A 56,243-nucleotide genomic window follows, 5' to 3' on the forward strand; every position below is an offset into this window, starting at 1 on the left:
AGCGCTAAGATGGCTTCAAAGGCCGGCGGCCTGGGGCGCCTTGAGGACGACGGCCTTGGCCCAGGCGAGGATCTGGGTCTCGTTCGGCGGCAGGTCGACGCCGAGGCCGCCGTGGAAGGTTGCCCAGGCGGGGGCGTATTCGAAACGGACGGCGGTGAGCAGCGGCGTGCCGGCCAGCATCGCCCGGCCGAACAGCGAGCGGAAGCCGCCGCCTTCAACCTCCCGGATGCCGAAGCGGCTGAGGATGACGAGGTCGAGGCCGGCGTCGATCTGGCGTTCGAGATCGCCGGCGATCTCGGCCATGGCCGAGGTGTCGAGCTTGCAGGAGGTGGAGAGCGGCCCGAGGTTCTGCGAGATCGGACGGATGGCGCCGCTGCCGAGGTCGGTCAGCGCCAGACCCTTGCCGTCGGCGCCCCGCCCCTGAACCACACCGCCGACGCGGCCGCCGGCCTCGGCGACCTTGCGTGCGATCTCGACGAGCAGGCCGTCGATCTCCGTTCCCTGCGGGTAGAGGATGGCGGCGAGAATGGCCATGTCGGTGTCCTTCTTGGTGCGGGGCGGATCCTTGGCGCAAGCCTAAGCCGTCCTCTTCGCCCCTGTCAAAAGTGCCGGACCGATAGGTGCTTCCGTTGGACCTATCCCAAAAGTTTACCTTTTGGAGGCGCTGAATTCATGGATTGTAAACTGCTCGCATAAATAGTGTTCGAAGTTAGAGATTCTTGGGTGAATCCGTTTCTGTCCTTCGGAGGGCGGCATGGCGGCTTGGGACGATTTTAGCGGGCATACGAAGGCCTATGGCATCGACGCGGCGGCCAGCGAGGACATTCGCGCCGCCTGGCTGATCCTCGATCCGCACATGGAAACGATCTTCGCCGGCTTCTACAGCCGATGGGGGCAGGAGCCGAGGCTGGCCGCCATGGTGCGGGGGCATATCGACCACCTCAAGAAGGCGCAATACGACCACTGGAAGCGGCTGTTCTCGGCGCGTTTCGACAAGGACTACTTCGAAAGCGTGCGCCGCGTCGGCCTTGCCCACGTGCGCATCGGCCTGGAACCGCACTGGTACATCGCCGGCTACAACAACGTGTTGCAGCAGGCGGCGACGATCATGGGGCGGCAGGCGCGCTTTTCGGGCGCCAGATCGGCGCGGATGATCGCCGCCGTGACCAAGGCGGCGATGCTCGACATGGACATCGCCGTGTCCGTCTACGGCGAGACGCTGATCCAGCAGATCACCGACCGGGAGGAGCGGGTTCACGCGGCGATCGGCGAGTTCGACGCATCGATCGGCTGCATGCTGGGCAAGTTCGCCAAGATGACCTCCGACCTTGGGGCCAGTTCCGGCGAGCTGGAGGCGCAGGCATCGTCGGTGACCGCCCGTTGCGACCGCATTCGCGGCTCCCAGGAAAAGGCCGGCGCGGGGGTGGCCACCACCGCCGCCGCCACCGAGGAACTGCACGCCTCGATCGGCGAGATCGGCCGGCAGGCCGAGGCATCGCTCACCGTTTCGTCCAAGGCGGTGGAAGGCGCTCGCCGGACCGCCGGATCGGTGAAGGGGCTGGCCGACGCCGTCGACAAGATCGGCTCGGTGGTGGAACTGATTTCCTCCATCGCCGCCCAGACCAATCTTCTCGCCCTCAATGCCACCATCGAGGCGGCGCGGGCGGGCGAGGCCGGCAGGGGCTTCGCCGTCGTGGCGCAGGAAGTGAAGTCGCTGGCCGCGCAGACGGCGCGGGCCACCGAAGAAATCACCGAACAGATTTCCGCCATCCAGCAGGCGACGCAACAGTCGGTGTCCGACATCTCCGGCATCACCGAAACCATCGAGGAAGTGGCGCGCATCGGCACGGCCATCGCCGCCGCCGTCGAGGAACAGTCGGCCGCCACCGCCGACATCGCCTCGTCGGCCATGGGCGTGTCGCACTCGTCCGAGGAGATCGGCGCGGCCATCGGCGAGGTGGTCGAAGAGGGCCGCAAAACCATCGGCTCGGCCGGCCGCCTGTCGTCGATCTCCGGTGAACTGGTGGAACAGGCCGGCGTCCTCAAGCAGTCCGTCGCCACGTTCACGGCCAAGGTGGCGCAGAAGTAAGGCTGCTCTAGCGCCTGGGAACCGCCGTCGACTGGCGCAGGACGAGGCGCAGTTCCACGATCGCCGGCCCGGAGCGGGCCGGCTTGCCGTCGAGCTTGTCCAGAAGGCGCCGCGTCGCCTCGCGCCCCAGCGTCCCGGCCGGGATGTGAACCGTGGTCAGCTCCGGGTGGAGCGCACGGGCGAACTCGATATCGTTGAAGCCCACCACCGACAGGTCGTCCGGAATGGCAAGGCCGAGCCGGCGCGCCGCGCGATAGGCCGCGCCGGCCAACAGGTCGTCGTCGCAGGCAATGGCGGTGACGCCGGTTTCGATCAGGCTCTTGGCCGCCTCGGTGGCGGCCTCGATCTCGAAGGTGGAGGCGGCGTGCCCCAGGGGATTGCCCGCGAGACCCCGGCGCTCGAGTTCCGCCAGGAAGGCGGCGCGGCGGTTGCGGAAGGTCAGCTTGGGATAGCGCGCGGCGAAATGGCCGATGCGGCGGTGCCCGAGGTCGGCGAGATGGCCGACCACCGACCTCATCGCCGCGTCGACGGTGAGGTCGACGCCGGAGAGGCCGGGCGTTTCGCTCTCGACCATGACGACGCGGTCGCCGACGTCGGCAAAGCGCGCCTCCGCCTCGGCGTCCGGCGTGTAGGTGATGCAGCCGGCGATCATGCGGCTGCGGATCATGCCGACCAGCCGCTCGCTCCACCGGGGATCGGTGGTGGTGTCGACCAGCAGCACCGAATAGCCCCGCTCGCGGGCGGCAACCTCGGCGGCGACCAGCACCTCGCCGAAGAACGGCTGCTGGATGTCGGGAACGGCAAAGGCCAGCGTCCTGCCGATGCCGGTCCTCAGCATCTGCGCCGACGCGTTGGGCCGGTAGCCGAGGCGGGCGGCCGTCTCCTCGATGAGCTCACGCGTCGCCGGGGAAACGCGCCCCTCGGCCTTGCCGTTCAGGACCAGCGACACCGTCGACTGCGACACGCCCGCCTCGCGCGCCACGTCGCGGCTCGTCACCAGCGGGGTCGTCCTGTCGTTCCTGGCCACGCTCGCTCCTCTTGCCCTCTCCGCCGAGACATATCCCAGGGCGGGGTCGTTGTGAACCGGCACGTCATACGTTTGACTCAAGCGGTGGAGTCGGTCTAGTCATACGTGTGACTAGTGGTGGAGCGCATCGCGCGGACGGAGGGAGAACCATGGCAAACAGGATCGAATGGGTGGGGGCCAACACCCGCCTTCTCAGGGAGATCGCTGCCGAGTTTCGTCAGAGCCAGCCGTTCGCCGGCATGACCATCGGCACCGGCATCCACCTGGAGCCGAAGACCGTCGCCCTGTTGCTGACGTTGCGGGACGGTGGCGCCAGGGTGGTGGCGACCGGCAACCTCAACACCACGCAGGCCGACGCCGTCGCCCACCTGAAGGAGCGCGGCGTCACCGTCATCGGCGAGGCGACGCGGGACGCCGTGAAGCACCAGGGCTTCCTGAAGGAGGTGCTGGCGAGCCGGCCGGACATCCTGCTCGACAACGGCGGCGACCTGTTCGACCTCTGGCGGCAGGCGCCCACCGGCAACCTGATCGGCGGCACGGAGGAGACGACGTCCGGGCGGGCGCGCCTCGAACCGCTGCGGTCGTCGCTCAACCGACCGATCCTCGTCATCAACGACAGCCCGATCAAGCAGTTCGCCGAGAACGAGCACGCCGTGGGGCAGAGCGTTCTCGAATCCTACATGCGCTTCACCAACCGGGTGACCAACGGTCAGCGCGTCACCGTGTTCGGCTATGGCGCCTGCGGGCGCGGCGTGGCGCTGAATTTCAAGGGCGCCTATGCCAAGGTCAGCGTCGTCGACAGCGATCCGCTCAAGCGGCTGCAGGCCCATCTCGACGGCTTCGACACGCCGGCCCGCGCCGCGGCCATCGCCAGCGCCGATTTCATCGTCACCGTCACCGGCGGCGGGCGCATCCTCGGCGCCGACGACCTGCCGCTCCTCAAGGACAACGTCATCCTCGCCAACGCCGGCCACTTCCCGGCCGAGATCGACAACGCGGCGATCGCCGGCAGCCCGGAGGTGGCGTCGACCGAGGCCTACTCCGACGGCATCGCCAGCCTGACGCTGAGGGACGGCCGGGTGATCCACATCCTCGCCGAGGGGCACATGGTCAACCTCGCCGGTCCCCGGGCGCTCGGCAACTCCATCGAATCCATGGATCTCGGCTTCGCCCTGCAAGCCCGCTGCCTGGAAGCGGTGGCGCTCCGCCGCGTCGATGCGTCGAGCTGCGTGGTGCCGGTGCCGCGCGACATCGACGAGCGCGTCGCCAACGCCTATCTCGACCTCTGCTACGGGGCGGCGGGGTAGGGCAGTTCCAGCGAAGATGGGATCCGGTTCAAGGTCGTCGCGCCGGCAGGGGCTTTGCTTCTCCGGCGCGGCATCGTGCCGGCCTCACGATATCGAAGTCCGTGGCTTCGGTCTTGCGCGAGTCTCGGCACCGTCGAGTGCGAACATGTCCCGGCCGCCCCCTCGGACAGCGGCGGAGAGGGCGCTCAACCATCATTTCATCGCAAACTACATGCGATCCGTCTCAACGCGGGGTGCCGCCGTTGACTTCGTCTGGCGCCTCCCGCAAACCTCGCCGGCATAGGAAGCATCGCTTCAATATTGACTTTCAGATGTCCTTAAATAGGTGCTCGAATAGTTTAGGTTTATTCTCTTTGGCCGTTTTGGCCTTTTAAAAACAGTGCCGCGTCTCCGGTTGTCGGCATCGCCTGACGATTCCGGCGGCTGGAGACGCGACGACACGTTGCCCCATTTTCCCCGGCGAGATCGTGCCCGGCTCCTCGCGAGCCGGCCGCGTAGCCGACTGCGATAGCCAAATGCATCTTTCAGCCGACATGTCCCGCGACCGCGCCGCCATCCGGACGGCGGACGCCTCGCCGCCGATGCGCGGCCTCACCGGCAACCGGGGCGAAGCGCCTCGGTCGCCAGCGGGGGCGATGCCCGACGTGTCCCACCTCTGCGAGGCGGAGGGGCCGGCGATCGCCGCCTGGCCGTTCTGGCTCTACAGCCCGGTCGGCGTCGTGGTGCTGCTGGTCCGCTCCCTCCTTCTGGCAAGCTTCGGCGGCATCGGCAGGCTGCTGCCCCGGCACTGGCGCCCCGTGCCCTATCCGCTGCTGCGCCGGCTGCTGGGCATCGTCGTCGAGCGCAACCTCTCGACGGCGGAGATCGTCCGCCTGACGGACAAGCGGATCGTCGCCGTCAACCATGTGTCGGTGCTCGATACGCTGGCCATGACCGGCGTCGGCCGGCCGAACTTCCTGAGCGGCACGGCGCTCCGGGGCGAGAGCACTTTCAACGCCGTTCTCTTCAGGCTCGTCGAGCTGATTTCCGGCGCGCGCCTCATCCCGGCGCAGGACAGGCGGGCGCTGGCCGATCTGTTCCGCTCCTGGAGAAGCGTGCCGGAGGAGAGCAGCTTCTATGTGCCGGCGGAGATGACCATCAACAATGGCAGGGGCCTGTTCCGCTTCCATCCGACCCTGATCGATCGCGGCGTTCCGGTCGTGCCGCTGGCCATCAGGCTGACGACGAGCCTCGGCCTCGTCGCCCATCCTTTCATGTCGGGAGGGCTCGCCACCCTGTCCCGCCTGCTGATGGCGCCGCGCCTTCGCTTCGAGCTGACCTACCTGCCGGCCCTTTCGCCGGTCGAGGGCGAAGATGGGCAGGCCTTCGCCGATCGTGTACAAAGGGCCGTCGCCGATCACCTCGGCATTCCGACGACGACGCACACGGTGGAGGCCAAGCGCGCCTACCGCGAGCGTCTGCGCCAGACAAGGCGTGCCGCATGACAGCCGCGACCATCATCTTCGACTACGACAGGACGCTGTCGCCGGGTGAAAGCGTGGTCGACGTGCTCGCCCTGGCGATCGACGATCACCCCCGGCGGGTCGAGCTGCGCCGGGATTTCCTGGCCTTGCAGGCGCGGTGGCGGCGGGGCGACAAGGGGCTCGGCGACATTCCCGTCGTTCTTCGTCTGGTGAGGGCGATCGGCAGGCGCCACATCGACGCCTACGTGGCGAGCCGGCGCGAGCCGCCGGAGGACCTCCGGCAACTGTTCGCCGAGCTGCGCGGGCGCGGCGTTCGCCTGCACATCGTGTCGTCGGCCTATCGTGACTGGCTGGTGCCGATCGGCCGGGCCTGGGGCTTTGCCGATGTCGAGATCCACGCGCGCCACGGCCTCAGCTGGATCGGCGGGCGGGCGCACACGATCAACGCCACCCACATCCTGCGGCCGCCGTCGAAAGCCCGGATCATCGAGGCGCTGGTGCGCGCCGGACGGGCGGGATCGCCGATGGTGGTGGTCGGCGATGGGGCGGAGGATCTGCAGGCGTTTCGATCCTCCGGCGCCGACTGCCTCGTGGTCGCCGAGTACGACGTGCCGGAGCACGAGGAACCGCTGCCGCTGCGCCCCGGGGAGGCGGCGGTGCGCGTCGCCTACCGCGACGGGTTGGTTGACGCCATCCGTTCTGCGCTGTCGATGCCGAACGCCTGATGCCGTTTCCGTCGGGTTTCGACCTTCGGGCGGGACCTGACGGAAGCGAAGCGCTCGACCGCGCGCCGGCCCCTAAGGCCGAAATCCGCTTGAGCTGGATGAGTCCAGATCAAGCGGAGCGCGTATGATCGAGTTCGCCGAGCATGGGGTGTCGGGTCGTCCGCCCCTCAGCGGGGCGTCGCGCCCGTCATCCGGCCTTGCGGGCCTTGCGGTTGGCGTAGCGGCGGTCGCGCTCGGCCTTGCGGGCGGCTTCATCCTCGAAGACGCGGGCGATGCGCGCCTTGTTGGCGGATTCGCGCTCTTCGGCTTCGGCTCGGGCGGCCGCCTCGATGGCGGCTTCACGCTCGGCCGCCTCGGTGGCGATGCGGGTCTGTTCTTCGAGTTTCACACGATCGCGCTCGGCGCGGCGCGCATCCCGCGCCTCGGCGATGGCAACGCGTTCAGCCTGCTTGGCTTCGCGGGTCGGCGCGGCAGCCTCGATGGCGGCACGATAGGCCTGAAGCTGGGCCGCCTTGGCCTCGCCGGCAGCGCCGCGACGGTCGTTGAGGTCTTTGTTCTTGATGGTCTTCAAATCTCTGATCCTGTTGAGAAAAATCATCTGCCGGCACGTCTGGGAATGAGCTTGGCCGGCGGGGCGAGAGTGTCCTCGGCCTCTTTGGCGAGGCGGGCCTCACGCAGGCGCGCCGTCTTTTCGTTACGGGCGGTGGTGATCGCGTCCAGTTCCTCGAAGGCCTGCCCGCGCGCAAAGAACTGCGATTGGGTTTTGCCGAAGGCGATCTCGGCCTGCTGCCGCGACTTGCTGTATTGCTCGGACATGGGATTCCTCGTGCCAATAAAAAAGGCCAGGCAAAACTGCCTGACCTCGTTTGGTCTCGCCATACCCTCGCCCTGCGCAGTTGCCGATGCAAAACCGCGATGCGGCTTGCCGGAAGCGGACCAAGGGAAAGCGGATCCCGGTCAGGCGGCCTGGAGGTTGCCGGCCGACTGCTTGCCCGAGCGCTTGTCGGTCTCGAGCTCGTAGCTGATCTTCTGCCCTTCGGCGAGGTCACGCATGCCGGCGCGCTCGACGGCCGAGATGTGGACGAAGGCGTCCGGACCGCCGTTGTCAGGCTGAATGAAACCGAAACCCTTGGTGGAGTTGAACCATTTTACAGTGCCAGTGGTCATGATGAACCCTTTCCCAGCATGATTGAAGAACGCGACGCAGATGCGTCGCGGGTGGTGATAACGATGCTTTAAAGGGAGGGTTCGTTCAAAACGCACTGCACAGCGCGTCGTAACCAAAGCTCGGCAAGAAAAGATCGATGGCTCATCGGATAAGGATTTTCGCTGAGATAGTCAACGTTTATTTTTGAAATTCGATGATTTTCTCGTGAGACCGGCTTTTCTACGACAGTTAATTCTTGCTTCTTTTCGGGCAGATCATCCGGTTTCGCCGCGAATTCACAGCGCGCCCGCGCCGCCGCCGCCGTCCGCATTTTTGCTTTCCCTTCGGCGGGCGGATGCTCTAGAACACCGGCCAAACGCAAACCCGCTCACCGAAAAGGTCGACACGCCATGGCGCGCGAGTTCATCTACTACATGCACGGCACCACCAAGTCTTACGGTGGCGGCAAGAAGGTTCTCGACAACATCCACTTGCAGTTCTACCCGGACGCCAAGATCGGCGTGCTCGGCCCCAACGGCTCGGGCAAGTCGACGCTGCTGAAGATCATGGCCGGGCTGGACAAGGAATTCACCGGCGAAGCCTGGCTCGCCAAGGGCGCCACCGTCGGCTACCTGTCGCAGGAGCCGCAGCTCGATCCCAGCCTCGACGTGTTCGGCAACGTCATGCTTGGCGTCGCCAAGGACAAGGCGCTGATCGACGAATACAATGCGCTGATGATGGATTACTCGGACGAGAATGCCGAGAAGGCCACCAAGATCCAGGACATCATCGACGCCAAGAACCTGTGGGACCTCGACAGCAAGGTCGAGATGGCGATGGATGCGCTGCGCTGCCCGCCGGGCGATGCCGACGTTTCCACGCTGTCGGGCGGCGAGCGCCGCCGCGTGGCTCTCGCCAAGCTGCTGCTTGAGAACCACGACCTGTTGCTGCTCGACGAACCGACCAACCATCTCGATGCCGAGTCGGTGGCCTGGCTGGAAAAGCACCTGCGCGAGTTCCCCGGCGCCGTGCTGATCGTCACCCACGACCGCTATTTCCTCGACAACGTCACCGGCTGGATCTTGGAGCTCGATCGCGGCCGCGGCATTCCCTACGAGGGCAACTATTCGGCCTATCTCACCGCCAAGTCCAAGCGCCTGGAGCAGGAAGGCCGCGAGTCGGCGGCCCAGCAGCGGGCGCTGGAGAACGAGCGCGAGTGGATCAGCGCCAGCCCTAAGGCTCGTCAGGCCAAGTCGAAGGCGCGTATCAAGTCCTATGACGAACTGCTCCGCCGCAACGAGGAGCGGCAGACGGTCGCCAACGTTCAGATCGTCATTCCGCCCGGTCCGCGCCTCGGCGACAACGTCATCAAGGTCGAGGGCCTCAACAAGGGCTACGGCGATCGCCTGTTGATCGAGGACCTCAGCTTCTCGCTGCCGCCGGGCGGCATCGTCGGCATCATCGGCCCCAACGGCGCCGGCAAGACGACGCTGTTCCGCATGATCACCGGCCAGGAGACGCCCGACAGCGGCTCGATCACCGTCGGCGAGACGGTGAAGCTCGGCTATGTCGACCAGAGCCGCGACGCGCTCGACCCCAACAAGACCGTCTGGGAGGAAATCTCCGGCGGCGCCGACGTGATCTACCTCGGCAAGAAGGAAGTGAACTCGCGCGCCTACTGCTCGTCGTTCAACTTCAAGGGCGGCGACCAGCAGCAGAAGGTTGGCTCGCTCTCGGGCGGTCAGCGCAACCGCGTGCACATGGCCAAGATGATCAAGTCGGGCTCCAACGTGCTGCTGCTCGACGAACCGACCAACGACCTCGACACCGAAACCCTGGCCGCCCTTGAGGACGCGCTGGAGGATTTCGCCGGTTGCGCCGTGATCATCTCGCATGATCGCATGTTCCTCGACCGCCTCGCCACGCACATCCTGGCCTTCGAGGGCGACAGCCACGTGGAATGGTTCGAAGGCAACTTCGACTCCTACGAGGAAGACAAGAAGCGCCGCCTCGGCGCCGACGCCGTCAACCCGCACCGTGTCAAGTACAAGCCGCTGACGCGGTGATGCGATCACGGGCCGCCGGCGCTGTCGGCGGCCCGTTTTTCTAAGGGGGCCAAGTCATGGCCGATAGTCTGCCCCCGGTGCATCCCGGTGAGATCCTTCGCGAAGAGTTCCTTGTGCCGCTCAAGATGAGTGCGGGAGCCCTTGCCAAGAGACTTGGTGTTCCCCGTACCCGCATCGAACGATTGGCCAGCGAACAGACCGGCGTTACCCCCGACACGGCGCTTCGTCTCGGGAAGTTCTTCAATACGACGCCGGAGTTCTGGATGACCTTGCAGGCGAGCCATGACCTCAAGGTTCATGCCGCCTCGCTTGAGGCCGATCTCGCCGCCATCCGCCAGTATGAGGCGGCTTGACCTGCGGAGGCGGATTTAGCCGTCGAGCCACAGGCGGCTGTCGAAGCCGAATGGGCGCTTTTCAGTGATCGCGAAGGCCTTGGCCTCCGAGTGCGCCGGATTGATCAGAAGGTTGCGGCTTTCCGGCACGATGGCCGAGGGAACGTCGAGCACGGCCGTCCGCCCCGAAGCGAGCCAATCGTCGCCGAACGCCCTGGGATCGGCTGGCGCTACGTCGACGCGCTCGATGGACAGGGGCGCTGTCGCTTCGATGCGCATCAGCACGTAATCGTCGGGTATCAGGTCGGGCGGCAGGTCGAGGTGGACGCGCACCTCCAGCACGGCAAGGCTGGCGTCCGAGGCGGCATAGACGACAGGCCGCCCCGGCGCATTCCAACGCCCACCGACGAGGAAAGCGCCATACCCGCTCAAATCGGCATAGGCATTCCGCGCGATGCGCCAGCAGACGAGGCTCACGCCGCGACGCCGTAGGCGATGCGGGTCAAAAGCTGCTCCACCTGGGCTGTGCCCTCGGTGGTGTCGAGCAGCGACATCGGCGAAACGCCGCCAAGCGGGTCGGTCTCACGACGGAGCCATGCTCCAGCCTTGTCCGGCGAGCCGAAGGTTTCCTCGGCAAAGGCGATGACCTTGGCCACGCGGATGAGGCGATCCGATTGATCGGCCGTCAGCATGCCGGCCTTGATGCGCCGGGCCAGGGTCTTTCTCGGCAGGATAGCGGCGTCGATCTCGGTCCGCGACATCTTGCCGGCATCGACGACATATTCCACCGTTGCCGCCGGAAGTCCGGCACGGACGGCTGCAATCAGATCGCCAGCATTTCGGACGGCCCGACCGACCGTCCGCTCGCCGCCGACGACTTCCGCCACCTTGGCTGCTTCGATGGACATTGCGTGCTCCCTGGACATTCGCCGATAGTATAGGGGCATTTGTCCGCGCCCGCAACTTTGCGGTCACCGGCCAGTATGTGCGCCGGTGGCTTGGTCCGTGGCGGCTTTTGGTCTAGTGCTTGTCCCGACCCGAGCGAGGAGGCTGCTTCCATGGCCGATTGGTCGCCCGACACCTACCTGAAGTTCGAGGACGAGAGGACGCGGCCGGCGCGCGATCTCGTCAATGCCGTGCCGCTCGCCGACCCGTCCTTCGTGGTCGACATTGGCTGCGGGCCGGGCAACTCCACCGAACTCCTGCTGGAGCGCTTTCCGGGCGCGCGGCACCTTGGCATCGATACCTCGTCGGCCATGCTCGACAGGGCGCGGGCGCGTCTGCCGGACGTGGAGTTCAGGCTGGCTGATGCCGCCGGCTTCAAGCCGGACGTGCCGCCCGACCTGATGTTCGCCAACGCCGTGTTCCAGTGGCTGCCGGGCCATCTCGGCCTCTTCGTCCACCTGATGGGTGAGCTTGCCCCAGGCGGGGTGCTCGCCGTGCAGATGCCGGACAACATCGCCGAACCCTCGCACGCGCTGATGCGCGAGGTGGCCGCCAGCGGCCGCTGGGCCGACAAGCTCAAGGGCGCCGCACGCGCGCCGCTGCCGCCGGTCCGGACCTATTACGAGACGTTGAGGCCGCACTGCCGCCGGCTCGACATCTGGCACAGCATCTACAACCACCCGCTCGCCGACGCGGCGGCCGTGGTGGAGTGGATGCGCTCGACCGGCCTCAAGCCGTTCCTCGATCCGCTGGACGAGGGCGAACGGGCCGACTTCCTCGCCGCCTATACCGAGACGGTGGCGGGCGCCTATCCGCCGCTGAAGGGCGGCGGCGTGCTCCTGAGATTTCCAAGACTGTTCATCGTTGCCACGAGGTAGACCATGGCCGACACCGTTACCCTCACCATCAGCCGCGACGAGGCCATCGTTCTGCACGAGTGGCTGGCCCGCGTCGTCGACGACGAGAATGCCGAGGGCATCGAGGAGACGCTGGAGGACGATGCCGAGGTCTGGGCGCTCGACGCCGTGCTGATCCTGCTCGAACAGGCGCTCGACGAACCGCTCAGCGAAAACTTCGACAAGATCCTGAAAGGCGCCCGCAAGCGCCTGAAAGACGCCAACGGCCCGTGGCCGTGGGATGCGGGTGGCGAAGAACAGGCCCCCTAGGATCCGGCCCGAAAATTCTACTGGGGCGGGCATATGGCTTAGAACGCTGCGCTTCCGGTGCTCACGGACCTTAAGTCCGCTCCGCTCCGGTTCTCGTGTTCGTCGCCATCTGCCGCGCCCCAGCGAATTTTGGGGCCGGCTCCAGGAGCGCTCTGGATGTAGCGATCGCTTTCGGCTTCGAGAGCTTCACCGGCGCGCGTTCTTGGTCGCTTTCCTAAACCATAGGTGGCCGAGGAGCGTTGCGGGGAATCCTCAGCCTCCGTTTTCTCCACTATCGTAATGCCCCGATAAGTCTTTCCACTCATGTGCGCGCGGCGGTGCGTGGCCATAGTGCCGGCCGCCTCGATCCGGCAGGTTCGGCCGTGGCGTGCCGGGGCGAGGGAGCTGGCCGGCAGTGTCGCGGCGATGGTCCGGGGCGCGGGGAGCGCGGCTGGAACAATCGCCGGCTGGTCAGGTTGGGCAGTTTCGGCAAAAGCGGGAACCGGTTCCGCGCCCGAAATTACGGTGAAACAAAGAGTTACAGAGGTTCGGGCGAGTTCGCCGGAAAGCCTCTGGTTGCGTGGAGGCGCCATGACACCGACGGTTCTGATCACGGGCGCAAGCCGAGGCGTCGGCCTGGAGCTCGCCCGGCAGTATCTCCTGCGCGGCGCGCGCGTCCTCGCCATCCACCGTCCCGGCGCGGTTTCGGAGGCCCTGACCGCCCTCCATGCCGAACATGTCGACCGCATGCGGCTGATCGCCCTCGACGTCCGCGCGGCCAGCGCCGTCGTCAATCTGGCGGCGCGGCTGTCCGAGCGGATCGACATTCTGGTCAACAACACCGGCATGCTGATGGGAACCGGTCTTGCGCCCACCGGCAACCTGATCGGCGGCACCACGCGCACCACCTTGCAGGTCAACGCCACCGGGCCGCTGTTCGTGGCGCAGGCGGCGCTGTCCAACATGACGCGTGGCGGCAAGATCGCCACCATCCTGCCGGTCGGCGACGTGCGCAGCCTCGACCTGCTCGATCACGATGCGCGGCAGGCGGCCAAGGCGGCGGTGGTGAGGGTGATGCAGTCGCTCGCCCACGACCTCAAGCCGTCCGGCGTGGCGGTGGCGCTGATCCATCCCGGCGCGGTCGGTCCGGGGCCGGATGGCGAAGAGGCCAAGCTCAGCCTTGCCGACAGCGCGCGCGGCATCATCGGCGTGATCGACGCGCTGTCGCTGGAGACCACCGGCCAGTTCTTCGGTTTCGACGGCGGTTCGGCCGAGGGATGAGTGGCTTCCGGGGCCTCTCGCAATTCCGTAAAATTCTAGGCATTTCGTGAAAGCGATATCCATTTGTAGGCGCTAGCTTGGCTGACATGCTTTCTGTGGGTGGTGCCGGAATGCTCGAAACGAATTTGGTCGATTTCAAGAGTCTCGCTCTCGATCCGTCCCCGGATCGCAAGAACGAACTTCTCAAGGGCGTCTCGTCGCTGTTCGCCTTCACGTCCGAGCGGTGCACGCTCGAACAGATCGAGATCTATGACGACGTCATCACCCGCCTGTCGGAGATGGTGGAAATCGAGGCGCGCATCTTCGCCGCCGAGAAGATCGCGCCGTTGCGCCGAGCGCCGGAGCGGGCCGTCCGCACCTTCGCACGGGATGACGAGGCGGCCGTCGCCTCGCCGGTGCTGAAGCAGTCGCCGGTGCTCAACGATCACGATCTCGTCGCCATCGCCGAGGAGAAGGGCCCCGCTCATCTCAGGGCCATCGCCCAGCGGTCGGTGCTGAGCGAGCGGGTGGCCGATATCGTCGTCAGCCGTGGCGACGTCGAAGTGCGCCGCCTCGTGGCCGGCAACTACGGCGCCCGCCTCAGCGAAATCGCTCTGGCCTGCATCGTGCAGCAGGCGCTCTCCGATCCGCGCACCGCCGAAATCCTGGGCCGCCGCCCCGACACGCCGGATGCCATCATCTCGCAGGTGATCGGCAAGGCGGTCGATCAGGTGCGCTCGACGGTGATGGGCGAGAAGAACGACGACCTCGAAGCCAACCTGGCCGAGGCGGCGCGCCTTGCCGAGGCGCGGCTGTCCAACTCCTACTGGCTCGGTCTCTACGACTTCGAGTCCGCCTGGGAGCGCATCCGCCAGCAGGGCGGCGAACGCATCGTCTCCGAGGAACTGCTCTGCCAGTATGCCGTCGAGGATCGCTTCGCCGACGTGGTCGCCACCTTCGCGCTGCTCACCGACCTCGACATCGAGGAGGCCAAGCACTGGCTGGTGCGCGTCGACACCGAACCCTTCGTGGTGATGGCGCGGGCGCTCGGCCTGCGTTTCGCCACCGTGCAGGAAATGCTGAAGTGCGGCCCGTGGAAGCACCGGCTCGACAACTGGCAGCGCAACGACGCGCTCACCCAGTTCCAGCAGATCGACCCGCGCGTCGCCCGCGCCCGCATCACCGCCTCGCGCGGCATCCGCAGCGTGGGCTGAGCCCGACACCGACACCCTGAAAGCAGTCATCGCGGCGGTCCACCGGAGAACCGGTTGGGCCGCCGATCTATTTGGGGTCCTGCGCGAGGCCTGCGGGGTGCATCCTTTATGGTTTCTTTCCGGGACTGTCGGAAATGCTGCCTGCACTAGATTGAAGTAACTTCAAGTATATTTACGTCAACGTGGTCAGTTGAGGAAGCAGCCATTAACCTTTGCTGTGTAGTGTTTCTGCTAACAGAGGTTGAAAAACAGCGAAATTTACGTGTGATCTACACATCGCTGCTGTAAGCATGGAGAGGTGTTCGCGCATGTGGCCGTTTTCCGATCACTCTTCCGCGGTACTTGACTCGCTTGGTCGCTCCCAGGCTGTGATCGAATTCGAGCCCAGCGGCAAGATCATCACTGCCAATGCCAACTTCCTGGCCGTCATGGGTTATGGGCTCGACGAGATCGTCGGTCGGCATCATTCGGTCTTCATCGATCCGTCCGAGGCGAAGACGGAGGCCTACGAGGCTTTCTGGCGCGAACTCAGGGGCGGGCGCCATCAGTCGGCCGAGTTCAAGCGCCTGGCGAAGGGCGGCCGGGAAGTCTGGATCCAGGCGACCTACAATCCCGTGCTCGACCTGTCGGGCAAGGTTACGCGCGTCGTCAAGTTCGCCACCGACGTGACCGAGCGCAAGCTCGTCGACGCCGACGTGCACGGCCAGATCGCCGCCATCAACCGCGCCCAGGCGGTCATCTCCTTCAAGCTGGACGGGACAGTGATCGACGCCAACGAAAATTTCCTCAGCGCTCTCGGCTATCGGCGGGAAGAAATCGTAGGTCGCCATCACGCCATGTTCGTGCCTGCCGAGGAACGCGATTCGCCCGCCTACCGAGCCTTCTGGGACGATCTCCGGGCGGGCAGGTTCAAGTCCGACGAGTTCCGCCGCGTCGGCAAGAGTGGCGCGGACATCTACATCCAGGCGACCTACAATCCGATCTTCGATCAGGCGGGGCGCCTCATCAGGGTGACCAAGTTCGCCACCGACATCACCGAGGCGGTCAAGCGCCGCAAGGCTCGCCAGGCGGCGCAGGCCGATATCACACGCGATCTCGACGAAGTCGCCGGCATGGTTGCGCGCTCCAACGTCGCGGCGGAAACCGCCAACGGCATCGCCGACACCACCGCCTCCAACGTTCAGGCGGTCGCCGCCGGCGCCGAGGAACTGGCGGCGTCCGTCTCCGAAATCAGCCGGCAGCTGGGCGTCGCCCTGTCGGTGTCGGAAGAGGCGGTGAAGCAGGCGGAAACCGCCACCAAGGTGGTGTCCGGCCTGGAGGCGGCCGCCCAGAAGATCGATCAGGTGGTGGAGCTCATCAACACCATTGCCGGCCAGACCAACCTCTTGGCGCTCAACGCCACCATCGAGGCGGCGCGGGCCGGCGAGATGGGCAAGGGTTTTGCCGTCGTCGCCTCGGAGGTGAAGCAGCTCGCCGCCCAGACCTCGAAGGCCACCGACGAGATCGCTGCGGAGATCGCCGGCGTTCAGTCGATCACCTCGGAAGCGGTGTCGACCATCGCCGGGATATCCGCGACCATCACCCGCATCAACGGCGTGTCCTCGTCGATCGCCTCGGCCGTCGAGCAGCAGGCCGCCGTCACGCAGGACATGTCGGGCAACATGCAGACGGCGGCGCGTGGCGTCGAAAGCATCGCGTCTTCGCTCAGCGAGATCAGCGGCTCGGTGCGCAGCATCCACACCGCCACCGAGACCCTCCAGCGGGCGGCCCTGGCGATCGCCTGACGGCGTGGCCGCCCCCCGAGGCCTATCCGTCCTGGGAGATCAGGACGTCGGCCGGAACGCTGCCGGCCAGAACCGTGTCGGCGTTGGGCAGGTCGTTGGCCTCCGCCTTGGCAACGGCGTCTTCCGGCAGGAAGCCGTGATCGAGCCACCGCGCCACCAGACGCTCGCGCAGCGTTTGCCGGTCCGCGACGAGCATCACCGTCAGGTCGAAGAAGGGACGGAGTCGCGACCACGGCGGCGCGTCGAGCAGGAGGTAGTTGCCCTCGACGATCAGCACCCGCGTCGTCGAGGAGATCACCCGCGCCGAGGCGCGGGAGAGTTCGAGTGCGCGGTCGAACACCGGGATCGCCACGGCATCCTCGGCGTTCGATCTCAGCCGCTCCATGAGGTTGATCAGGCCCCCCACGTCGAAGGTGGCCGGCGCGCCCTTGCGCGGCAGCAGGCCGCGGGCCGCCAGCACCTCGTTGTCGAAGTGAAAGCCGTCCATCGGCACCACCGCCGCGCCGCCTTGCCCGTCGAGGGCATCGGCGAGACGGGCGGCCATGGTCGACTTGCCCACGCCGGGAGGACCGGCGAGGGCGATGATGATGCGCTCGCCTGAAAGCGCCTTGGCACGGGCCGCGATGTCGGCGACCCATGATTGAGCGGAGGTCATGGACATCTCGCGATCAGCCGCCGGCCTGCCGGAGGCTGTGTCCCGCGACGGCATCGAAGATGTGCATGGCCTCGGCCTCGTAGGCGAACGAGATCCTGTCGCCTTCGTTGGGGCGGTGGCGCGCCGGCAGAAACGCGCTGATCCGCTCGGCCCCCAGCGGGAAGCTGACCAGCACCTGATCGCCATGGAACTCGACCATGTCGACCGTGCCCGACAGCGTATGCGCCGTGGCGGCGTCTGCCGTCCGGCCGAGGTCGGCGGGCCTGAGGCCGAAGACGACCTTTTGCCCCTCGGCGAGCCGATAGCGGCCCGGCGCGACGGGCAGGCTGAAGCCCTGGCCGTCGAGCCGGGCGCCGTTGTCGCCAACGGTGGCGGGCAAGAGGTTCATGGCCGGCGTGCCGATGAAGCCGGCGACGAACAGGCTGGCGGGGCGGGCGTAGATCTCCTCCGGCGTGCCGACCTGCTCGATCCGTCCGGCGTTGAGAAGGACGATCCGGTCGGCCAGCGTCATTGCCTCCATCTGGTCGTGCGTCACGTAGACGGTGGTGGTCTTGAGGTTCTTGTGCAGCCGCGCGATCTCCATGCGCATCTGCGCCCTGAGCTTGGCGTCGAGGTTGGAGAGCGGCTCGTCGAACAGGAAGACCTCCGGCGTCTTGATCATCGCCCGGGCGATGGCCACGCGCTGCTGCTGGCCGCCGGAAAGCTCGGACGGCTTGTTGCCGATCACCGGCTTCAGGCCGAGCATGTCCACCACCTCGCCGACGCGGCGGTCGATCTCCGCCGCCGGGATGCCCAGCCGCCTGAGGCCGAAGGCGATGTTGTCGTAGATGGTCATGTGCGGGTAGAGCGCATAGTTCTGGAAGACCATGGCGATGCCGCGATCGCGGGGTTCGAGGTCGTTGACGACCTTTCCGTTGATCGACACCTCCCCGCCGGTGATCGCCTCGAGACCGGCGATCATCCTGAGGATCGTCGACTTGCCGCAGCCCGACGGGCCGAGGAAGACGATGAACTCGTGTTCGGCGACCTGAAGGTCGAAGTTCGGGATGACTTCGTGCGCGCCATACTTCTTGTTGACACCACGGCAGACGATTTCAGCCATTGCTGTCTCCCTGGGCGACGACGATCTGCAGCTTGATGTCGGCTGGCAGCGCCTTGGCGGCCCGCTCGAAGGCGGCGACGCCTTCGCTGAAGGGGAAGGTGGCGGAGATGAGCGGCTTGAGGTCGACCTTGCCGGACGCGATCTGCGCCAGGGCGCGATCGTAGACGTTGGCATAGCGGAACACCGTTTCGATCCGGACCTCGCGGGCGATGGCGTTGTTGACGTTGAAGGGCACGACGTCGGCCGGCAGGCCGACCAGAACGATGGCGCCGCCGGGGCGGACGACGCGCAGGATGTCGTCGTAGACGCGGGCGTTGCCGCTCGCCTCGAAGACGACGTCGGCGCCCCAGTTGCCGGTCGCCTCGTTGACGGCGTCGGCGAGCGTCGTCTTGCTGACGTCCACCGGGACGATGCCGGGGTATTGCGCGGCGATCTTCAGCTTCTCGCTGCTGATGTCGGACACCACGACCTTGCTGCAGCCGCCGGCAAGGGCGGCAAGCGCGATCATGATGCCGATGGTGCCGCAGCCGGTGACGACGGCGACGTCGCCCGGCACGATGCCGGCGCGCTTGGCCGCCTGCATGCCGATGGCGAAGGGTTCCACCAGCGCCCCTTCGGCGAAGCTGACGTTGTCCGGCATGCGGTAGGTGAAGGCGGCGGGGTGGACGATGAACGGCGTCAGGATGCCGTGCACCGGCGGCGTCGCCCAGAACACCACGGCGGGGTCGACGTTGTAGATGCCGAGCTTGGAGGCGCGCGAGGTGAGGTCGGGCACACCGGGCTCCATGCAGACGCGGTCGCCGACCTTGAGGTTGGTCACCGCGCTGCCGACCTCGACGACGGTGCCCGATCCCTCGTGGCCGAGCACCATCGGCTCGCGGACGATGTAGTCGCCGATGCCGCCGTGGACGTAGTAGTGAACGTCGCTGCCGCAGACGCCGACGGTGTGGACGGCGATCTTGACGTCGTCGGGGCCGACCGAAAGCGGCAGGTCGATGTCGCGAAGGGCCAGTTCCTTCGTGTGCTCCAGAACGAGAGCCTGCATTTTCTTCTCCTAGCGATTTGGGTTTTTCGAGAACAGTGCGTTCAGGAAGCTGCTCAGAAGGCCCAGAAGCAGGACCGGCGGCAGCGACAGCAGGATCACCGCGGCGTTGAGGATGCCCCAGGGCACGTTCATGCCGAGCTGCGACATCTCCGAGGCGACGATGGGCATCGTCTTGGCGTCGCTCGTGGTCAGCATCAGCGCGATCAGGAACTCGTTCCAGATCAGCACGAAGCTGAAGGCGAGCGCGCCGATGAGGGCTCGCGAGGCCACCGGCAGCGCGACGCGGAAGAACACCGCGTAGGCGCCGTAGCCGTCCACCCGTGCCGCTTCCTCGATTTCCTTGGGCACGCGCTGGAAGCCGGGAATGGCGAGCCAGATGGTGATGGAGATCGTCATCAGCGAGTAGGTGATGATCAGCGACAGCCGGCTGTCGTAGAGGCCGAGGTTGAGCCAGATCACCATCAGCGGAATGGCGGTCGCCACCGGCGGCAGGAAGCGGAGCGACAGGACGAAGAACTGGATCTCGTCGGTCCAGCGGCTCGGATAGCGGGCGACGGCATAGGCCGCCGGCAGACCGAGCAGCAGACCGATGACCACCGAGGCGCAGCTCACCACCACCGAGTTGATCAGCGCTTGCAGGACGCTCGGACGGCTCAGGACGTAGACGATGTTGTCGAGCGTCGGCGCGAAGAACAGGCGCGGCACGGGGGTGAGCAGATCGACCGTCTGCTTGAAGGCGCCGAGCACCGTCCACAAGAGCGGGAAGAGCACGAGCGCGGCCATCAGCCACAGAACTGCCTTGGCCAGGATGCGGGAGAGCGTCATGACTTGAGCCTCTTCCAGACGACTGTGAAGATCACGACGGTCGCCACCATCATGATGACGGCCATGCTCGATGCGTAGGAAATCTTGCCGGCCTCGATGAAGCCTTGCGAGAAGGCGTACATGTCGAGCGTCTCGGTGCTGGTCCCAGGTCCGCCACGGGTCATGACGTAGATGAGGTCGAACGAGCGCAGCGACTCGATCATCTTGACGAACATCAGGCTGATCAGCGGCACGCGCAGCATCGGCAGCGTGATGTAGACGTGGATCTGCCAGGGCCTGGCATAATCGAGGCGGGCGGCCTCCAGCGGTTGCTGCGGCAGGATCTCGATCAGTTTCAGCACGATGACGGCGAAGAAGAAGCCCCATTGCCAGAGATCGACGAAGGCGACCGCGAACAGCGCCTGGGTCGGGCTCGACAGCATGTCGAGCGGCTGGCCGGTGATCAGCCGGTAGGGATAGGTGACGATGCCGTAGAGCGGATGGAAGGCGAACTTCCAGACGAAGGCGGCGCAGACGCGGGGCAGCAGCACGGTGATCAGGAAGATCAGCGACAGCGCGTTCCTGAGCTTCGGGCCGGCGGCCTCGAACATCAGGACGCCGAGGCCGATCGCCATGATCATCGTGGCGCTGACGGTGATCAGCTCCCACTTCACCGAGACCCACAGCGCGTTGACGAAGCGCGAGTCGCCAAACAGCAGCAGGTAGTTTGTCAGACCGACGAAGTGGCTGTCGGGCGAACTCAGCGTCCGGTTTTCCAGCGAGACGCCAATGGCATAGAACATCGGAACGAAGGCGAGCACGACGAGGATCGCCATCGTCGGTACCAGGAAGACGTAGGGCAACGACTGCCTTTGTTGCATCTTGGTCTCCGAAAGGTTGTCGGAAAGGTGATCGCAACCCCAATGAATGGGGCTGCGACCGTTCAGGCGGATGACTTCGGGGGAGGTCAGTCGCTGGCGAACTGCTTGGCGAACGCGTCGAGCTCGTCGAGGGCGCCCTTGACGTCGGTGCGCTGGCCGGTGATCAGCTCCTCGAGCAGGATGCCCCACTTGTTGCCGAGCTCGGGCCAGTGCGCGTTCTGCCAAAAGTTGACCGCCGTCTTGGGGGCGGTGGCGGCCAGGGCCTCCGGCAGCGCCTTGCCGTATTTCTCGGAGAACAGCGCGCTTTCGACGATGCTCTTGCGGTTGACCTCGCCGACGTCGCCGGCTTCGAGGCGCTTCATCTCGACCTCCTTGGAGGTCGCCCAGGCCACGAACAGACCGGCGCAGTCCCGCGCTTCCTTGTCGGGGTTGCCCTTGGCGCCGATGGCGAAGCCATGGGCGAAGCCGCCGCCGGGCATCGGGGACGGGGGCGGCAGGAAGGCGACCTTGTCGGTCACGCTCGATTTTGCCGGGTCGATGGTCATCGCCGCGAGCGGCGCCGATTCGATGATGATGGCGACCTGGCCGGACAGGAAGGCGCCGGTGGCTTCGTCCCAGCTGCCGGTCTGCGTGCCGGGCGAGGAATACTTGAACAGGTCGAGGTAGATGTTGGTGGCGTCGACGGCGGCCTGGCTGTTGAAGGCCGGCTTGCCGTTGTCGAACCACTGGCCGCCTGCGGCCTTGAAATAGGGCATCCAGCGCCAGACGTTGTCGCCGGAGCCGCGCTTGCCGCGCAGCGCGATGCCGTAGACGCCCTTGGCCGGGTCGGTGAGCTTGGGCACGGCGGCGCGCAGTTCGTCGAGCGTCGTCGGCGGCTTGATGCCGGCCGCTTCCAGCAGATCCTTGCGGTAGACCATGATGTCGCCGCCGCCCTGGATCGGCGCGAACCAGATCTTGCCGTCATAGGTCGCCGTGGTCTTGCGGCCGTCATCGAAGTCGTCGAAGTCGAAATCGGTGGGATAGTGGTCGAGTAGCGGAACGAGCCAGCCCGACGAGGCGAACAGCGCCAGATTGGCCTCGTCGACATAGTAGACGTTGTAGCGGCCGGTGGTCGACGCGTCGGCTTGCGACTTGGCGCGGCGGTCGCCCTCATTGAGATAGTCGATCGCGAAATCGACGCCGGACAGGCTCTTGAAGTCGGCCTTCTGCTCTTCGAGCATCGTCAGCGCGTCGCGCGGCTGGGCCAGAATGCGAACGTCGGATTTGCAGACCGGACCGGCGGCCGCCACGCCGGCCGACAGCGCGCCGAAGACGGTCGTCAGTGCGATCGTCCGGATACAGTTGTAGCTCATACCAAGCTCCTCCCTTACCACTGCGCCGGGGCCTCTTCCCCCGGGGCATGGTGAAATCTGCCACCTTTCCCCAGTGGCAACTAGGCGCCGGCATGCGCTTGATCTATACTATCTTGCACGGGGCTGAGGTGTGTTCTGGCGGAAATCCGCCGTTAGTAGGATTGCGAAATCGGGGGTGCGATGGCGACGCCGCAAGATAGTGCATACTTCGAGCACATTCAGATCTCGGAGGAACAAAGCTTCCTGTGGCGGCTGGACGACTATCCGTGGCAGCGTTGCGTGTGGAACTATCACCCGCAGGCGGAAATCCACCTGATCCGCTATTCCTCCGGCCTGTGCTTCGTCGGCGACCACATTGGCGACTTCAATGCCGGACAACTGGTGCTGGTCGGCGGCAACCTGCCGCACAACTGGGTGTCGCCGGCCATTGGCGAGCGAAAGCTGGTCGGCCGCGACATCGTCATCCAGTTCGATCACGCGCGGTTCGAAAGCGCGGCGGCGGTGCTGCCGGAGCTGAAGGAGGTAGGCGGGCTGTTCAAGCGCGCCGCCTATGGCGTGGAGTTCTTCGGCGAGACCGCCAGGCGCGGCGAGGCATTGATCGAGGGCATGGCGGATCTGTCGGGCGTCGGGCGGCTCGGCGTCTTCATCGAGCTGCTGTCGCTGATGGCCGAGTCGACCGAGTATCGCACCCTGGCGACGCCGGAGTTTCTCGGCCTGTTCCGTCCGGGCTCGATCGTCGAGATCGAGACGCTGGAAAAGGCGCTCGCCTTCATTCACGAAACCTATCTCGAACGGTCGTCATTGTCGGACGTCGCCGCGCTGGTCGGCATGTCCGACAGCGCCTTTTCCCGCTTCTTCAAGAAGCACACCGGCAACACCTACTCCAACCACGTCATCTCGCTGCGCCTTTTGATGGCGCGCAAGCTTCTGACGGAGACGGAACGACCGGTCACCGACATCTGCTACGACACGGGGTTCAGCAACATATCCAACTTCAACCGGGCGTTTCTCCAGAGGATCGGCATGACGCCGTCGCGCTACCGCCGGGCGTCCCGGTCGCGAAGCCTCAAGGGGCACACGGGCGAGACGTCGGCCGGCACCCGCCTGGAAGACTACGCGTCGTAGGCTTCACCAGATCCGGCCGCGCGCGACGACCGGCACGGCGCGGGGCGTCGGCTCGCCGGCGGAAACAAGGTAGACCTCGTCGACCATGTTGGTCACCACGCAGGCGTGGTTGGGGACGATGCGCAGCCGGTCGCCGACGGCAAGGTTGATCGGGCCGGTGCTGACGAGGCGGCCGTGTTCCTCCGACAACTGGTCGATGGCGAGATCGTCGCGGCCGAGCACATGGCCGTAGCCGGTGAGGCCGAACAGGTCGGAGGTGAGCGTCTTCGAGCCGGCGTCGATGATGGCGCGGTTGGCGGTGGGTACCGACACCACCGTGGCGAGCACGGTGAGGGCGCAGTCGTCCCAGCCGCAGGCGCCGCGCGCCACCAGCGAGCGGTCGTTGTAGACGTAGGTGCCGGGGCGATACTCGGTGACGACGGGCGCCTCGGCGGCGTGCATCATGGTCGGCGTGCCGCCGGAGCTGATCGCCGGCACGGTGAGGCCCTCCGCCTCGATCAGCGCCTTGGCGCGGGTCATGAAGGCCTGCACCGCCGCTTCGCCGCCGGCCGGCGGGTAGGTCATCAGGCCGCAGAAGGCGAGGCCGGGCGCCGCCGCGATGCGCATCGCCAGCGCCGCCGCGTCCTCGGGCGAGGCGACGCCGCAGCGGCTGGCGCCGGTGTCGCATTCGACCAGCACCCTGAGGGGCGGCGGCGCGTCGGCGAAGGCGGCCGACAGGCCATCCACCACCGCCGCGCTGTCGGCGACCACCGACAGTCGGACCTTGCGCGCCAGCGCCGCGAGGCGGGCCAGTTTCCGCTCGCCGACGATGTTGTAGGTGATGAGAACGTCGGTGACGGCGGGGCTGCCGGCCACCATCGCCTCGGCCTCGGATACCTTCTGGCAGGTGATGCCGATGGCGCCGGCCGCGAGCTGCATGTCGGTGACGAGCGGCAGCTTGTGGGTCTTGATGTGCGGCCGCACCTTGAAGCCGTTCGCGTCGGCATAGGCCTGGAAGCGCCGGATGTTGGCGCGGACGAGATCCATGTCGACCACGACGCTCGGCGTGTCGAGGCTTGCGGCAAAGGTTTCCATCAGGAGCATTCCGATCTTCGGCCGTGTGCGAACCCGATCAATGCGCCCCTGACGGACGACACACAAGAGCCGGCGTGAAAACCCGCCGTGGCGGGCTTTCGTGCGCCGGCTCCCGGTCGGTCACGACCTGTAGGCCACCTCCACCATGGCGACGCCGGTCACCTCGGGCACGGTGAAGGAAACGCGTCCCTCGGCCTCCGTGAAGGGCAGCGCCGGGCCGTCGGGGACGAGGCGCACTGCTTCGACGGGGGCGTCGACCTTCAGCGACACGGCGATGTCGCGCAGCGTTACGAGGTCCTGGATCGGCTGGATGTTGCTGTCCCACAGGTAGCCGCGCAGGGCCGGCGTCGCGTGCATGAGATAGACGACGTCGCGGTTCTGCGCCGGCTGCCGGCGGACGGTGACCCGGCCGGCCCGCGGCAGGCCGGTGGCGATCATCCGCTCGCCGCCGAGGGCGCCAACCAGGGCGCGTTCGACCATTTCCAGAAGGCGCACGGCGCCGACCTCGGTGTAGACGCGGAACACCGGGTGGGCGAGGTAGGTGACGGCGCCCTTGCGGCTGCCGCCGTCGTAGCCGCTCGGGTCGGGGCGGCGCGGCACGTTGATGTGGCCGGAGAAGTGCTTCGGCGTGCGGTCGAAATAGGGCTCGTAGACGCTGCCGAGCGACGCGCCGTCGGTGACGCGGATGCGCTCGGACGGGGCGTACATGAAGTTCGGTTCGTCGATGCCGTCGGGCCGCCATTCGGGCGTCGGCAGCAGGTAGTCGCCGCCGGCCATGGGCGAGGTGCCCTCCCAGGCGGCGCCGACGTCGAGCACGAAGCCCTTGGCGTCGATGCCGCTCTTGCCGGTGAGCAGCAGGCGGCCGCCGCCGGCAAGATATCGCTCAAGCCTCGCCTTGAGGGCGGGACCGACCGGCACGGCGTCGGGCAGGACGATCAGGCGGTAGGGCGCAAGATCGCTTTCGAGGTCGAGCACGTCGAAGGTGAGGCCGGCTTCGAGAAGGATGCGCGTCGCGCCGTCGTCGCTGGCGTGCTTGTGGGCCGGTGCCTCGATGCTGGAGGCGTCGAGCGTCGCCGCTTCCAGCGAGACGAGGCCGATCTCGGCGCGGTTGACGCTGCCGATGGCCCAGGCCTCGCGTTTTTCCACCCAGTCGTAGGCGGCGCCGACGATGGCCATGGTCGAGGGATCGACGAGGCCGGTCGGATGCAGGTGGTCGCCGATCGAACAGCGGGCGCCATGGGCCAGCATGGCCCCGCATTCGTAGACGAGCGCCTCCGGCCGCTTGTAGCCGCCGATCTCGCCCCAGGTGAAGTGGAACTTGCCGGTCATGCCGAGGAAGGGAATGCCGAGCGGATCGACATAGCGGGCGCTGACGGGGAAGTGGTCGTAACCCCAGCCGGCCGTCGGCAGCGATTCCAGTTCGAGGTGGCTGTAGTATTTGGCGATGTGCTCGCGGCTGCCGCGCCGGATGTGGCCGGAGTTGAAGAACAGCGGCATGCCGGGCGCGCGGGCACGTACGGTGTCCTTCACCTTGCGATAGAAGCCGTCGAGCGCCTCGGCGCCGAACACGGTGCGGTCCGCCTCGGACGTCCAGTCGAGGCCGTGCGCCTCCATCGCCGCCTTGGCGTAGGGCGAGATCGACGGCAGCTGGCTGCAGATGTCGATGAAGATGCCGTCGCCGTCGGGGTAGAGCTCCAGCACCTCGTCGATCTGCGCGGCGAGATAGTCGAGATAGGGCGAGGCGAAGTCGAGGTAGGCCCAGCCGGTGGGGTCGTTGCGCGACTGCGGCAGGTGGCCGTCCGGCGTGACGATGCGCCAGTCTGCGTGGGTGAAGGCGGCGTGCTCGTCCCAGGCGGCCGAGAGATAGATCGGCGCGGCGATGCCCTCGCCGTGCAGCGCGTCGAGCTGGGCGCGCAACAGGTCGAAGCCGAGGCCGGGGTGCATCCGGCCCACCTTGGTCGGGTGGTAGGACAGGCCGTGATGGCACTTGGAGAAGATGGTGACCGAGTCGACGTGGGCCTCCTTGAAGGCGCGGGCGAAGGCGCGCGCGTCGAAGCGGGAGCCGATGCCCTCGATCAGGCCGGAGGTGTGGAAGTCGAGATGGATCTGGCGAAAGCGCATGATGGCGGAGGTCACTTGTGATGGATGGGGGAGGCGTCGTGCAGCGTGGCGCCGTCGGCGGCGAAGACCACGAAGGCCGAGCGATCGGCCCTGAGCGCGATGTGCTGGCCGAGCCGCTTGTCGGACTGGCTCGGAACCAGCTGGGCGAAGTAGCCGTCGAGGGACTCGGAATCGGTGGTGCGGAGGGCGCGGGCGTCCGAATAGACCAGCGTCTCGCGGCCGAGCGCCTCGACCACGGTGACCTCGGCGTCGGCGAGGTGGACTTCGCCGTCGTCGCCGAGCGCTTCCGGCCGGATGCCCAGGGTGACCGCGTCGCCCGCGAGCGGCAGCGTCTCGCCGGGCGCGAATTCCAGGTCGAGCGGCGGCCGTCCCTCGCCGAGCGAGAAACCGACCGACCGGCCGGCCAGCCTGAGAACGCGGGCGGTGATGAAGTTCATGCGCGGCGAGCCGATGAAGCCGGCCACGAAGCGCGTCGCCGGCTTGTTGTAGAGGTCGAGCGGCGAGCCGATCTGCTCGATGTTGCCGCCGTTCATCACGATGATGCGGTCGGCCATGGTCATGGCCTCGGTCTGGTCGTGGGTGACGTAGAGCATGGTGGCGCCAAGCTCGCGGTGCAGGCGCGATAGCTCGATGCGCATCTGCGAGCGCAGCGCGGCGTCGAGGTTGGAAAGCGGCTCGTCGAACAGGAACACCTCCGGCGCGCGGGTGATGGCCCGGCCGATGGCGACGCGCTGCTTCTGGCCGCCCGACAGCGCCTTCGGATACTTGCCGAGGTGGTCGGTGATGCGCAGGATCTCGGCGGCGCGCGTCACGGCGGCCTCGATCTCGGCCTTCGGCCGGCGCGCCACCTTGAGGGCGAAGCCCATGTTCTGGGCCACCGTCATGTGCGGATAGAGCGCGTAGTTCTGGAACACCATGGCGACGCCGCGATCGGACGGTTCGGCGGCGGTGATGTCGTGGCCGGCGATGGAGACCGAGCCGGAGGAGATCTCCTCCAGGCCGGCGATGGAGCGCAGCAGCGTCGACTTGCCGCAGCCCGACGGGCCGACCATGACGACGAACTCGCCCTTCTCGGCGGCGAAGGACACTCCGGATAGGACCGTCAGGCTGCCATAGCGCTTGACGACGTCGCGGACTTCGAGATGGGGCATGGCGGTATCTCTATTTGCCGAGGCCGGCGAGGCTGCGCACGAAATGGCGCTGGGCCAGCAGGAAGATGACGATGAGGGGAAGGGTGGCGATGGCGAGGCCGGCCATCAGGGCGGGCCAGTCGGCGCTGTACTGGCCGGTCAGCCCGTAGATGCCGACGGGCAGCGTGCGCACGTCGGACTTCGTGAGCATCAGGAGGGCGAGGATGAACTCGTTCCAGTTGAACACGGCCTGGAAGATGGCGCCGCTGGCGATCGCCGGCCCGGAGAGCGGCAGCACGATGCGGAAGAACACCTCCAGCCGGCCGCAGCCGTCGAGCCGCGCCGCCTCTTCCAGCTCGCGCGGGAACTCCAGGAAGAAGGTGTAGAACAGCATCGTGGTGAAGGGGATGCCGTAGGCCGCGTAGGGCAGGGCGATGGCAAGGCGCGAGTTGAGGAGCCCGGCGCTGGAGACCAGCTGGTAGAGCGGCACCATGACGCTTTGCAGCGGCACGGCGAAGCCGGCGACGATGGCGACGTAGACCCAGCGCATCACCGGCCGGTCGGAGCGAGCGAGGATGTAGGCGGCAAGGCTCGACGCGAAGATGATGATGAACACCGACAGCGCGGTGACCAGGATCGAGTTGATCAGGAAGCCGCTGATGCCGATGCCCCAGGCGCGCTCGAAGGCGGCGAAGCTGAACTGCTTGGGCAGGGCGAGCGGCCGGGTGAACAGCTCGGCCTGGCTCTTGAAGGCCGAGATGACCATCACGAAGACGGGCAGCAGCACGAACAGCGTCCACAGCGAGACGACGGAGTGCAGGCCGATGGCGACGGTGCGGGATCGAAGCGTCATGTTCCTTGGCTCCTTAACCGCGCCGCGACAGGCGGACCTGCAACCAGCCGAGCAGCACGGCGGTGACCAGCAGGACGACGGCCATGGCGTTGGCGTAGCCCATGTTTCCGAAGGAGAAGGCCTGGGTGTAGGTGTAGGTGCCCAGAACCTGGGTGGCGTTGGCCGGCCCGCCGCCGGTGGTGACGAACACGAGGTCGAACACCTTGAAGCCGCCGATGACGGTGATCAGCGTCGCCAGCACCAAGACGTTGCGGATGCCGGGAAGCGTGATGTACCAGAAGGCCTTGAGGCCGCGCGCGCCGTCGAGCGAGGCCGCCTCGTAGTGCTCCTTGGGGATGGCCTGCAGGCCGGCGAGGATCAGCATCATCTGGAAGCCGACGTTCTGCCAGGCGGCGATGAGCAGCAGCATCCACAGCGAGATCGACGGATCGCCCAGCCAGCCGAGCTTCGGCGTCGGCAGGCCCAGCGCCTTGACCACGGCATTGAGCGGGCCGACGTTGGGGTCGAGGATCAGCATCCAGACGAAGGCGACGGCGATCGAGGAGATCACCACCGGCATGAAGATGATGGTGCGATAGAAGACGCCGCCGCGCCGGATGCCCCGGTCGAGGATGGCGGCGATGATGGCGCCGCCGCCGACCTGCGAGATCACCGATCCGACGACGATGAAGATGTTGTTGGAGATCGCCCGCCAGAACAGCGGGTCGGTGACCGCCCGGCGGTAGTTGGCGCCGCCGACGTAGGTCCACGAGCTCGACGTCATGGAGAAGTCGAAGAACGAGCCGACCACGGCGACGATGGCCGGGATCAGGATGAAGACGCCGACGAGGATGAGCGCCGGGGCCATCATGGCCGAAGCGGAGACGGTGCCGGCCTTCATCGCCGGCCGCCGGGCGCCCGGAGCGCCGGCGAGAGTGGATGTCGGTGGAAAGGGCATGCTGCTACCTGGCGGCCGTCCCGGTCGGGCGGCGGCGGAAGGGCGAGGATGAAAGGAGGCCGGGGCGACAATCGCATCGCGTCGCCCCGACCGAGGGGCGCCTGTCCGGGGGGGAGGAACAGGCGCCGTCACTCTTTGCGGGAGCAGGGCTCCCGGGAGCTTACTTCTTGGCCTGCGCGGCGAGAGCTGCCTCGCGCACCTTGCCGACGGCCGCTTCCGGCGTCAGCGTGCGGTTCAGCACCTCGACGGTGGCGTTCATGTAGGCGTCGGCCACGGTGGACTCGAGCAGCGCATCGAGCACGTTGACGCCCTCCTTGACGGTGGCGACTTCGCTCGCGATGTCCTTGAAGCTCTGCGGCACGCCCTCGGCCTTGTCGATGAGCTTGGTGTTGGACGGCAGGAACTGCACCTTCTCGGCGAACTTCAGGGCCTGCTCGTCGGAGACCAGGAAGCTCAGCCATTCGACCGCTTCCTTGGGATGGGCGGTCTTGGCGGAGACCTGATAACCCTCGGGCACCAGGAAGTTGGCGTCGGGGTTGCCCTTGCCGCCTTCCATCACCGGCAGACGGAAGAAGCCGTAGTCGGTGAAGCCGGCCTCATCGAGCGCCGAGGTGCACCAGCTGCCGCAATATTCCATCGGCGAGGCCCGGGTGATGAACATCGAGTCGGCGATGGCGTATTCGGTGGCGTTCGGCGCGTCCTCGAAGCAGCCGGCGTCCTGCAGGTCGACGAGCGCCTGGAAGGCCTTGGCATAGCCCGGATCGGTGTAGAGCTGGTCGGCCGGCCGCGACAGGTCGTAGTCGGCGGCGGTGGCCGCGACGCCCATGGCGCGCTCGTTGAGCATGGTCATCCAGTGGATGGCCTTCCAGCGCGTCTTGTTGCCAAGCGGCATCGGCACGGTGTTGGGATCGATCTGGCGGATCGCCTTGCACAAGCCACCGAGTTCGCCCAGCGTCTTGGGGATTTCGAGCTTGTGCTCGGCGAAATAGGCCTTGTCGTAGAAGACGTATTTGGTGACCGCGTCGGTGGCGACGCCGTAGAGGCGGCCGTCGTAGCGGAAGGAATCCAGAAGGCCCTGCGGCAGCACCTTGGCAAAGCCGCCCGGCACGTTGCCGTAATCGGTGATGTCGAGCGCCAGCTTGTCCTTGACGAGCTGCGCGGCGCGGTCGCCGGCCCAGTTGAAGAACACGTCCGGCCCGTCGGAGCCGACCAGCGCCACCTTCAGCGCGGTCTTGTATGGGTCGCCCGGAAAGATCTGGTGTTCGATGCTGACGTTCGGATGGGTCGCCTTGAAGCTCTCGGCGGCCTCGGCGATGAGTTCCTTGTAGCCCTTGTTGTCGAGCGTCCACATCTTGATGACGATGTCTTCGGCGCGCGCCGGGGCGACAAGAATTGCGGCGCCCAGAAGCGCGCTGGCAACAAGACGGACCTCTCCACTAAACCGGAATCGCATGGTAAACTCCCTAACCCTCTAGGATGAAACGGCGAACGAATTCCGTCTTGGTGCGGATGCTCATTCTGGCATTGATATCGAACCGTTTCGATAGGATCGTATAGTCGGGTTTTTGGCTTGACAAGTATCGAACTATCATCGAACAGCGACATGTGGATAGATCGAACCTGTCCCGCCGCCGGGGGTGCGCGGATTTCCATCCGCTCGTGCGCTCTTCGGCGCATGTCGTCGGGGTGGGTATGAAAACGGTTCGATAGGCCGGAACGGCCGGAAAAAGGCAAGGCGATGGCAACGATCAGGGATGTGGCCCGTCATGCGGGCGTCTCCATTTCCACCGTGTCGCTGGCCCTCAACGGCACCGGGCCGGTGAGCGAGGAAACGCGGGCGCGCATCGACGCGGCGGTGGCCGCCGTGAGATACACGCCGAACCTGATGGCGCAGAATTTGAAGCGCGGGCAGTCCAAGCTGGTGGGCATGGTGCTGGGCGACGCCGCCAACCCGTTCTTCGGCCGGCTGTTCGGCACTATCGACAGGCACATCTCCGGCCACGAGCACATGCTGATCGTCGCCAACCTCGCCTCCGATCCCGACCGCGAGTTGCGCACGCTGACGCTGCTGAAGCGGCACCGGGTGGCGGGCATCATCATGACGCCGCTCAGGAACGATCCGGAGTTCGCCGCCTATCTCAACGAGATCGACGTTCCCGTGGTGCTGGTCGACCAGGACGTCGACGGCACGGCGCTCGACTTCGTCACCTCAGACCACCGGCGCGGCACGGAGATGCTGACCGAATATCTCGCGCGGCTCGGCCATCGCCGCATCGCCTATGTCGGCGGCCAGAGGCGCATGTGGGTGGCCGAACGTCGCCTGGAGGGCTTCCGCTCGGCCATGGCCGAGGCGGGCCTCGAGGTGGACCCGGAGTTAGAGATCGTGGCCGACTACAGCGCCGATCTCGCCTACGAGAACGTCATCCGCCTTATGTCGGCGCCCCGGCGGCCGACTGCCATCCTGGCGGCCAACAACTACATGGCGATCGGCGCGTTGCAGGCCGTCACCGACCTCGGCTTCCGCTGCCCCGACGACGTGTCCATCGCCGGCATCGACGTGGTGGCCTGGAGCAGCATCGTCATGCCGCGCATCACCACGGTGGAGCAGCCGATCGAGGAACTGGCCCGCGTCGCCTCGCTGTGGATGATGGAGCACGTGCGCGGCGAGGCCGCGAGGACCGGCGAGCGGCGCTGCCACGTGGCCGAGCCCAAGCTGGTCATCGGCCATTCCTGCGCCCCGCCGCCGAAATAGGCGGGGGCCGGGGAGCGTTCCCCGGCCGAGGCCGTTTCGTCAGAGGGCGAAGCCGCCGTCGATGGTCAGGCTGGCGCCGGTGACGTAGCCGGCTTCGTCGCGGGCGATGTAGGAGACGAGGCCGGCGATCTCCTCCGGCTCGGCCATGCGCTTCAGCGGCACCATGCCCATCACCATGTCCATCCCCTCGTTGCCGAGGGCGCCGATCATGTCGGTGCGGGTCGGGCCGGGCTGGACGTTGTTGATGGTGATGCCGCGCGGCGCGAGGTCGAGGGCGAGGCCCTTGACCATGCCGGCCACCGCCGCCTTCGTGGTCTGGTAGACGCTGGCGCCGGGGAAGCCGCTGCGCTGGGCGATGTTGCTGCCGATGGTGACGATGCGTCCGCCGTCCTTCATGTGCGGCAGCGCGGCCTGGATGGCCAGGAACACGCCGCGCACGTTGACGTCGAGCTGCAAGTCGAGGTCCTCGACCGGCACCGTGTCGACGAGCCCCATGCGGGCGACGCCGGCATTGACGACGACCACGTCCAGCCTTCCGAAGCGGTCGATGGTGGTGCCGACGGCGGCGATGAGATCGTCCTTTTGGGCGCTGTCGGCCTTGATGGCCAGCGCCTCGCCGCCGGCCGCCCGCACCTTGGCAGTGAGATCGTTGGCGGCGGTCTCGCTCGAAACGTAGGTGAAGGGCACGGTGTAGCCGTCGTCCGCCAGCCGCGACACGATGGCGGCGCCGATGCCGCGCGAACCGCCGAACACCAGCGCCACTTTCCTGTTGTCGTCACTCATCGTCATGCTCCGTTTTTGACTGATCAGTCCATAATTGGACAAGCGAAGGGCGCACTCCCGGCGTCGTCTTGTTATCTGCTTATCTGGTCATCTGGCTCTGAAGCGCTCCACCGCGAAGGCGGCGAGGGCGTGGAGTTCCTTGGCTCCGCCGCCGCCGCGCGCGGCGAGCTGCAGGCCGGTCATGGTGATCTCGACGAAGGACGCCGCCTGTTCGATGTCGATCTCCGGATCGATCTCGCCCAGTCTCTGTCCTTCGCTCAGGCGGTCGACGACCTTCGCCCGGAAGGCGGCGATCATCTTCTCCCGCATTTCCGTCAGCTCGGGGTCGGTGACGCCGAATTCGCCGACCGATCCGGCGCCGAGGCAGCCCCGGCAGCGCAGGGCGTCGTCGTCGGGGATGAGGCCGATGAGCAGGTCGCGCAGGCCGTCGAGCGGCGAGGCCGGCGCCGTCAGCCGGCCGATGTGGCAGCTCGTGGCGTTGCGCTGATAGGTCTCCAGCGCTTCGAGGTAGAGCCGGCGCTTGTCGCCGAAGGCGTTGTAGAAACTCTGGCGGCCGATACCCATCGCCTGGACCAGGTCCTCCGTCGACGTCGCCGCGAAGCCCTTGGACCAGAACACTTCGATCGCCGCCGTCAGCGCGGCATCTCTGTCGAACTCCCGTGGTCTTGCCATGGGGAAGTGGTACCGGTTCTGGACTGATCGGTCAAGAATGGGGCGATCACGTTCGCGTGGGCAATCGACAGTCGGAAACGCGGGATGAGTGATGAATGCCGCCCTCGACCAAGGGCTCCGACCGTGAGACGGACCGGGGCGCCGCACAGGGTTCGCTGATGGCCGTTGTCCTCCAGCCATTGTCTTGGCAAGATGGGCGAAGGCATTATGGCCTGGGATTGTCGCCTATCGAAGGGGCGGCCGTCGGTGTCCGGAGTCACCCTTGAAAGCTCTCGCTACACCTCACTGGCGCCTGGAGCTGCTGCCCGCCTCGCCCTACTGCGTGCGTTACGTGGTGGCCGACAATGAGATCGGCTTTGCCTATGATTGCCAGACCGGCGAGCATTCGATCGGAACCGATCGGAGGTCGTCATTCAAGGTGCGCGCCAACAGTCTGGCGGTGCGGGCCAAGGGCTGGGACGTCTATTCGAGGTCCCGCCGGGGCGGCGAGTATCTCCGGCTCGTCTGCCAGGACCTGGAGATCCGTCGCGGCTGCCACGACTTCATCGACGAAAGGGCGGCCGGCATTGCCCATCGTCTGCGCAGTCTGCTCCTCACCCACGCCGATCCACTCGATTGCGAAGCCCTGGTGCTGGCGCTCCGGGATCGTGTCGACGATCTTTCAGAGACCCGGAATGAGCCGATCCCGGGCTGGATCACGCCCCAAAGGCTGCGCCGCATCGACGACCTCATCGACTTAAGGCTTTCGGAAAACCTCCTGGTCACCGACCTGTCGGCGGCGCTCGGTTTGTCGACGCGCTATTTCGCCCGAGCCTTCCACAGGGCGACGGGGCGATCGCCGCGCGACTACATCATCGAATGCCGGCTGCGCCGGGCTCGGGAACTGATCGAGACGACCGATCACTCGCTGGCGGACATTGCCCTGGAATGCGGCTTTTCCTCGCACGCCCACATGACGTCGCAGTTCGTGAGGAGGGTCGGCGTCACGCCAAGCGCCCTGAGGTCGGGGTAACCGACGTGCATCCGGATCGCGCCTTCGCTCGTCCATTCATGTTCGTTTTTTGAAAGCCGGCGGCGGTGGCCTTCGCTAGTTTTACGGCGAAGGAGCCTCACATGCAGTTCACCGACAATGACATAGAAGACGCACTGAAAATCGTGCGCCGCGTCGTTCCGCCAACGCCTGCCTATGCCTGGCCGCTGCTGGCCAGGGAGAGCGGGGTCGAGGTGATCGTCAAGCACGAGAACCATACGCCGACCGGCTCGTTCAAGGCGCGCGGCGGACTGGTGTTCGTCGATGCGCTCAAGCGCGAAGGTCTTCCCAAGGGCATCATCACCGCCACGCGGGGCAACCATGGCCAATCCATCGCCATGGGCGCCCGGCAGGCCGGCATACCCTCGGTGATCGTGGTGCCCGAGGGAAACTCGCGCGAGAAGAACGCGGCCATGGAGGCGTTCGGCGGCGAGCTGCTGATCTCCGGCCGGGACTTCGACGAGGCGCGACGGGTCGCGGCCAGCGAGGCGACAAAACGGGAGTTCCTCAGCGTTTCCTCGTTCAGCCGCCACATCGTTCGCGGCGTGGCGACCTACGGCTGGGAACTGTTCTCGCAGCATCCCGATCTCGACGCGGTGTTCGTGCCGCTCGGCATGGGTTCGGGCATCTGCTCGCTGATCGCCATGCGCAATCTCATGAACCTGAGAACCGCCATCATCGGCGTCTGCGCCGAGCGGGCGCCGGTCTACGCGCAGTCGTTCCAAGCCAAGCACCGCATGATCGGCACGGAGGCCGCGACCTTCGCCGACGGCATGGCCTGCAAGGAGCCGCCGGAAGAGGCGGTGGACATCGTGCTGTCCGGGGCGGCCGACGTGGTGACCGTCAGCGAGGACGAGATCGCCGAGGCGATCCGCTCGCTCTACAGCGCCACACACAATGTCGCGGAAGGCGCCGGCGCGGCGGGCTATGCCGCCTTGATGCGGCACCGCGCTCGATTCCGGAACAGGAAGGTTGCCGTGATCCTGACCGGCGGCAACATCGACCGGGATCTCCTGGCCACGGTCCTCTCCGGGCACACGCCGTCGGCGTGACGCGTCGGGTCTCGCGGCGCGCGCGGTGGAAGGACTTGACCGATGGCGAGGGAAAGTGGGACCGGCCCCCGGGTCTCGCCGGGAGGGGGCGGGAGCCGGGGGCACGGTTAAGCCGCGGGCCTCGGGGGGAGGAGGCCGGGGAGGCGGCTTTGGAGGACCACTCGCGTCGTGACGCGAGTGGCTCGCCCGGCGTTGTGAGGGCGCCGGGCAAGTGCGGGGCGATTACGCCAGGACGCTCTGCACCGCCTTGACGACGCCGTCGGTGGTGATGCCGAAGAACTCGTAGACCTCTTGTGCCGGGCCGCACTCGCCGAAGCGATCGATGCCGACGACGGCGCCGTCGAGACCGACGTACTTGCGCCAATAGTCGGTCACGCCCGCCTCGACGGCAACGCGGGGGATGCCGCGCGGCAGCACGGCGTCGCGATAGGCGGCGTCCTGCTTCTCGAACACGAAGTGCGAGGGCAGGGAGACGACGCGGGTCGCAACGCCCTCGGCGGCGAGCTTCTGCTGCGCCTCCATGGCGAGGCCGACTTCCGAGCCGGTGGCGATGATCACCGCGTCGGGCTTGCCGGCGCAGTCGCTCAGCACGTAGCCGCCGCGCTTGATCGCCTCGATCTTGGCGGCGTCACGCGGCTGGTGCGGCACGCGCTGGCGCGTCAGGACGAGGGCGGTCGGGCAATCGCGATGCTCGATGGCGGTCTGCCAGGCGACGAAGGTCTCGACGCTGTCGCAGGGACGCCAGACGTCCAGGTTGGGCATCAGACGCAGCGTCGCCGTCTGCTCGACGGCCTGATGGGTCGGGCCGTCCTCGCCCATGCCGATGGAGTCGTGGGTCAGCACGAAGATCGGGTTGATCTTCATCAGCGCCGCCATGCGGATGGCGTTGCGGGCATATTCGGAGAACACCAGGAAGGTGGCGCCGATGGGCAGGAAGCCGCCGTGCAGCGACAACCCGTTGACGATCGCCGTCATGCCGAACTCGCGGATGCCGTAGTCGAGGACGTTGCCGCCTTCTTCGAGGGCGTTGGCGCGCAGATGCTTGCAGCCGTCCCACTCCGTCATGGTGCAGGCGTGCAAGTCGGCGGAGCCGGACAGGAGCTCCGGCATCAGCGGCGCCAGGGCGTTGAGCGCCCGCTGCGAGCCGTGACGGGTGGCGACGCTCTTCGCCTCGGCGTCGATGGTCGCCAAAAGCTTGGCGGTCTCGGCGGCGAAATTCTCGGGGCGGCGGCCGTTGACGCGGCGCTCGAACTCGGCGGCCTTGTCCGGGAAGGCGGCGCGGTAGCCGTCGAACAGGGCCTGCCACTTCTGCTGCCGCTGGGCGCCGGCATCGCGGCCGTTCCAGGCGGCGCGCACGTCGGCGGCGATTTCGAACGGGCCGGAGGTGATGCCGAGCGCTGCGCGGGTGGCGGCGATTTCGGCGTCGCCGAGCGGGTTGCCGTGAACGCCTGGGGTGTCCTGGCGGTTGGGCGAGCCCTTGCCGATGATCGTGCGGCAGCAGATCAGCGTCGGCTTTTCGGTCTGGGCCTTGGCCTCCTGGATCGCCTTGTCCAGCGCCTCGACGTCATGGCCGTCGACGCCGGAAATCACGTGCCAGCCATAGGCTTCGAAGCGCTTGGGCGTGTTGTCGCTGAACCAGTCGGAGACGCGGCCGTCGATGGAGATGCCGTTGTCGTCCCAGAAGGCGATCAGCTTGTTGAGCTTCCAGGTGCCGGCCAGCGAGCAGGCCTCGTGCGAGATGCCTTCCATGAGGCAGCCGTCGCCGACGAAGGTGTAGGTGTGGTGGTCGACGATGGGGAAACCGGGGCGGTTGAACTCGATGCCCAGGAGCTTCTCGGCGAGCGCGAGGCCGACGGCGTTGGCCAGGCCCTGTCCGATCGGGCCGGTGGTGGTCTCGACGCCGGGGGTGTGGCCGTATTCGGGGTGGCCGGGCAGGCGGCCGCCCAACTGGCGGAAGTTCTTGATGTCGTCCAGCGACACGTCATAGCCGGTGAGATGCAGCATCGAATAGATCAGCATCGACGCATGGCCGTTGGACAGCACGAAGCGGTCGCGGTTGACCCACTTCGGATCGGCCGGGTTGTGGCTGAGGTGGCGCGTCCACAGGGCGGTGCCCATTTCCGCCATGCCCATGGGGGCACCCGGATGGCCGCAACCGGCGGCTTGCACCGCGTCGATGGTCAGGATGCGAATCGCATCGGCCAATGCGGTGGATGACGGAAAAGGTGAAAGCATCGTGGGTGTCTCCTCGCGTTCCCCCGGCCATTTCCTCTGCGATGGGCATAATGACCGAAAATTGCCCGAACACTGTAGACTTCGGTATAAAAAAAGTCAAAATAAATAACCGATACGCCGGAATAATACAGTTGTTGCCGCCTAATGCGCGCGTATGTGCGAAAATGCGGCGATTTCCGTTGAAGTTCAGGCAGTTCCGAAGGGGGCGCAGCGTTCGTTCGTTTACCGGCTAGAGGCGATCGGGTATGATGCAACCGACCGATGCCTGCGGTCGCTCCGGCGGTTTCCTGATCGGGACGAGGGCGCCAAGACTGTTGAAAAAGGGAAACGCCGTGGTGAGTGCGAGGGACGTTATCACCGATACGAGTGGTAGCCATTTGCCCGTGGAAAGCCGAGACCTGTTCTCGCTGATCGCCAGGAACGGGGCCGTTTCCCGATCCGAGCTGGAACAGCTGTCCGGCAGTTCGCGCACCACCGTGGTTCAGCGGCTCGCCACGCTGTTCAACGCCAATCTGGTGCGCGAGACCGAGAAGGTGCTGCCGACCGGCGGCCGCCCCTCGAAGCTTCTCAGCGTGAACGAGGAGTTCGCGCTGATCGCCGCCGTCGACATCGGCGAGAGCCGGACGCGCGTCGCCCTGACCGACCTGACGCCGAAGATCGTGGTCGAGGAAGCCTTTCCGACCGACCTCGACGACGAGCCGACCTCCATCCTGGAGCAGATCGGCGCCTGCATCGAGCGCCTGTTGCCGCAGATCGGCCGGCCGATCGAGGACGTCATCGGCGTCGGGATCTGCCTGCCCTCGCGCATCGACTACCAGACCGCGCGGGTGTTCGGCCCCTCGGTCATGCACGGCTGGTACGAGCTCGACATTCGCGGCTGGTTCTGGGATCGCTACAAGATCAAGGTGTTCGCCGACAACGACGTCAACCTGATGGCGCTCGCCGAGTACAAGACCTACTGGCCGGACGAGGACTATTTCTTCTTCATCAAGGCCGGCACCGGCATCGGCGGCGGCTTCATCAGCGGCGGCGAGGTCTATCGCGGCGGGCGCGGCGCGGCGGCCGACATCGGCCACATCCAGCTCGACCTGCCCAATCCGCCGCTCTGCCGCTGCGGCAAGCTCGGCTGCCTCGAAGCCTATTCGGGCGGCTGGGCCATCGCCCGCGATCTGCGCGCCATCGGCATCGAGGCCCGGAACGCCCGCGACGTCATCGGCATCGTCAAGCGCAACGTGCCCGAGGCGATCCAGCTGATCCGCGCCGCCGGCAAGGGGTTCGGCGAGGTGACGGCCAACGTCGTCAGCGTGCTCAACCCGAACCTGATCGTGGTCGGCGGTACGCTCGCGGAAGCCGGCGAGCACCTGATGGCCGGCATTCGCGAACTGGTCAACCAGCGCTGCCTGCCGCTCGCCACGCAGACCCTGCAGATCGTCACGGCAAAGAGCGGCGACCGCGCCGGCATCCTGGGCGCCGCCCATCTGGTGTTCGAGGAACAACTGGTCGGCGGCGGAAGCCACAGCCGCGACAAGGTCCACGTGGCGCGGTGAAGGGGCGGGGCGATCTCGCCCTGCTGTGTCTCGTCCTGATTATACGCTCTGACGTATAGTTACGTTTTATACGCTCTAGCGTATTTTTTTTAAATATACGCTTGGCCGTATATTGAAAATTTATACGCTAAGGCGTATCCTCATGCGAGGAGAGGCTTGCATGAGCGACATTGTCCGTACACCGCCCCAAATAGGCGCAGTTATCAGGCGCCGGCGCAAGCTGAAAGGTCTGACACAGGCGCAGCTCGGTGAGAAAACCAAGCTGCGGCAAGCAACGATCTCGCAGCTGGAAGGCGGCGAGGGCGGCGTTAAGCTCAAAACGTTGACCGATATTCTGGCGGCACTGAACCTTGAGCTGGTGATCCAGGATCGCTCGACCTCGACACCTGACATCGAGGATCTTTTCTAGTGGCACGCACGAAGCAAAACCCCCCACTGAGAGTTCTGCTCAACGGCAGAGATGTCGGCCTGCTGACCCGCGCTTCCAGCGGTGCCATAGACTTTCGGTATGCGCCGGAATGGCTCGAATGGGACAACGCCATCCCGGTGTCACTCTCGCTTCCGTTGCGAGAGGATCGCTATATCGGCGAGCCGGTGCTCGCCGTCTTCGAAAACTTGCTGCCCGACAACAAGATCGTTCGTGACCGCGTCGCTGCAAAGGTGCAGGCCAACGGTACGGATGCCTACAGCCTGCTTAGCAAGATCGGCGCCGATTGCGTCGGTGCGCTGCAGTTCTTGCCGGACAATGCCGACGTTGGAAAAGTCGGCGCCATCGAGGGGCATCCGATCAGCCCTGAGGAGATTGCCAAGAAGATCGCCGACCTGAAATCGGCGCCGCTCGGAATGGATGAGAATGAGGGCTTCCGGATTTCGATTGCCGGAGCGCAGGAAAAAACGGCGCTGCTCTACCACGACGGCAAATGGCAAATCCCGACTGGCACGACACCGACCACGCACATCATAAAGCCGCAGATCGGTCAGATCCCGAGCGGTATCGACCTGAGCAACAGCGTCGAGAACGAATATCTCTGCATGAAACTCTGCAAGGCTTTCGGACTCGATGTGGCCGATGTCGACATCGTGGACTTCGCCGGTACCAAAGCTCTTGCCGTCGAGCGGTTCGATCGCATCCGGGCTCGCGATGGCCGCCTGCTGCGCCTCCCGCAAGAGGATATGTGCCAGGCTCTGTCAGTGCCACCCAACCGCAAATACCAATCCGACGGCGGGCCTGACAATCAGGCCATCATGCAACTGCTCAAAGGCGCCGATAAGCCGGAGGATGATCAGCTTGCCTATTTGAAGGCGCAGCTCATCTTCTGGCTTATCGGTGCAACCGATGGTCATGCCAAGAATTTCAGCGTCTTCCTGATGCCCGGAACACGGTTCAAACTTACACCGCTCTATGACGTGCTCACAGCGCAGCCGAGCGTCGATGCGTATCAGGTCGGCATCAACAAGTTCAAGCTGGCGATGTCGGTCGGAAAGAACAACCACTACAAGATCAACGACATCATGCCGCGCCACTTCCTTCAAACCGCGGATCGATGCGCCTTTGACAAAACCAAACTCATTGGCGAGCTCGAACAGCTTCTGAACAATGGCGAGAAGGCGGTCACATCAATGATGGAGGGGCTTCCGCATGTCCTGCCGGCTCAGCTCATGGATAGTGTCCTGACCTGCGTTGCCGCAAGGATCCGGAGCATCTCGCTGTGGGCCGAAAAGCGTCTCGGGTAAATATCTGTCGAGACGAGAAGCTGGGCGTGATCTTGTCGGCTCCTGCTTCGGTCCGATCACATCAACGAAAAACGCCCGGGACACGAGGTCCCGGGCGCCGGTCAGGATTGCAACTTGCCGAGGGGGGCTCAGCGCGCCGCGTTCCAGCCCTTCATTGACACGCTACAGCTGTTCGTGGTGAAGTGTCCTCTGTCCTAGGACAGAGGACACTGTTTCATGAGCGGGATGAAAAGTCAGGATATCGTGGTTCTGCTGAAGCTTGTGAGTCTTCAGGATCAGGAACGACAAACCTTGCCGGAGCAGTCTCATTGGGCCTCTCAAGGAGAGTCCCCGTATTCGGTGCGGGGGCTTGAGGCTCTTCTCGGGATCAGCAAGACCGAGATCAGCGGTTCGATCAAGCGCAGCCTCTCCTCGGGTCTTGCTAACAAGGACAGGCAGACAGGTCGGCCCAATCCCAATCGACGCAATTTACATAGCTTCCTTCTTAACGGTCTGAAGTTTGTCTTCCCGGCAAAGCTTGGCACCATGACGCGCGGCACTCCGACAGCCTTTGCCGCGCCCATGCTCAAGAACCTGCTGATCCGCGGCGGGGAGCATATACATGTCTGGCCATCCGCTCGCGGAAGTAACATGGGACTATCGGTCGAGCCTCTGTTCAAAAGCGTTCCCGACGCCGTGGAGCAGGATGAACGGCTTTATGAGTATTTGGCGCTCGTGGATGCGATCCGGCTCGGCAACCAGAGAGAGGCTGGTCTCGCCGGAGAGCGCCTCTCCGAAAAGCTGCTTGCAAAATGACGACTGTCAGAGGCCGCCAGTTGCTCCAGATGATGTTGCAAGCCGTGGCCGAGGCGCTTGGACGCGATCTGCGCGAGCGCTTGGTGTTTGTCGGCGGAAGCACCACCGCTCTTTTCATTACCGATGAAATCACCCTTGAGGACGTCAGGACGACGGATGATGTCGACCTCATTGTCGATCTTGCGGGATACGCGGAATGGGCAAAATTGCAGGACCATCTGCGTCGGAACGGCTTCAAGGAGTCACCGGAAGATACGGTTATCTGCCGGATGCGGCTTGGAAATCTCAAAGTCGACTTCATGCCGGATGACGAGGCAATCCTCGGCTTCAGCAATCGCTGGTATGCCAAAGGCATCGAAACGGCGGTCACCATTCAGCTGACTCCCGATATGACCATCAGGCGGTTGGCCCCGGCCCTTTTTGTGGCCACCAAGCTGGAGGCGTATCTCGGACGTGGCGAGGGTGATTTCTTTACGAGCCGCGATCTGGAGGACATCCTTCTCATAGTTGATGGCCGGCCGGAGATCGTTGCCGAGATCAAGGAGGCCGAAGAGGGCGTAAGGCGTTTCATCGCCGAGCAAATCACCGCGCTACTTGCAGACCCGGAGTTTGACGCCTTCCTTGATGGCAACATCCGGGGACCGGAAGGTCGTGCCGACATTGTCCACGAACGTTTCGTTGCCATCGGCCAGAGCGGCGGCTGAATTTGGACCGATGCCGCCTTGCCAAGCTTGGGGCGGAAGCGCTTGTGACTGTATGAATCCAACTCGTCTCATCTCGCTCGCCCAACGAAAAACGCCCGGGACACGAGGTCCCGGGCGCCGGTCAGGATTGCAACTTGCCGAGGGGGGCTCAGCGCGCCGCGTTCCAGCCCTTGTAGTCGTTGACGTTGTCGCGCGTCACCAGCTTGGAGGGAAGCAGCGTCACCTGCTGCGCCGGCTTCTTGCCGTTGATCAGATCGACGCCGATCTCGATGGCGAGCTGGGCCATGGCGTAGGGATCCTGGCTGGCCGAGGCCTGGACCATCGGGCTCTCCGGGTCCTTCAGGACGGCTTCGATGTCCGGGGCGCCGTCGACCGAGGTGAAGATGATGTTGTTGCGGCCGGCCTGCTTGGCGGCAAGGTTCGAGCCGATCGCCTGCGGGTCGTTGATGGCGAACACGGCGTCGATCTTCTCGAAGCGGGTCAGCATGGCCTGCATGACGTTCAGGCCACCGTCGCGCGAGCCGAGGGCGTTCTGGTCGTCCGAGAGCACCTTGATGTCGGGATTGGCGGCGAACACCTTCTTGCAGCCGACGACGCGGTCGATGACGGCCGACACCTGGTTGCTGTTCTGGATGATGACGTCACCCTTTCCGGCCAGCTTGTCGACGATGTACTGGCAGGCGATCTCGCCGGCCTGGACGTTGTCGGTGGTCACGGTGGCGTCGGCGCCTTCGGCGGCGGTGTCAACGGCGACCATCGGGATGCCGGCGGCCTGGGCGCGGGCGATGGCGGGGGCCACGGCCTGCGAGTCGGCGGGCGTGAACAGGATCAGGTCGACGCCGGCGGCGATGAAGTTGTCGATCTGGGTGAACTGCTTGTTGAGGTCGTAATCGTAGCCGAGGGCGATCACGTCGACGTTGGGATTGATCTCCTTGGCCTTGGCGGTCGCGCCATTGGCGAGCGCGACGTAGAACGGGTTGCCCATCGAGCCGATGGAGATGCCGATCCTGGTGAGATCCTTGGCGCTGGCCGTGCCGATGAGGCCGAGGGCGACGGACGCGAACAGAACAGAGCGAAGCAACATGGTCATACTCCTCCATAAGGAAGCCGTGTGCCCGATATGCCGGGGTGGACGGCGGATTTTCCGGCGCGATTCCTCTCCGCGACGGCTTTCTTCAGAGCGTGACTCTCTGCCCGTCGCCGGAATGGCGGCGGCGTCACGTTCAAGAACTTGGTCAAGGCGACTGGCGTGGGGCGCGTTGCGGGCGGCGGGTGTCGCCCGCAACGGCTCCGCCGGTTGTCAGGTCCTGGCACCGCCCTTGCTGCGCAGGCGGTCGAGCGCCACGGCAATGATGATGACAAGGCCCTTGATGATGTACTGCCAGATGTCGGAGACGCCGATCAGCACCAGCCCGTTGGACAGCACGGCGATGATCAGCGCGCCGATCAGCGTGCCCCAGATGGAGCCGACGCCACCGGTGAACGAGGTGCCGCCGAGGATGACCGCCGCGATGGCGTCGAGTTCGTAGGCCTGGCCGAGCTGGGTGCCGTTGGCGGCGAACAGGCGTGCCGCGCTCATCACGCCGCCGAGGCCGGCCATGATCCCCGAGAAGCCGTAGACGAACAGCAGCACGGCCCAGACCTTGATGCCGGAGAGGCGGGCGGCGCTCTCGTTACCGCCGGTGGCGTAGATGTGCACGCCGAGCACTGTCCGGCGCAGGATGATCCAGGTGACGATGACCGACAGGAAGGCGATGATCACCAGCCAGGGGATGCCGAACAGATAGCCGTTGCCGATGAAGGCGAAGGGCAGGTGCGAGTTGAAGACGGTGGTGTCGTTACCGAGCAGCCGGGCGATGCCGCGCACGGCGGTGAGCGAGCCGAGCGTCGAGATGAACGGCGGCAGGCCGATGAAGGCGACCAGCGAACCGTTGATGAGGCCGAACAGCAGGCCGGCGAACAGCGCCAGCGGAATGCCGATCATGCCCATGTCGGGGATCAGCGAGCCCATGACCGCCGCCATGGCCGAGGCGGCCAGGATGGAGCCGACGGAGAGGTCGATGCCGCCGGTCAGGATCACCGCCGTCATGCCGCAGGCCAGAACGGTGTTGATCGACGCCTGCTGCATGACGATCGACAGGTTCTGCGGCGAGATGAAGCGGCCGGACATCAGCTGGAAGGCGATGCCGAGCAAGATCAGGATCGGCAGCATGCCGACCGTGCGAATGATCTGCTGGATGAGAAACTGGCGATTGGCAGCGGCCTTGTCGTTTGTGAGCGTGGCAGCCGACGTTTCCTGGGACATGGCGGTTCTCTTGTCTTGCATGAAGTGGCGTCAGGCGGCGGACGCGCTCGACTGGGCGAGGCCGGCGGCCAGGGCGATGATGTTTTCCTGGGTGATCTCGACGCCGGTGGACCCTCCCACCTCGCCGACGATCTCCCCTTCGCGCATCACCAGCACACGGTCGGAGATGCCGACCACCTCGGGCATCTCGGAGGAGATGACCAGCACGCCGACGCCGGCCTTCACGAGGTCGTCGATGATGCGATAGATTTCCGACTTGGCGCCGATGTCGACGCCACGCGTCGGCTCGTCGAGGATCAGCACGCGCGGCTTGGTTTCCAGAAGGCGCGACAGCAGAACCTTCTGCTGGTTGCCGCCGGACAGCGAGCCGACTTCGACGATCGGGCCGGCCACGCGGATCGACAGCGCCTTGATGGCGTCGACCGCCCTGAGCTTGGCCTTCTTGAGATCGAGAAGGCCACCCTTGCCGGCGTCGCGGCCGACGACCTGCAGGTTGATGTTCTCCTGCACCGTCATGTCGAGGAACAGACCCTGTCCCTTGCGGTCCTCGGTGAGATAGACGATGCCGGCATTGACCGCCTGGATCGGCCTGACGATATCGAGCGGCTTGCCGTCGAGTTCGAGGGTGCCGGCCGTGCGTGGATCGGCGCCGTAGATGAGGCGGGCAAGTTCCGTCCGGCCCGATCCGACCAGCCCGGCCAGCGCCAGCACCTCACCCTGATGCAGATCGAACGAGCAGGCATTGACCCGCCGCCCGCCATCGCTCATGCCGCGCACCTTGAGGATCGCATCGCCGCGGCTGCCCTTGGCGTCGTGGTCCTTCTTGTAGAACTTGGTAAGGTCGCGGCCGACCATCATCTTGACCAGCGCCTCGGCCTTGAGCTCCTCGCGCATCAGCGTGCCGACGTAGCTGCCGTCGCGCAGCACCGAGCAGCGATCGCCCAGCTCATAGACCTCGGCCATGCGGTGCGAGATGTAGATGATGGCGAGACCGTCGGCGCGCAGCGTGCGAATGAGGTCGAACAGCTTGTCGGTCTCACGCGACGACAGGGCTGTCGTCGGCTCGTCCATGACCAGAATGCGGGCGTTGGCGTGAATGGCGCGGGCAATCTCCACCATCTGCCGCTCGGCGATCGACAGCGTCGACACCACCGTCGCCGGGCCGAAGGTGGCGCCGAGCCGGTCGAGCACGCCCTGGCATTCGGCGCGCATGCGGGTCCGGTCGACCTGACCGCCCGACGACAGCTCGCGGCCGAGATAGATGTTCTCGGCCACCGTCAGGTTCGGCGACAGGCTGAGTTCCTGGTAGATGACGGCGATGCCCTTCGTCTTGGCGCTGAGCGGGCCGTCGATGTTGGTGGGGTGGCCGTCGATGCGGATCTCGCCGCCGGGATCGGCGCGGTAGGCGCCCGACAGGATCTTCATCAGCGTCGACTTGCCGGCGCCGTTCTCGCCCATCAGGGCATGCACTTCGCCGGGATAGACGGTGAGATTGACGTCCGACAGCGCTCTGACGCCGGGGAAGGTCTTGGAAATGCCCGCCATCTCCAGGATGGGCTGCCTCGTCTCGGCATCCACCTGTGGCAACGCAGTCGCCGTCATCGAATCCTCCCTATGCTTCGCTCTTGAAATGAGCGGCTTTTTTATCCGTCTGGGCGCACCCGTCGCGCGACCGGCATTGCCCGGGTCGCGGCCGCGGTCCTGTCGCGGGATGGTCAGCCCTTTCCTCCAGCGACTCCGTGCGGGTTTCCTCGAAGCCCGGCAAAGCCTCATTTGCTACAAAATTGCCGCAATATATGTGTGTTGTCAACCTTAAGTACCGTCTCTTACAGCAAAATTTTTACAAAATAGGCCGAGTTACCGTTAGCCGCGTACAATGCGGCCGATGCAACGCCTGTGTGTACCGATTCAAGCGATGGTTTCAGGTCGGCGGACGGTGTCGACGCCGGTTTGCATCATGGTGGGCGGCCGACCTTGCCCCTTGCATCGCCTCGGCGTTCGACATAAACATATCTTTATGTCTAGTGTTCGCCTTGCCGGGGCGCCGGCGGCTTCCTTCGATGATGTGGTGTCGGTGCTCCGGAGCGCCGGCGAGCCGACGCGGCTGCGCCTCCTGGCGCTCTTGTCGCTGGGCGAGGCCACCGTGAAGGATCTCACGGAGGTGCTGGCGCAGAGCCAGCCGCGCGTGTCGCGCCACCTCAAGCTGCTCACCGAGGCCGGACTTGTCGAGCGGCTGCCGGAAGGCGCCTGGGCCTATTATCGCCTCGTCGACGAAGGCCCGGCCGCCGCGCTGACCCGCACGCTGCTCGCCAGCATCGACACGTCCGATCCGGCCGTCGAATCCGACCGCCGCCGGCTCGACGCCATCAAGGCGGCGCACGCCGCCGACGCCCAGCGCTATTTTGCCAAGAACGCCGCGAGCTGGGACCGCCTCAGGACGCTGCACGTTGCCGAGCACGACGTGGAGGCGGCCGTCCGCGCCGCAGTCGGCGATCGCCCCATCTTCAACATGCTGGACATCGGCACCGGCACCGGCCGCATGCTGACGCTGCTCTCCGACCGCTACGGCCGCGCCGTCGGCATCGACATGAGCCACGACATGCTCTCCGTCGCCCGCGCCAACCTCACGGCGGCCGGCATCGACAACGCCCATGTCCGCCAGGGCGACGTGACGGCGCTGTCGGTCGGCGCCGGGTTCGATCTGGTGGTCATCCACCAGGTGCTGCACTATCTCGACGATCCGGCGCGGGCGCTGCGCGAGGCGGCGGCGGCGCTGGCCCCCGGCGGACGGCTGCTGATCGTCGACTTCGCGCCGCACGACCACGAGTTCCTGCGCGCCGACCATGCCCACCGCCGGCTCGGCTTCAGCCACGAACAGATGCGCGGCTGGATCGAGGCGGCGGGCCTTGCCTTCGACACGGTGCGCGATCTGCCGCCGGAGACGGCGGACGGCCTGACGGTGTCGCTGTTCCTTGCCGCCGACCGGCGGATCGACATGGCCAATCTTCAGCGTATCGCCTGACCGGCGTCTGGCACGACACGACTTTTCGGGACATTCATCATGCGGTTCAGTCACAATCTCGGCGCCCTCGATCTCGGCGTGTCCTTCGAGTTCTTCCCGCCCAAGACGGAGAAGATGGAAGAGACGCTGTGGGCATCGATCACCCGGCTGGCGCCGCTCGGGCCGCGCTTCGTGTCGGTGACCTATGGCGCCGGCGGCTCGACGCGCGAGCGCACGCATGCCACCGTCGCCCGCATCGTCCGCGAAACCGATCTGAAGCCGGCCGCCCATCTCACCTGCGTCGGCGCCAGCCGCGCCGAGATCGACGACGTGGTGCGCGGCTATCGCGACGTCGGCGTCCGCCACATCGTGGCGCTCAGGGGCGATCCGGTGGGCGGCGTCGGCACGCGCTACCAGCCGCACCCCGAGGGCTACGCCTCGACCACAGACCTGATCGCCGGCATCCGGGCGATCGGCGATTTCGAGATTTCCGTGTCGGCCTATCCCGAGCAGCACCCCGAGAGCCCCGACGTCGCCACCGACATCGCAATCCTCAAGCGCAAGGTGGAGGCCGGGGCGACCCGCGCCATCAGCCAGTTCTTCTTCGACAACGACAAGTTCGAGCGCTACGTCGACCGCGTGCGCGCCGCAGGCATCGACGTGCCGATCGTGCCGGGCATCGTGCCGGTGGTGAATTTCGAGCAGTCGGCCGCCTTCGCCAAGAAGGCCGGGGCGTCGGTGCCCGCCTGGCTGGCCCACCGCTTCGAGGGGCTGGAGAACGATCCCGCCACGCGGCAGCTGGTGGCGGCGGCCGTCTGCGCCGAGCAGGTGATGGACCTGATCGATCGCGGCTTCCGCAACTTCCACTTCTACACCATGAACCGGGCGGATCTGGTCTACGCCATCTGTCATATGATGGGTTTGAGGGCCAAGACCGAACCCGCCGTCGCCGTTCCCGCCTGAAACCTGACCGATCACCAAGGAGACACGCCATGACCGAGATCTCTCCGACCGAACGCCGCCTGCGCGAGCTGGCCGCCAAACGCATTCTGGTGATCGACGGGGCCATGGGCACCATGATCCAGCGCTGCAAGCTGACGGAAGCCGACTTCCGGGGCGAGCGCTTCAAGGACTGGCACAAGGATCTCAAGGGCAACAACGACCTGTTGTCGATCACCCGGCCCGACGTGATCTTCGACATCCACAGCCAGTATCTCGAGGCTGGCGCCGACATTCTGGAGACCAACACCTTCTCCTCGACCTTCGTCGCCCAGGCCGACTATGGCATGGAGGAGCTGGCCTACGAGCTGAACCTCGAATCCGCCCGCATCGCCCGCCGGGCCGCCGACGCCTATACCGCCAAGACCCCGGATAAGCCGCGCTTCGTCGCCGGCGCCCTCGGGCCGACCAACCGCACCGCGTCGATCTCGCCCGACGTCAACAACCCCGGCTTCCGCGCCATCACCTTCGACGAGTTGCGCCGGGCCTATTCGGAAGCGGTGCGCGGCCAGATCGACGGCGGCGCCGACATCATCATGATCGAGACGGTGTTCGACACGCTGAACGCCAAGGCGGCGCTGTTCGCCACCGAGGAGGTGTTCGAGGAAAAGGGCGTGCGGCTGCCGATCTCGGTGTCCGGCACCATCACCGACCTCTCGGGCCGCACGCTGTCCGGCCAGACGGCCGAGGCCTTCTGGTATTCGGTGCGCCATGCCGGCCTGCTGTCGATTGGCCTCAACTGTGCCCTCGGCGCCCGCGAGATGCGCGCCCACATCGCCGACCTCTCGCGCGTCGCCGACACGCTGATCTGCGCCTATCCCAACGCCGGCCTGCCCAACGAGTTCGGCGAGTATGACGAGAGCCCCGAGGCGATGGCCGAACTGGTGGGCGAGTTCGCCCGTTCCGGCCTCGTCAACATCGTCGGCGGCTGCTGCGGCACCACGCCGCCGCACATCAAGGCGATCGCCGAGGCGGTGAAGACCATACCGCCGCGCGTGCCGCCGAAGATCGACCCGCGCATGCGCCTCTCGGGCCTGGAGCCGACAGTGATCGGGGCCTAGTCGCCTGAAGTCAAACCGCCTATTGCTGTTACCGTGACCTGCCTCTCGGGATAATCCTTGCCATGACCGATACTTCCGCCTCTTCCGCCAGCTTCGTCATGGTCGGCGAACGGACCAACGTCACGGGCTCGGCGCGCTTCCGCAAGCTGATCCGCGAGGGCGACTACCCCGCGGCGCTGGCCGTGGCGCGCGACCAGGTGGAAGGTGGGGCGACGGTCATCGACGTCAACATGGACGAGGGCCTGCTCGACAGCGAAGCGGCCATGGTGACCTTCCTCAACCTGATGGCGGCCGAGCCGGATATCGCCCGCGTGCCGGTGATGGTGGACTCCTCGAAGTGGACGGTGATCGAGGCCGGCCTCAAGTGCTTGCAGGGCAAGGGCATCGTCAACTCGATCTCGCTGAAGGAAGGCGAAGAGGCCTTCATCCACCACGCCAAGCTGGTGCGCCGCTATGGCCATGCCATGGTGGTGATGGCCTTCGACGAGACGGGGCAGGCCGACACCTACAAGCGCAAGATCGACATCTGCGCCCGCAGCTACAAGGTGCTGGTCGAGAAGGTGGGCGTGCTGCCCGAGGACATCATCTTCGATCCCAACATCTTCGCTGTGGCGACCGGCATCGAGGAGCACAACAACTACGGCGTCGACTTCATCGAGGCGACGCGCTGGATCCGCCAGAATCTGCCCGGCGCCCATGTGTCGGGCGGCGTCTCCAACCTGTCCTTCTCCTTCCGCGGCAACGAGCCGGTGCGCGAGGCGATGCACACCGTGTTTCTCTTCCACGCCATCGCCGCCGGCATGGACTTCGGCATCGTCAACGCCGGCCAGCTCGGCGTTTACGACCAGCTCGACCCCGAGCTCAGGCAGCTCTGCGAGGACGTGGTGCTCAACCGCCGTCCCGACGCCACCGAGCGTCTGGTCGACGCGGCGGCGCGCTATGCCGGCACCGGCGCCAAGGAGCGGGTGGTCGATCTCGCCTGGCGCGAGCTGCCGGTGGAGAAGCGGCTGGAACACGCCCTCGTCCACGGCATCACCGAGTTTATCACCGAGGATACCGAGGAAGCGCGCCTCAAGGCCGCCCGGCCATTGCACGTCATCGAAGGGCCGCTGATGGCCGGCATGAACGTGGTGGGCGACCTGTTCGGCGCCGGCAAGATGTTCCTGCCGCAAGTGGTCAAATCGGCCCGCGTCATGAAGCAGGCGGTGGCCTGGCTGATGCCCTTCATGGAGAAGGAAAAGGAAGAGCTGGGGATCACCGAGGATTCCTCGGCCGGCACCGTGCTGATGGCGACGGTGAAGGGCGACGTGCACGACATAGGCAAGAACATCGTCGGCGTCGTCCTGGCCTGCAACAACTTCCGTGTCATCGACCTCGGCGTGATGGTGCCGGCGCAGAAGATCCTCGACGCGGCGCGCGAGGTGAAGGCGGACATCATCGGCCTCTCGGGCCTGATCACCCCCTCCCTCGACGAGATGTGCCACGTGGCCGCCGAGATGGAGCGCCAGGGCTTTACGCTGCCGCTGATGATCGGCGGCGCCACGACGAGCCGCGTCCACACCGCCGTCAAGATCCACCCCAACTATGCCAAGGGGCAGGCGGTCTATGTCACCGACGCCAGCCGCGCCGTCGGCGTGGCGTCGTCGCTGCTGTCCGACCGCAAGGTGGTCTACATCGACGAGGTGAAAAGCGAGTACGCCCGCATCGCCGAGGAGCATGCGCGCAGCCGCGAGGAGAAGCGCCGGCTGACCATCGCCGACGCCCGCGCCAACCGCTTCGCGCCCGAATGGGCCGGTTACGTGCCGCCCAGGCCGACGTTCCTCGGCACCAAGGTGTTCGAGAGCTTCGACCTCTCGGAACTCGTGCCCTACATCGACTGGACGCCGTTCTTCTCCACCTGGGAGATGCGCGGCCGCTACCCGCAGATCCTCGACGACGCCACCTACGGCAAGGCGGCGCGGCCGCTGTTCGAAGACGCTGAGGCCATGTTGAAGCAGATGGTGGAGGAGAAGTGGCTGACGGCCCGCGCCGTCATCGGCTTCTGGCCGGCCAACGCGGTGGGCGACGACATCGAGCTCTACACCGACGACAGCCGGAGCGAGCGGCTCGCCACCTTCCACGGACTCCGCCAGCAGATGGCGCGCGGCAATACACGGGCCAACTTCTCGATCACCGACTTCGTGGCGCCCAAGGAGACGGGGCTTGCCGACTATGTCGGCGGCTTCGCCGTCAGCACCGGGTTCGGCGAGGACGCCGTGGCCGAGCGCTTCGCCCGCGCCAACGACGACTATTCCAAGATCCTGTCACAGTCGCTGGCCGACCGCCTCGCCGAGGCTTTCGCCGAGCGCCTGCACGCCTTGGTGCGGCGGCAGTTCTGGGGCTATGCCTCCGACGAGACGCTGAGCACCGAGGACATCATCGCCGAGAAATATCGCGGCATCCGCCCGGCCCCCGGCTACCCGGCTCAACCCGACCATACCGAGAAGGGTACGCTGTTCCGGCTGCTTGAGGCGACCGAGAAGGCCGGCATCGAGCTGACCGAGAGCTACGCCATGTGGCCCGGCGCCGCCGTCTCCGGCCTCTACTTCAGCCACCCCGACAGCCAGTATTTCGGCGTCGGCAAGATCGACGCCGACCAGGTCGCCGACTACGCCGCCCGCAAGGGCTGGGACATGGCGACCGCCGAAAGGTGGCTGGCGCCGATCCTCAACTACGAGCCGAAGCGGGCGGCGGGGTAGGTGATGGCAATAGCGCTGAGCACATGGAGCGCGATATCGGCCGGATAGCTTTGTTCTGCCTGAGGTCCTCGCCTTCGCGAGGATGACAGCTCTATATGACGGGGCAGTGGGATAAGCGGCCGCGAGGCCCTGAGATGTCCTCATCGCCATGATGCGGAACACAACGCTTGCAGGTGCAGTCGCTCCGCTATCCTATTGTCACACATATATAAATTGTCATCCTTGCGCAGGCGAGGACCTCAGGCAGGATGGGGCGCAAGGTTGATATCGGTCTCCCCTTGGGCGCGGGAGCTTGATATGGGCCGACGAGAAGGCCCTGAGGCTTTTATCAGGCTCCCTCCAGAGGCACTCGATATCGGCCGTTCGCTCAACCTTCCCGAGGTTCTCGCCTGCCCGAGAATGATAGTTTGACGGAGGCCGCGCGGGGTTGCCGCGCGACCCCATTTTCACAGTTCCACGAACAGGTCGGCGGCCGGTGTCGAGAGAACCGCGACGGCGAGGGCTTCCTTGAGTTCGGTCCAGCGCGCTTCGTCGGTGGGCGTGGCCTCGCCGGCCTTGCTCTTGCGGCCGAGGCGGATGAACTCCGGGTCGAGGGCGCCGTCGACGAGCGCGAGGCGCAACCGCCGGCCGCCGATCTCCACCTCGAAGTACATGCGGCCGGTGACGCCTGCCGGCCCCGGCACGTCGGCGGCCGGGTCGGCCTTGTAGGCGCCGCGCGTCACCACGCGGGTGACCAGCTCCAGCGCATCCCTGAGGCCGGGGCCGGGGAAGGCGGTGAAGACGCTGATGCTGTCGCGATCCGGCGCCGTGCCGGGGCTGAGCCTTGCAAAGGCGTGCTGCAGCAGCCGGTAGCCCAGCGCCAGCCCGCCGATGCTGGTGCGCCCATGATAGGCGACGCAGTCGGCGAACGAGACGCGCAGCAGCGTGCCGTGGTCGATCACCTCGATCGGGGCCGGCGGCGGCGGAACCGTCCAGGCGGGGATGTCGCGGCTTTCGAACAGGTCGCCGACCGCCATGCTCCTGAGGCGGCCGATCAGGTCGTACTTGTAGGCGAGGTAGTCGGCCTGCGCCTTGGGCCCGCCACTGCCGTCCTGGTAGTTCACCACCATGTCGATGAACCGGTCGTCGAAGACGCCGGGCTTGGGCCAATAGGCGCGCGCCGCATTGCCGATGGCCACCTCGAAGTAGAAGCGGCCGGCCGGGGCGGGAGGCGCCTCCGGCGGGCCGAGCCGCGTGTCGACCACCAGCCGCCCGTCGGTGACCGCTCGCGCCACCATTTCCATGGCGGCGTGGACGCCGTCGCCGGGGAAGGCGGTGCGCAGACGGATGTCGTCGCGGCGCGGCGGCACGCCGGGCGACAGGTCGGCGAAGGCCCGCTCGAACAGCAGGAAGGTCAGCGTGCAGGCGATGAGCTGCGACGGCCCGGCATAGGCCAAGAGGTCGTCGTGGCGGATGGCGAACGCGCCGTCGCGTTCGCGGACTTCGAGAAAGGTCCTCACTTTGCGGTCACCGCGAGGGCGCCCGGCAGCATCAGCGATTCGACGTCGACGGTGCCCTTCATCATGTCGTTGTCGATGAGGAACTTCATGTCGTCCTTGATGCTGGCGATATCCTTGTCGGTCAGCGTGTCGGTGAAGTTGCCCCAGGCGGCCAGCTTCTTGCCGTCCTCAAGCGGAATGCCCTGTTCCTTGGCGCCGATCTCGGTGGCCTCGTCGAGATGGGCGAGCACCCAGGCGGTCGCCTCCTTGTTGACGCGCTGCACGCGGGCGACGGCGTCGGGGTGCGCGTCGGCGAAGGCCTTGGAGACGCCCATCACCAGCACCGGATTGACGAGACCGTCGGCGGTGGCGATCACCGTGGCGCCGGCCGCTTCCGCCTTGATCTTCAGGCTGGCGGCGAGCAGCGCCGCGTCGGTCTGGCCGGCGACGAGGGCGGCCTGAGACTTGGGCAGGTCCATGCCGATGAACTCGACGTCGGAAAGGCTCATGCCCTTGGAGGCGAGCGCCGCCGCCAGGAGCTGATGCAGGACGGTGCCGCGCGGGCCGACCACCTGCTTGCCCTTCAGCTCTTCGATGGTCTTCGGGCCGCCGGCCTTGCCGAGGATGGCGAAGGTCTCGGCCGGGCGGCTGACGCCGGCGGCGATCAGCACCGGGTTGCCGCCGGCATTGGCGAGCAGCACCGAGGTGGTGTTCATGACTCCGCCGATGTCGAGCGAGCCGGCGGCCATCGCCTGGGTCTGCTGGGCGCCGGAGGTGATGTTGTGCCAGTTGATCTTGACGCCGTCGGCGGCGAACTCCTTCTCCAAGAGTTCCTGCTTGCGCATGACGATGGTCTGCAGGTTGAAGGGCGATTCCACGTAGGAGATGTTGATTTCCTTCAGCGGCTCGGCGGCGAAGCTGCTGCCGGCCCAAAGGGCGGCCATGGCCACGGCGGCGACGGAACGGACGAGCGATCTCAGCATGAGCGTTTCTCCTGAGTGGTTGATTATGCTTGGGAAATGGTGTCGCCGAGAACGGCGGCGGTGATGGTGGCCACCTGTTCGGCAAGGCCGGGCGCCGCCAACGGGCGGGGGTGGGGAAGGTCGATGTCGAAGATGGCGGTGAGGCGCCCGGCCTGCATGATGGCGACGCGGTCGGCAAGGCGCACGGCTTCGGCGATGTCATGGGTGACCAGGATGGTGGTCAGCGGGCGGCGCAGCCGGATGGCGGCGAACTCGCCATGAATGCGGCTGCGCGTCAGTGCGTCGAGGGCACCGAACGGTTCGTCCAGCAGCAGGATGTCCGGATCGCGGCAGAGGGCGCGGGCCAGCGACACGCGCTGCGCCATGCCGCCGGACAGCTGGTGCGGCCAGGCGTCGGCGAAGGCGGCAAGGCCGACGGTTTCCAGCGCATCGGCGATGCGGCGGTCGGCCTCGGCGCCGCTGGCGATGCGCTTCAGGGCCAGTTCGAGGTTGCCGCGCACCGTCTTCCACGGCATCAGGCGCGGCTCCTGGAACACCATGCCGAAGCGGGCGCTGGCGGCCGGCCCATCGGCGCCCTCGAAGGCGATCGTGCCGGCATCGGCGCGTTGCAGCCCGGCGACGTGGTGCAAGAGCGTGGTCTTGCCGCAGCCGCTGTGGCCGACCACGGCCAGAAGCTCGCCCGAAGTGATGGTGAGGTCGATGCCGTCCAGCGCGTCGATCGAGCGGCCGGAGATGTCGAAGCGGCGACGGAGGCCGGTGATGGTCAGGCCGTACACGGCGTCAGCCCTCCA

Annotated in this window: 52 protein-coding genes and 1 pseudogene (1 of these 53 running past the window's edge); 23 read left to right on the plus strand and 30 right to left on the minus strand. The window is 66.2% G+C overall.

Translation table 11 applies throughout. The features are described 5' to 3' along the window. Positions 1–15: 15 nt before the first annotated feature. Positions 16–534, minus strand: coding sequence for a DUF2478 domain-containing protein (locus QQZ18_RS21840; RefSeq protein ID WP_284543112.1), 519 nt, complete (start codon positions 532–534; stop codon positions 16–18). A gap of 220 nt (positions 535–754) precedes the next feature. On the opposite strand from QQZ18_RS21840, the gene QQZ18_RS21845 reads away from it, so the two are divergent. Continuing rightward, a complete protein-coding gene (locus QQZ18_RS21845; protein ID WP_284543113.1) occupies positions 755–2,089 on the plus strand; it encodes a globin-coupled sensor protein in 1,335 nt (444 codons plus the stop codon). A gap of 7 nt (positions 2,090–2,096) precedes the next feature. On the opposite strand, the gene QQZ18_RS21850 is transcribed toward QQZ18_RS21845, so the two are convergent. Next, on the minus strand, positions 2,097–3,116 hold the full coding sequence (locus tag QQZ18_RS21850) for a LacI family DNA-binding transcriptional regulator (RefSeq protein WP_284543114.1): 1,020 nt from the start codon (positions 3,114–3,116) through the stop codon (positions 2,097–2,099). Positions 3,117–3,265: 149 nt separating this feature from the next. Between QQZ18_RS21850 and QQZ18_RS21855 the strand changes: the two genes are divergently transcribed. From QQZ18_RS21855 to QQZ18_RS21865, 3 genes are all read left to right on the plus strand, one after another. Continuing rightward, positions 3,266–4,423, plus strand: coding sequence for an adenosylhomocysteinase (locus QQZ18_RS21855; protein WP_284543115.1), 1,158 nt, complete (start codon positions 3,266–3,268; stop codon positions 4,421–4,423). A gap of 515 nt (positions 4,424–4,938) precedes the next feature. Continuing rightward, on the plus strand, positions 4,939–5,907 hold the full coding sequence (locus tag QQZ18_RS21860) for a hypothetical protein (protein WP_284543116.1): 969 nt from the start codon (positions 4,939–4,941) through the stop codon (positions 5,905–5,907). Next, complete coding sequence (locus tag QQZ18_RS21865) at positions 5,904–6,611, plus strand: haloacid dehalogenase-like hydrolase (RefSeq protein WP_284543117.1); 708 nt, start codon at positions 5,904–5,906, stop codon at positions 6,609–6,611. The genes QQZ18_RS21860 and QQZ18_RS21865 overlap by 4 nt, the downstream gene beginning before the upstream one ends. Positions 6,612–6,798: 187 nt before the next feature. Here QQZ18_RS21865 and QQZ18_RS21870 read toward each other — a convergent pair whose 3' ends face one another. From QQZ18_RS21870 to QQZ18_RS21885, 4 genes are all read right to left on the minus strand, one after another. After that, a complete protein-coding gene (locus QQZ18_RS21870; protein WP_284543118.1) occupies positions 6,799–7,182 on the minus strand; it encodes a DUF6481 family protein in 384 nt (127 codons plus the stop codon). Between the two features lie 23 nt (positions 7,183–7,205). After that, entirely contained in the window at positions 7,206–7,427 is a 222-nt protein-coding gene (locus tag QQZ18_RS21875; protein ID WP_284543119.1) for a hypothetical protein, read from the minus strand. Between the two features lie 141 nt (positions 7,428–7,568). Next, on the minus strand, positions 7,569–7,778 hold the full coding sequence (locus QQZ18_RS21880; protein ID WP_284543120.1) for a cold-shock protein: 210 nt from the start codon (positions 7,776–7,778) through the stop codon (positions 7,569–7,571). 68 nt (positions 7,779–7,846) lie between these two features. Next, complete coding sequence (locus QQZ18_RS21885; protein WP_284543121.1) at positions 7,847–8,140, minus strand: hypothetical protein; 294 nt, start codon at positions 8,138–8,140, stop codon at positions 7,847–7,849. A 28-nt stretch (positions 8,141–8,168) separates the two neighbouring features. On the opposite strand from QQZ18_RS21885, the gene ettA reads away from it, so the two are divergent. Then, positions 8,169–9,824 (plus strand): energy-dependent translational throttle protein EttA, encoded by a 1,656-nt coding sequence (gene ettA / locus QQZ18_RS21890; RefSeq protein WP_284543122.1) that lies wholly within the window; start codon positions 8,169–8,171, stop codon positions 9,822–9,824. 56 nt (positions 9,825–9,880) lie between these two features. Beyond that, positions 9,881–10,177 carry a HigA family addiction module antitoxin gene (locus QQZ18_RS21895; RefSeq protein WP_284543123.1) on the plus strand — a complete coding sequence of 99 codons (297 nt, stop codon included), beginning with the start codon at positions 9,881–9,883 and terminating at the stop codon, positions 10,175–10,177. Positions 10,178–10,192: 15 nt separating this feature from the next. Here QQZ18_RS21895 and QQZ18_RS21900 read toward each other — a convergent pair whose 3' ends face one another. Together QQZ18_RS21900 and parS are read right to left on the minus strand one after the other, a co-directional pair. Then, a complete protein-coding gene (locus QQZ18_RS21900) occupies positions 10,193–10,633 on the minus strand; it encodes an RES family NAD+ phosphorylase (RefSeq protein WP_284543124.1) in 441 nt (146 codons plus the stop codon). Continuing rightward, positions 10,630–11,064 carry a type II RES/Xre toxin-antitoxin system antitoxin gene (parS, locus tag QQZ18_RS21905; RefSeq protein WP_284543125.1) on the minus strand — a complete coding sequence of 145 codons (435 nt, stop codon included), beginning with the start codon at positions 11,062–11,064 and terminating at the stop codon, positions 10,630–10,632. The genes QQZ18_RS21900 and parS overlap by 4 nt, the downstream gene beginning before the upstream one ends. 150 nt (positions 11,065–11,214) lie before the next feature. Between parS and tam the strand changes: the two genes are divergently transcribed. The 5 genes from tam (at position 11,215) to QQZ18_RS21930 (ending at position 16,504) form a co-directional block, all read left to right on the plus strand. Next, entirely contained in the window at positions 11,215–11,979 is a 765-nt protein-coding gene (gene tam, locus QQZ18_RS21910) for a trans-aconitate 2-methyltransferase (RefSeq protein WP_284543126.1), read from the plus strand. Between the two features lie 3 nt (positions 11,980–11,982). Further along, positions 11,983–12,267: a hypothetical protein gene (locus tag QQZ18_RS21915; RefSeq protein WP_251728095.1), complete on the plus strand. Its 285-nt coding sequence runs from the start codon at positions 11,983–11,985 to the stop codon at positions 12,265–12,267. A 570-nt stretch (positions 12,268–12,837) separates the two neighbouring features. Then, entirely contained in the window at positions 12,838–13,527 is a 690-nt protein-coding gene (locus QQZ18_RS21920; RefSeq protein WP_284543127.1) for an SDR family NAD(P)-dependent oxidoreductase, read from the plus strand. Positions 13,528–13,637: 110 nt separating this feature from the next. Next, positions 13,638–14,720, plus strand: a complete 1,083-nt coding sequence (locus QQZ18_RS21925; protein WP_284543128.1) for a DUF2336 domain-containing protein — start codon at positions 13,638–13,640, stop codon at positions 14,718–14,720. 308 nt (positions 14,721–15,028) lie between these two features. Continuing rightward, positions 15,029–16,504 (plus strand): methyl-accepting chemotaxis protein, encoded by a 1,476-nt coding sequence (locus QQZ18_RS21930; RefSeq protein WP_284543129.1) that lies wholly within the window; start codon positions 15,029–15,031, stop codon positions 16,502–16,504. A gap of 22 nt (positions 16,505–16,526) precedes the next feature. Here the strand turns inward: QQZ18_RS21930 and QQZ18_RS21935 are convergent, their stop codons facing one another. The 6 genes from QQZ18_RS21935 to QQZ18_RS21960 all read right to left on the minus strand — a co-directional run bounded on the left by QQZ18_RS21935 (position 16,527) and on the right by QQZ18_RS21960 (position 22,343). After that, positions 16,527–17,159 (minus strand): nucleoside triphosphate hydrolase, encoded by a 633-nt coding sequence (locus tag QQZ18_RS21935; RefSeq protein WP_284543130.1) that lies wholly within the window; start codon positions 17,157–17,159, stop codon positions 16,527–16,529. 13 nt (positions 17,160–17,172) lie between these two features. Next, complete coding sequence (locus QQZ18_RS21940; protein ID WP_284543131.1) at positions 17,173–18,261, minus strand: ABC transporter ATP-binding protein; 1,089 nt, start codon at positions 18,259–18,261, stop codon at positions 17,173–17,175. Further along, positions 18,254–19,306, minus strand: a complete 1,053-nt coding sequence (locus tag QQZ18_RS21945; protein WP_284543132.1) for an NAD(P)-dependent alcohol dehydrogenase — start codon at positions 19,304–19,306, stop codon at positions 18,254–18,256. The genes QQZ18_RS21940 and QQZ18_RS21945 overlap by 8 nt, the downstream gene beginning before the upstream one ends. Before the next feature lie 9 nt (positions 19,307–19,315). Next, the gene (locus QQZ18_RS21950; protein ID WP_284543133.1) at positions 19,316–20,131 is read right to left on the minus strand and encodes a carbohydrate ABC transporter permease; all 816 of its coding nucleotides are present in this window, start codon (positions 20,129–20,131) and stop codon (positions 19,316–19,318) included. Then, the gene (locus tag QQZ18_RS21955) at positions 20,128–20,991 is read right to left on the minus strand and encodes a carbohydrate ABC transporter permease (protein WP_284543134.1); all 864 of its coding nucleotides are present in this window, start codon (positions 20,989–20,991) and stop codon (positions 20,128–20,130) included. The genes QQZ18_RS21950 and QQZ18_RS21955 overlap by 4 nt, the downstream gene beginning before the upstream one ends. An 86-nt stretch (positions 20,992–21,077) precedes the next feature. Beyond that, the gene (locus QQZ18_RS21960) at positions 21,078–22,343 is read right to left on the minus strand and encodes an extracellular solute-binding protein (RefSeq protein WP_284543135.1); all 1,266 of its coding nucleotides are present in this window, start codon (positions 22,341–22,343) and stop codon (positions 21,078–21,080) included. A 180-nt stretch (positions 22,344–22,523) separates the two neighbouring features. Here QQZ18_RS21960 and QQZ18_RS21965 point away from each other — a divergent pair, with 180 nt between their 5' ends. Further along, positions 22,524–23,468, plus strand: coding sequence for an AraC family transcriptional regulator (locus tag QQZ18_RS21965; protein ID WP_284543136.1), 945 nt, complete (start codon positions 22,524–22,526; stop codon positions 23,466–23,468). Between the two features lie 3 nt (positions 23,469–23,471). Here the strand turns inward: QQZ18_RS21965 and QQZ18_RS21970 are convergent, their stop codons facing one another. From QQZ18_RS21970 to QQZ18_RS21995, 6 genes are all read right to left on the minus strand, one after another. Beyond that, on the minus strand, positions 23,472–24,542 hold the full coding sequence (locus QQZ18_RS21970) for a D-TA family PLP-dependent enzyme (protein WP_284543137.1): 1,071 nt from the start codon (positions 24,540–24,542) through the stop codon (positions 23,472–23,474). Between the two features lie 120 nt (positions 24,543–24,662). Then, entirely contained in the window at positions 24,663–26,663 is a 2,001-nt protein-coding gene (locus QQZ18_RS21975) for an alpha-amylase family protein (RefSeq protein WP_284543138.1), read from the minus strand. 11 nt (positions 26,664–26,674) lie between these two features. After that, positions 26,675–27,814, minus strand: coding sequence for an ABC transporter ATP-binding protein (locus QQZ18_RS21980; protein ID WP_284543139.1), 1,140 nt, complete (start codon positions 27,812–27,814; stop codon positions 26,675–26,677). Between the two features lie 10 nt (positions 27,815–27,824). Continuing rightward, a complete protein-coding gene (locus tag QQZ18_RS21985) occupies positions 27,825–28,646 on the minus strand; it encodes a carbohydrate ABC transporter permease (RefSeq protein ID WP_284543140.1) in 822 nt (273 codons plus the stop codon). 13 nt (positions 28,647–28,659) lie between these two features. Beyond that, positions 28,660–29,583, minus strand: coding sequence for a carbohydrate ABC transporter permease (locus QQZ18_RS21990; RefSeq protein ID WP_284543141.1), 924 nt, complete (start codon positions 29,581–29,583; stop codon positions 28,660–28,662). A 160-nt stretch (positions 29,584–29,743) separates the two neighbouring features. Next, positions 29,744–31,036, minus strand: coding sequence for an ABC transporter substrate-binding protein (locus QQZ18_RS21995; RefSeq protein ID WP_284543142.1), 1,293 nt, complete (start codon positions 31,034–31,036; stop codon positions 29,744–29,746). A gap of 285 nt (positions 31,037–31,321) precedes the next feature. Here QQZ18_RS21995 and QQZ18_RS22000 point away from each other — a divergent pair, with 285 nt between their 5' ends. Beyond that, on the plus strand, positions 31,322–32,335 hold the full coding sequence (locus QQZ18_RS22000) for a LacI family DNA-binding transcriptional regulator (protein WP_284543143.1): 1,014 nt from the start codon (positions 31,322–31,324) through the stop codon (positions 32,333–32,335). A 39-nt stretch (positions 32,336–32,374) separates the two neighbouring features. Here the strand turns inward: QQZ18_RS22000 and QQZ18_RS22005 are convergent, their stop codons facing one another. Beyond that, positions 32,375–33,118: a 3-oxoacyl-ACP reductase family protein gene (locus tag QQZ18_RS22005; RefSeq protein WP_284543144.1), complete on the minus strand. Its 744-nt coding sequence runs from the start codon at positions 33,116–33,118 to the stop codon at positions 32,375–32,377. Between the two features lie 87 nt (positions 33,119–33,205). Next, positions 33,206–33,790, minus strand: a complete 585-nt coding sequence (locus QQZ18_RS22010; RefSeq protein ID WP_284543145.1) for a TetR/AcrR family transcriptional regulator — start codon at positions 33,788–33,790, stop codon at positions 33,206–33,208. Between the two features lie 262 nt (positions 33,791–34,052). Here QQZ18_RS22010 and QQZ18_RS22015 point away from each other — a divergent pair, with 262 nt between their 5' ends. Continuing rightward, entirely contained in the window at positions 34,053–34,802 is a 750-nt protein-coding gene (locus tag QQZ18_RS22015; RefSeq protein WP_284543146.1) for a helix-turn-helix domain-containing protein, read from the plus strand. 101 nt (positions 34,803–34,903) lie between these two features. Next, positions 34,904–35,872, plus strand: a complete 969-nt coding sequence (locus tag QQZ18_RS22020) for a threonine dehydratase (RefSeq protein WP_284543147.1) — start codon at positions 34,904–34,906, stop codon at positions 35,870–35,872. A 222-nt stretch (positions 35,873–36,094) separates the two neighbouring features. Here QQZ18_RS22020 and tkt read toward each other — a convergent pair whose 3' ends face one another. After that, positions 36,095–38,107 (minus strand): transketolase, encoded by a 2,013-nt coding sequence (gene tkt, locus QQZ18_RS22025; RefSeq protein WP_284543148.1) that lies wholly within the window; start codon positions 38,105–38,107, stop codon positions 36,095–36,097. A 335-nt stretch (positions 38,108–38,442) separates the two neighbouring features. On the opposite strand from tkt, the gene QQZ18_RS22030 reads away from it, so the two are divergent. The 5 genes from QQZ18_RS22030 to QQZ18_RS22050 all read left to right on the plus strand — a co-directional run bounded on the left by QQZ18_RS22030 (position 38,443) and on the right by QQZ18_RS22050 (position 42,887). Then, positions 38,443–39,654, plus strand: a complete 1,212-nt coding sequence (locus QQZ18_RS22030; RefSeq protein ID WP_284543149.1) for an ROK family protein — start codon at positions 38,443–38,445, stop codon at positions 39,652–39,654. A 160-nt stretch (positions 39,655–39,814) separates the two neighbouring features. Beyond that, on the plus strand, positions 39,815–40,063 hold the full coding sequence (locus QQZ18_RS22035) for a helix-turn-helix domain-containing protein (RefSeq protein WP_284543150.1): 249 nt from the start codon (positions 39,815–39,817) through the stop codon (positions 40,061–40,063). Then, positions 40,063–41,388, plus strand: coding sequence for a type II toxin-antitoxin system HipA family toxin (locus tag QQZ18_RS22040; RefSeq protein WP_284543151.1), 1,326 nt, complete (start codon positions 40,063–40,065; stop codon positions 41,386–41,388). The genes QQZ18_RS22035 and QQZ18_RS22040 overlap by 1 nt, the downstream gene beginning before the upstream one ends. A gap of 225 nt (positions 41,389–41,613) precedes the next feature. Continuing rightward, positions 41,614–42,183 carry a hypothetical protein gene (locus QQZ18_RS22045; protein WP_284543292.1) on the plus strand — a complete coding sequence of 190 codons (570 nt, stop codon included), beginning with the start codon at positions 41,614–41,616 and terminating at the stop codon, positions 42,181–42,183. Between the two features lie 29 nt (positions 42,184–42,212). Next, a complete protein-coding gene (locus tag QQZ18_RS22050; protein ID WP_342398941.1) occupies positions 42,213–42,887 on the plus strand; it encodes a hypothetical protein in 675 nt (224 codons plus the stop codon). Between the two features lie 148 nt (positions 42,888–43,035). Here QQZ18_RS22050 and QQZ18_RS22055 read toward each other — a convergent pair whose 3' ends face one another. From QQZ18_RS22055 to QQZ18_RS22065, 3 genes are all read right to left on the minus strand, one after another. Beyond that, positions 43,036–43,968: an ABC transporter substrate-binding protein gene (locus QQZ18_RS22055; RefSeq protein WP_284543293.1), complete on the minus strand. Its 933-nt coding sequence runs from the start codon at positions 43,966–43,968 to the stop codon at positions 43,036–43,038. 219 nt (positions 43,969–44,187) lie between these two features. After that, positions 44,188–45,192: an ABC transporter permease subunit gene (locus tag QQZ18_RS22060; RefSeq protein WP_284543153.1), complete on the minus strand. Its 1,005-nt coding sequence runs from the start codon at positions 45,190–45,192 to the stop codon at positions 44,188–44,190. Between the two features lie 30 nt (positions 45,193–45,222). Next, positions 45,223–46,794 (minus strand): sugar ABC transporter ATP-binding protein, encoded by a 1,572-nt coding sequence (locus QQZ18_RS22065; RefSeq protein ID WP_284543154.1) that lies wholly within the window; start codon positions 46,792–46,794, stop codon positions 45,223–45,225. 415 nt (positions 46,795–47,209) lie between these two features. On the opposite strand from QQZ18_RS22065, the gene QQZ18_RS22070 reads away from it, so the two are divergent. The 3 genes and pseudogenes from QQZ18_RS22070 (at position 47,210) to metH (ending at position 52,991) form a co-directional block, all read left to right on the plus strand. Beyond that, positions 47,210–48,214, plus strand: coding sequence for an ArsR/SmtB family transcription factor (locus QQZ18_RS22070; protein ID WP_284543155.1), 1,005 nt, complete (start codon positions 47,210–47,212; stop codon positions 48,212–48,214). Positions 48,215–48,253: 39 nt separating this feature from the next. Continuing rightward, a complete protein-coding gene (gene metF / locus QQZ18_RS22075) occupies positions 48,254–49,156 on the plus strand; it encodes a methylenetetrahydrofolate reductase [NAD(P)H] (protein WP_284543156.1) in 903 nt (300 codons plus the stop codon). Positions 49,157–49,185: 29 nt separating this feature from the next. Then, positions 49,186–52,991 (plus strand): annotated as a pseudogene (gene metH / locus QQZ18_RS22080) (methionine synthase). Positions 52,992–53,437: 446 nt separating this feature from the next. Here the strand turns inward: metH and QQZ18_RS22085 are convergent. The 4 genes in view from QQZ18_RS22085 to QQZ18_RS22100 are tightly spaced (at most 23 nt apart) and all read right to left on the minus strand, a layout consistent with a single transcriptional unit that may run on beyond the window. Further along, positions 53,438–54,490, minus strand: a complete 1,053-nt coding sequence (locus QQZ18_RS22085) for a hypothetical protein (protein WP_284543157.1) — start codon at positions 54,488–54,490, stop codon at positions 53,438–53,440. Next, positions 54,487–55,452: an ABC transporter substrate-binding protein gene (locus QQZ18_RS22090; protein WP_284543158.1), complete on the minus strand. Its 966-nt coding sequence runs from the start codon at positions 55,450–55,452 to the stop codon at positions 54,487–54,489. Before QQZ18_RS22090 ends, QQZ18_RS22085 begins: the two co-directional genes overlap by 4 nt. Before the next feature lie 23 nt (positions 55,453–55,475). Then, positions 55,476–56,228 carry an ABC transporter ATP-binding protein gene (locus QQZ18_RS22095; protein ID WP_284543159.1) on the minus strand — a complete coding sequence of 251 codons (753 nt, stop codon included), beginning with the start codon at positions 56,226–56,228 and terminating at the stop codon, positions 55,476–55,478. A 4-nt stretch (positions 56,229–56,232) separates the two neighbouring features. Beyond that, positions 56,233–56,243 carry the final stretch of an ABC transporter permease gene (locus QQZ18_RS22100; protein WP_284543160.1) on the minus strand. The gene runs 769 nt beyond the window's last position, so 11 of the gene's 780 nt are visible here — the last part of the coding sequence; the start codon falls outside the window, past its right edge; it ends in the stop codon at positions 56,233–56,235.

The sequence above is a fragment of the Pleomorphomonas sp. T1.2MG-36 genome (assembly GCF_950100655.1).
In the GTDB taxonomy this organism is placed as follows: Bacteria; Pseudomonadota; Alphaproteobacteria; order Rhizobiales; family Pleomorphomonadaceae; genus Pleomorphomonas.

Bases quoted from the DNA above. Each gene is read 5' to 3' on its own strand.
- QQZ18_RS21940 (WP_284543131.1), bottom strand. From the start codon at position 18,261: ATGGCTGAAATCGTCTGCCGTGGTGTCAACAAGAAGTATGGCGCGCAC.
- QQZ18_RS21880 (WP_284543120.1), bottom strand. From the start codon at position 7,778: ATGACCACTGGCACTGTAAAATGGTTCAACTCCACCAAGGGTTTCGGT.
- QQZ18_RS21980 (WP_284543139.1), bottom strand. From the start codon at position 27,814: ATGCCCCATCTCGAAGTCCGCGACGTCGTCAAGCGCTATGGCAGCCTG.
- QQZ18_RS22070 (WP_284543155.1), top strand. From the start codon at position 47,210: ATGTCTAGTGTTCGCCTTGCCGGGGCGCCGGCGGCTTCCTTCGATGAT.
- QQZ18_RS21865 (WP_284543117.1), top strand. From the start codon at position 5,904: ATGACAGCCGCGACCATCATCTTCGACTACGACAGGACGCTGTCGCCG.
- QQZ18_RS22045 (WP_284543292.1), top strand. From the start codon at position 41,614: ATGAAAAGTCAGGATATCGTGGTTCTGCTGAAGCTTGTGAGTCTTCAG.
- QQZ18_RS21970 (WP_284543137.1), bottom strand. From the start codon at position 24,542: ATGGAAACCTTTGCCGCAAGCCTCGACACGCCGAGCGTCGTGGTCGAC.
- QQZ18_RS22000 (WP_284543143.1), top strand. From the start codon at position 31,322: ATGGCAACGATCAGGGATGTGGCCCGTCATGCGGGCGTCTCCATTTCC.
- tkt (WP_284543148.1), bottom strand. From the start codon at position 38,107: ATGCTTTCACCTTTTCCGTCATCCACCGCATTGGCCGATGCGATTCGC.
- QQZ18_RS22010 (WP_284543145.1), bottom strand. From the start codon at position 33,790: ATGGCAAGACCACGGGAGTTCGACAGAGATGCCGCGCTGACGGCGGCG.
- QQZ18_RS21860 (WP_284543116.1), top strand. From the start codon at position 4,939: ATGCATCTTTCAGCCGACATGTCCCGCGACCGCGCCGCCATCCGGACG.
- QQZ18_RS21895 (WP_284543123.1), top strand. From the start codon at position 9,881: ATGGCCGATAGTCTGCCCCCGGTGCATCCCGGTGAGATCCTTCGCGAA.
- QQZ18_RS22050 (WP_342398941.1), top strand. From the start codon at position 42,213: ATGATGTTGCAAGCCGTGGCCGAGGCGCTTGGACGCGATCTGCGCGAG.
- QQZ18_RS21845 (WP_284543113.1), top strand. From the start codon at position 755: ATGGCGGCTTGGGACGATTTTAGCGGGCATACGAAGGCCTATGGCATC.
- QQZ18_RS21915 (WP_251728095.1), top strand. From the start codon at position 11,983: ATGGCCGACACCGTTACCCTCACCATCAGCCGCGACGAGGCCATCGTT.
- QQZ18_RS22035 (WP_284543150.1), top strand. From the start codon at position 39,815: ATGAGCGACATTGTCCGTACACCGCCCCAAATAGGCGCAGTTATCAGG.
- tam (WP_284543126.1), top strand. From the start codon at position 11,215: ATGGCCGATTGGTCGCCCGACACCTACCTGAAGTTCGAGGACGAGAGG.
- QQZ18_RS21995 (WP_284543142.1), bottom strand. From the start codon at position 31,036: ATGCGATTCCGGTTTAGTGGAGAGGTCCGTCTTGTTGCCAGCGCGCTT.
- QQZ18_RS21930 (WP_284543129.1), top strand. From the start codon at position 15,029: ATGTGGCCGTTTTCCGATCACTCTTCCGCGGTACTTGACTCGCTTGGT.
- QQZ18_RS22060 (WP_284543153.1), bottom strand. From the start codon at position 45,192: ATGTCCCAGGAAACGTCGGCTGCCACGCTCACAAACGACAAGGCCGCT.
- QQZ18_RS21990 (WP_284543141.1), bottom strand. From the start codon at position 29,583: ATGCCCTTTCCACCGACATCCACTCTCGCCGGCGCTCCGGGCGCCCGG.
- QQZ18_RS22065 (WP_284543154.1), bottom strand. From the start codon at position 46,794: ATGACGGCGACTGCGTTGCCACAGGTGGATGCCGAGACGAGGCAGCCC.
- QQZ18_RS21855 (WP_284543115.1), top strand. From the start codon at position 3,266: ATGGCAAACAGGATCGAATGGGTGGGGGCCAACACCCGCCTTCTCAGG.
- QQZ18_RS21935 (WP_284543130.1), bottom strand. From the start codon at position 17,159: ATGACCTCCGCTCAATCATGGGTCGCCGACATCGCGGCCCGTGCCAAG.
- QQZ18_RS22090 (WP_284543158.1), bottom strand. From the start codon at position 55,452: ATGCTGAGATCGCTCGTCCGTTCCGTCGCCGCCGTGGCCATGGCCGCC.
- QQZ18_RS21975 (WP_284543138.1), bottom strand. From the start codon at position 26,663: ATGCGCTTTCGCCAGATCCATCTCGACTTCCACACCTCCGGCCTGATC.
- QQZ18_RS22005 (WP_284543144.1), bottom strand. From the start codon at position 33,118: ATGAGTGACGACAACAGGAAAGTGGCGCTGGTGTTCGGCGGTTCGCGC.
- QQZ18_RS21960 (WP_284543135.1), bottom strand. From the start codon at position 22,343: ATGAGCTACAACTGTATCCGGACGATCGCACTGACGACCGTCTTCGGC.
- QQZ18_RS21840 (WP_284543112.1), bottom strand. From the start codon at position 534: ATGGCCATTCTCGCCGCCATCCTCTACCCGCAGGGAACGGAGATCGAC.
- parS (WP_284543125.1), bottom strand. From the start codon at position 11,064: ATGTCCATCGAAGCAGCCAAGGTGGCGGAAGTCGTCGGCGGCGAGCGG.
- QQZ18_RS22020 (WP_284543147.1), top strand. From the start codon at position 34,904: ATGCAGTTCACCGACAATGACATAGAAGACGCACTGAAAATCGTGCGC.
- QQZ18_RS21950 (WP_284543133.1), bottom strand. From the start codon at position 20,131: ATGACGCTCTCCCGCATCCTGGCCAAGGCAGTTCTGTGGCTGATGGCC.
- ettA (WP_284543122.1), top strand. From the start codon at position 8,169: ATGGCGCGCGAGTTCATCTACTACATGCACGGCACCACCAAGTCTTAC.
- QQZ18_RS21945 (WP_284543132.1), bottom strand. From the start codon at position 19,306: ATGCAGGCTCTCGTTCTGGAGCACACGAAGGAACTGGCCCTTCGCGAC.
- QQZ18_RS21925 (WP_284543128.1), top strand. From the start codon at position 13,638: ATGCTCGAAACGAATTTGGTCGATTTCAAGAGTCTCGCTCTCGATCCG.
- QQZ18_RS21965 (WP_284543136.1), top strand. From the start codon at position 22,524: ATGGCGACGCCGCAAGATAGTGCATACTTCGAGCACATTCAGATCTCG.
- metF (WP_284543156.1), top strand. From the start codon at position 48,254: ATGCGGTTCAGTCACAATCTCGGCGCCCTCGATCTCGGCGTGTCCTTC.
- QQZ18_RS21985 (WP_284543140.1), bottom strand. From the start codon at position 28,646: ATGACGCTTCGATCCCGCACCGTCGCCATCGGCCTGCACTCCGTCGTC.
- QQZ18_RS21875 (WP_284543119.1), bottom strand. From the start codon at position 7,427: ATGTCCGAGCAATACAGCAAGTCGCGGCAGCAGGCCGAGATCGCCTTC.
- QQZ18_RS21955 (WP_284543134.1), bottom strand. From the start codon at position 20,991: ATGCAACAAAGGCAGTCGTTGCCCTACGTCTTCCTGGTACCGACGATG.
- QQZ18_RS21920 (WP_284543127.1), top strand. From the start codon at position 12,838: ATGACACCGACGGTTCTGATCACGGGCGCAAGCCGAGGCGTCGGCCTG.